The sequence below is a fragment of the Rhodococcus sp. OK611 genome (assembly GCF_003050885.1).
GTDB lineage: Bacteria > Actinomycetota > Actinomycetes > Mycobacteriales > Mycobacteriaceae > Rhodococcus_G > Rhodococcus_G oryzae.
Genome location: NZ_QAOZ01000004.1, coordinates 287,861 through 343,553, shown reverse-complemented (window position 1 = coordinate 343,553; position 55,693 = coordinate 287,861). Strand labels below are relative to the sequence as shown.

At 69.9% G+C, this 55,693-nt stretch carries 55 protein-coding genes (2 of these 55 cut by a window edge); 22 read left to right on the top strand and 33 right to left on the bottom strand.

The window, feature by feature from the left end; genetic code table 11:
- Positions 1-2,205: the 5' portion of an ATP-dependent helicase gene (locus C8K38_RS07225; RefSeq protein ID WP_373560231.1), read on the bottom strand. It extends 1,200 nt beyond the left edge of the window; 2,205 of the gene's 3,405 nt are visible here — the first part of the coding sequence; its start codon is at positions 2,203-2,205; its stop codon lies beyond the left edge, outside the window.
- Positions 2,202-5,501: an ATP-dependent helicase gene (locus C8K38_RS07220; protein ID WP_097210605.1), complete on the bottom strand. Its 3,300-nt coding sequence runs from the start codon at positions 5,499-5,501 to the stop codon at positions 2,202-2,204. Before C8K38_RS07220 ends, C8K38_RS07225 begins: the two co-directional genes overlap by 4 nt.
- Before the next feature lie 80 nt (positions 5,502-5,581).
- Between C8K38_RS07220 and C8K38_RS07215 the strand changes: the two genes are divergently transcribed.
- From C8K38_RS07215 to C8K38_RS07205, 3 genes are read left to right on the top strand one after another with little or no spacing between them, the layout of a single operon-like run.
- Entirely contained in the window at positions 5,582-6,367 is a 786-nt protein-coding gene (locus tag C8K38_RS07215; protein ID WP_373560230.1) for an alpha/beta hydrolase, read from the top strand.
- Entirely contained in the window at positions 6,368-6,664 is a 297-nt protein-coding gene (locus tag C8K38_RS07210; protein WP_097210604.1) for an MGMT family protein, read from the top strand. It abuts the gene before it with no gap.
- Between the two features lie 12 nt (positions 6,665-6,676).
- Positions 6,677-7,087: an ACT domain-containing protein gene (locus C8K38_RS07205; RefSeq protein ID WP_097210603.1), complete on the top strand. Its 411-nt coding sequence runs from the start codon at positions 6,677-6,679 to the stop codon at positions 7,085-7,087.
- A 12-nt stretch (positions 7,088-7,099) separates the two neighbouring features.
- On the opposite strand, the gene C8K38_RS07200 is transcribed toward C8K38_RS07205, so the two are convergent.
- From C8K38_RS07200 to C8K38_RS07190, 3 genes are read right to left on the bottom strand one after another with little or no spacing between them, the layout of a single operon-like run.
- Positions 7,100-8,341, bottom strand: coding sequence for a kynureninase (locus C8K38_RS07200; protein ID WP_097210602.1), 1,242 nt, complete (start codon positions 8,339-8,341; stop codon positions 7,100-7,102).
- On the bottom strand, positions 8,338-9,348 hold the full coding sequence (locus C8K38_RS07195) for an amidohydrolase (protein ID WP_097210601.1): 1,011 nt from the start codon (positions 9,346-9,348) through the stop codon (positions 8,338-8,340). The genes C8K38_RS07200 and C8K38_RS07195 overlap by 4 nt, the downstream gene beginning before the upstream one ends.
- An 11-nt stretch (positions 9,349-9,359) precedes the next feature.
- Positions 9,360-10,223 (bottom strand): tryptophan 2,3-dioxygenase, encoded by an 864-nt coding sequence (locus C8K38_RS07190; RefSeq protein ID WP_257017118.1) that lies wholly within the window; start codon positions 10,221-10,223, stop codon positions 9,360-9,362.
- A gap of 130 nt (positions 10,224-10,353) precedes the next feature.
- On the opposite strand from C8K38_RS07190, the gene C8K38_RS07185 reads away from it, so the two are divergent.
- Together C8K38_RS07185 and C8K38_RS07180 are read left to right on the top strand one after the other, a co-directional pair.
- Positions 10,354-11,577: an NAD(P)/FAD-dependent oxidoreductase gene (locus tag C8K38_RS07185; RefSeq protein ID WP_097210600.1), complete on the top strand. Its 1,224-nt coding sequence runs from the start codon at positions 10,354-10,356 to the stop codon at positions 11,575-11,577.
- 28 nt (positions 11,578-11,605) lie between these two features.
- A complete protein-coding gene (locus tag C8K38_RS07180; protein ID WP_097210599.1) occupies positions 11,606-11,950 on the top strand; it encodes a zinc ribbon domain-containing protein YjdM in 345 nt (114 codons plus the stop codon).
- A gap of 7 nt (positions 11,951-11,957) precedes the next feature.
- On the opposite strand, the gene C8K38_RS07175 is transcribed toward C8K38_RS07180, so the two are convergent.
- Entirely contained in the window at positions 11,958-12,461 is a 504-nt protein-coding gene (locus C8K38_RS07175; RefSeq protein WP_097210598.1) for a VOC family protein, read from the bottom strand.
- Between the two features lie 79 nt (positions 12,462-12,540).
- On the opposite strand from C8K38_RS07175, the gene C8K38_RS07170 reads away from it, so the two are divergent.
- Entirely contained in the window at positions 12,541-14,310 is a 1,770-nt protein-coding gene (locus C8K38_RS07170; RefSeq protein WP_097210597.1) for an NTP transferase domain-containing protein, read from the top strand.
- On the opposite strand, the gene C8K38_RS07165 is transcribed toward C8K38_RS07170, so the two are convergent.
- The 8 genes from C8K38_RS07165 to C8K38_RS07130 form a co-directional block, all read right to left on the bottom strand.
- Positions 14,252-14,935 (bottom strand): sirohydrochlorin chelatase, encoded by a 684-nt coding sequence (locus C8K38_RS07165; RefSeq protein WP_245222396.1) that lies wholly within the window; start codon positions 14,933-14,935, stop codon positions 14,252-14,254. The two genes, C8K38_RS07170 and C8K38_RS07165, sit on opposite strands and share 59 nt — an antisense overlap.
- A 59-nt stretch (positions 14,936-14,994) precedes the next feature.
- Positions 14,995-16,155 carry a uroporphyrinogen-III synthase gene (locus C8K38_RS07160; protein WP_097210595.1) on the bottom strand — a complete coding sequence of 387 codons (1,161 nt, stop codon included), beginning with the start codon at positions 16,153-16,155 and terminating at the stop codon, positions 14,995-14,997.
- Positions 16,152-16,571: a nitrite reductase small subunit NirD gene (nirD, locus tag C8K38_RS07155; RefSeq protein ID WP_097210594.1), complete on the bottom strand. Its 420-nt coding sequence runs from the start codon at positions 16,569-16,571 to the stop codon at positions 16,152-16,154. The genes C8K38_RS07160 and nirD overlap by 4 nt, the downstream gene beginning before the upstream one ends.
- A 108-nt stretch (positions 16,572-16,679) precedes the next feature.
- Complete coding sequence (gene nirB / locus C8K38_RS07150; RefSeq protein ID WP_097210593.1) at positions 16,680-19,190, bottom strand: nitrite reductase large subunit NirB; 2,511 nt, start codon at positions 19,188-19,190, stop codon at positions 16,680-16,682.
- Positions 19,187-20,707 carry an FAD-dependent oxidoreductase gene (locus C8K38_RS07145; protein ID WP_097210592.1) on the bottom strand — a complete coding sequence of 507 codons (1,521 nt, stop codon included), beginning with the start codon at positions 20,705-20,707 and terminating at the stop codon, positions 19,187-19,189. Before C8K38_RS07145 ends, nirB begins: the two co-directional genes overlap by 4 nt.
- The gene (locus C8K38_RS07140; RefSeq protein WP_097210591.1) at positions 20,704-22,875 is read right to left on the bottom strand and encodes a molybdopterin oxidoreductase family protein; all 2,172 of its coding nucleotides are present in this window, start codon (positions 22,873-22,875) and stop codon (positions 20,704-20,706) included. The genes C8K38_RS07145 and C8K38_RS07140 overlap by 4 nt, the downstream gene beginning before the upstream one ends.
- Positions 22,872-24,251 carry an MFS transporter gene (locus C8K38_RS07135; RefSeq protein ID WP_257017132.1) on the bottom strand — a complete coding sequence of 460 codons (1,380 nt, stop codon included), beginning with the start codon at positions 24,249-24,251 and terminating at the stop codon, positions 22,872-22,874. Before C8K38_RS07135 ends, C8K38_RS07140 begins: the two co-directional genes overlap by 4 nt.
- 263 nt (positions 24,252-24,514) lie before the next feature.
- Complete coding sequence (locus C8K38_RS07130) at positions 24,515-25,687, bottom strand: MFS transporter (protein ID WP_257017131.1); 1,173 nt, start codon at positions 25,685-25,687, stop codon at positions 24,515-24,517.
- 173 nt (positions 25,688-25,860) lie between these two features.
- On the opposite strand from C8K38_RS07130, the gene C8K38_RS07125 reads away from it, so the two are divergent.
- Positions 25,861-26,538: a FadR/GntR family transcriptional regulator gene (locus C8K38_RS07125; RefSeq protein ID WP_097210588.1), complete on the top strand. Its 678-nt coding sequence runs from the start codon at positions 25,861-25,863 to the stop codon at positions 26,536-26,538.
- A 4-nt stretch (positions 26,539-26,542) separates the two neighbouring features.
- Here the strand turns inward: C8K38_RS07125 and C8K38_RS07120 are convergent, their stop codons facing one another.
- Together C8K38_RS07120 and moeZ are read right to left on the bottom strand one after the other, a co-directional pair.
- Complete coding sequence (locus C8K38_RS07120) at positions 26,543-27,391, bottom strand: TIGR02569 family protein (protein WP_097210587.1); 849 nt, start codon at positions 27,389-27,391, stop codon at positions 26,543-26,545.
- A gap of 56 nt (positions 27,392-27,447) precedes the next feature.
- Positions 27,448-28,632, bottom strand: a complete 1,185-nt coding sequence (gene moeZ / locus C8K38_RS07115; RefSeq protein ID WP_077043574.1) for an adenylyltransferase/sulfurtransferase MoeZ — start codon at positions 28,630-28,632, stop codon at positions 27,448-27,450.
- Between the two features lie 125 nt (positions 28,633-28,757).
- On the opposite strand from moeZ, the gene C8K38_RS07110 reads away from it, so the two are divergent.
- Positions 28,758-29,204, top strand: coding sequence for an acyl-CoA thioesterase (locus C8K38_RS07110; RefSeq protein WP_097210586.1), 447 nt, complete (start codon positions 28,758-28,760; stop codon positions 29,202-29,204).
- Positions 29,205-29,208: 4 nt separating this feature from the next.
- Here C8K38_RS07110 and C8K38_RS07105 read toward each other — a convergent pair whose 3' ends face one another.
- A complete protein-coding gene (locus C8K38_RS07105) occupies positions 29,209-30,327 on the bottom strand; it encodes a DUF3152 domain-containing protein (protein WP_097210585.1) in 1,119 nt (372 codons plus the stop codon).
- Between the two features lie 253 nt (positions 30,328-30,580).
- Here C8K38_RS07105 and C8K38_RS07100 point away from each other — a divergent pair, with 253 nt between their 5' ends.
- A complete protein-coding gene (locus C8K38_RS07100; protein WP_027500149.1) occupies positions 30,581-31,225 on the top strand; it encodes a TetR/AcrR family transcriptional regulator in 645 nt (214 codons plus the stop codon).
- Between the two features lie 82 nt (positions 31,226-31,307).
- Here C8K38_RS07100 and C8K38_RS07095 read toward each other — a convergent pair whose 3' ends face one another.
- Complete coding sequence (locus C8K38_RS07095; RefSeq protein ID WP_077041048.1) at positions 31,308-31,538, bottom strand: DUF3107 domain-containing protein; 231 nt, start codon at positions 31,536-31,538, stop codon at positions 31,308-31,310.
- A 112-nt stretch (positions 31,539-31,650) separates the two neighbouring features.
- Positions 31,651-32,331, bottom strand: a complete 681-nt coding sequence (locus C8K38_RS07090) for a ferritin-like fold-containing protein (RefSeq protein ID WP_097210584.1) — start codon at positions 32,329-32,331, stop codon at positions 31,651-31,653.
- A gap of 318 nt (positions 32,332-32,649) precedes the next feature.
- Here C8K38_RS07090 and C8K38_RS07085 point away from each other — a divergent pair, with 318 nt between their 5' ends.
- Positions 32,650-34,257 (top strand): DEAD/DEAH box helicase, encoded by a 1,608-nt coding sequence (locus C8K38_RS07085; protein WP_097210583.1) that lies wholly within the window; start codon positions 32,650-32,652, stop codon positions 34,255-34,257.
- 9 nt (positions 34,258-34,266) lie between these two features.
- Positions 34,267-35,481, top strand: coding sequence for an Rv3212 family protein (locus tag C8K38_RS07080; protein WP_097210582.1), 1,215 nt, complete (start codon positions 34,267-34,269; stop codon positions 35,479-35,481).
- A gap of 4 nt (positions 35,482-35,485) precedes the next feature.
- Here C8K38_RS07080 and C8K38_RS07075 read toward each other — a convergent pair whose 3' ends face one another.
- Positions 35,486-36,280, bottom strand: coding sequence for a ParA family protein (locus C8K38_RS07075; protein WP_077041046.1), 795 nt, complete (start codon positions 36,278-36,280; stop codon positions 35,486-35,488).
- A 71-nt stretch (positions 36,281-36,351) separates the two neighbouring features.
- Here C8K38_RS07075 and C8K38_RS07070 point away from each other — a divergent pair, with 71 nt between their 5' ends.
- Positions 36,352-36,939: an acid phosphatase gene (locus tag C8K38_RS07070; protein ID WP_097210581.1), complete on the top strand. Its 588-nt coding sequence runs from the start codon at positions 36,352-36,354 to the stop codon at positions 36,937-36,939.
- Between the two features lie 22 nt (positions 36,940-36,961).
- Positions 36,962-37,435: a GNAT family N-acetyltransferase gene (locus C8K38_RS07065; protein WP_097210580.1), complete on the top strand. Its 474-nt coding sequence runs from the start codon at positions 36,962-36,964 to the stop codon at positions 37,433-37,435.
- Between the two features lie 3 nt (positions 37,436-37,438).
- Here the strand turns inward: C8K38_RS07065 and C8K38_RS07060 are convergent, their stop codons facing one another.
- Positions 37,439-37,801, bottom strand: a complete 363-nt coding sequence (locus C8K38_RS07060; RefSeq protein WP_097210579.1) for a hypothetical protein — start codon at positions 37,799-37,801, stop codon at positions 37,439-37,441.
- A gap of 100 nt (positions 37,802-37,901) precedes the next feature.
- On the opposite strand from C8K38_RS07060, the gene C8K38_RS07055 reads away from it, so the two are divergent.
- The gene (locus tag C8K38_RS07055; protein WP_097210578.1) at positions 37,902-38,858 is read left to right on the top strand and encodes a diacylglycerol/lipid kinase family protein; all 957 of its coding nucleotides are present in this window, start codon (positions 37,902-37,904) and stop codon (positions 38,856-38,858) included.
- Positions 38,859-39,149: 291 nt separating this feature from the next.
- On the top strand, positions 39,150-39,404 hold the full coding sequence (locus tag C8K38_RS07050; RefSeq protein WP_027500159.1) for a WhiB family transcriptional regulator: 255 nt from the start codon (positions 39,150-39,152) through the stop codon (positions 39,402-39,404).
- Between the two features lie 93 nt (positions 39,405-39,497).
- Here C8K38_RS07050 and C8K38_RS07045 read toward each other — a convergent pair whose 3' ends face one another.
- Both C8K38_RS07045 and C8K38_RS07040 read right to left on the bottom strand, forming a co-directional pair.
- Positions 39,498-41,009 (bottom strand): sensor histidine kinase, encoded by a 1,512-nt coding sequence (locus tag C8K38_RS07045; protein ID WP_097210577.1) that lies wholly within the window; start codon positions 41,007-41,009, stop codon positions 39,498-39,500.
- A 17-nt stretch (positions 41,010-41,026) separates the two neighbouring features.
- Entirely contained in the window at positions 41,027-41,242 is a 216-nt protein-coding gene (locus C8K38_RS07040; protein ID WP_027500161.1) for a biotin/lipoyl-binding carrier protein, read from the bottom strand.
- 94 nt (positions 41,243-41,336) lie between these two features.
- On the opposite strand from C8K38_RS07040, the gene C8K38_RS28045 reads away from it, so the two are divergent.
- Together C8K38_RS28045 and C8K38_RS07035 are read left to right on the top strand one after the other, a co-directional pair.
- A complete protein-coding gene (locus tag C8K38_RS28045; RefSeq protein WP_115967926.1) occupies positions 41,337-41,411 on the top strand; it encodes a 50S ribosomal protein bL37 in 75 nt (24 codons plus the stop codon).
- Positions 41,412-41,633: 222 nt separating this feature from the next.
- Complete coding sequence (locus C8K38_RS07035) at positions 41,634-42,299, top strand: hypothetical protein (protein ID WP_097210576.1); 666 nt, start codon at positions 41,634-41,636, stop codon at positions 42,297-42,299.
- Positions 42,300-42,366: 67 nt separating this feature from the next.
- On the opposite strand, the gene rsrA is transcribed toward C8K38_RS07035, so the two are convergent.
- Both rsrA and C8K38_RS07025 read right to left on the bottom strand, forming a co-directional pair.
- A complete protein-coding gene (gene rsrA / locus C8K38_RS07030) occupies positions 42,367-42,648 on the bottom strand; it encodes a mycothiol system anti-sigma-R factor (RefSeq protein WP_097210575.1) in 282 nt (93 codons plus the stop codon).
- Positions 42,645-43,319 (bottom strand): sigma-70 family RNA polymerase sigma factor, encoded by a 675-nt coding sequence (locus C8K38_RS07025; RefSeq protein ID WP_097210574.1) that lies wholly within the window; start codon positions 43,317-43,319, stop codon positions 42,645-42,647. Before C8K38_RS07025 ends, rsrA begins: the two co-directional genes overlap by 4 nt.
- Before the next feature lie 157 nt (positions 43,320-43,476).
- On the opposite strand from C8K38_RS07025, the gene ybaK reads away from it, so the two are divergent.
- Together ybaK and C8K38_RS07015 are read left to right on the top strand one after the other, a co-directional pair.
- Complete coding sequence (ybaK, locus tag C8K38_RS07020) at positions 43,477-43,971, top strand: Cys-tRNA(Pro) deacylase (RefSeq protein ID WP_097210573.1); 495 nt, start codon at positions 43,477-43,479, stop codon at positions 43,969-43,971.
- A gap of 89 nt (positions 43,972-44,060) precedes the next feature.
- On the top strand, positions 44,061-45,074 hold the full coding sequence (locus C8K38_RS07015) for an LLM class flavin-dependent oxidoreductase (protein WP_097210572.1): 1,014 nt from the start codon (positions 44,061-44,063) through the stop codon (positions 45,072-45,074).
- On the opposite strand, the gene C8K38_RS07010 is transcribed toward C8K38_RS07015, so the two are convergent.
- Entirely contained in the window at positions 45,042-45,857 is an 816-nt protein-coding gene (locus C8K38_RS07010) for an SOS response-associated peptidase (RefSeq protein WP_097210571.1), read from the bottom strand. The genes C8K38_RS07015 and C8K38_RS07010 overlap by 33 nt on opposite strands.
- A 38-nt stretch (positions 45,858-45,895) precedes the next feature.
- Between C8K38_RS07010 and aroA the strand changes: the two genes are divergently transcribed.
- Positions 45,896-47,206, top strand: coding sequence for a 3-phosphoshikimate 1-carboxyvinyltransferase (gene aroA, locus C8K38_RS07005; RefSeq protein ID WP_097210570.1), 1,311 nt, complete (start codon positions 45,896-45,898; stop codon positions 47,204-47,206).
- Positions 47,203-48,213 carry a ribosome small subunit-dependent GTPase A gene (rsgA, locus tag C8K38_RS07000; RefSeq protein ID WP_179800472.1) on the top strand — a complete coding sequence of 337 codons (1,011 nt, stop codon included), beginning with the start codon at positions 47,203-47,205 and terminating at the stop codon, positions 48,211-48,213. The genes aroA and rsgA overlap by 4 nt, the downstream gene beginning before the upstream one ends.
- Positions 48,214-48,553: 340 nt before the next feature.
- Here rsgA and C8K38_RS06995 read toward each other — a convergent pair whose 3' ends face one another.
- From C8K38_RS06995 to C8K38_RS06970, 6 genes are all read right to left on the bottom strand, one after another.
- On the bottom strand, positions 48,554-49,795 hold the full coding sequence (locus C8K38_RS06995; protein ID WP_097210568.1) for a fatty acid desaturase family protein: 1,242 nt from the start codon (positions 49,793-49,795) through the stop codon (positions 48,554-48,556).
- 143 nt (positions 49,796-49,938) lie between these two features.
- Positions 49,939-51,165, bottom strand: a complete 1,227-nt coding sequence (locus tag C8K38_RS06990) for a fatty acid desaturase family protein (protein WP_097210567.1) — start codon at positions 51,163-51,165, stop codon at positions 49,939-49,941.
- A 105-nt stretch (positions 51,166-51,270) separates the two neighbouring features.
- The gene (locus C8K38_RS06985; protein WP_077041033.1) at positions 51,271-52,386 is read right to left on the bottom strand and encodes a ferredoxin reductase; all 1,116 of its coding nucleotides are present in this window, start codon (positions 52,384-52,386) and stop codon (positions 51,271-51,273) included.
- Positions 52,387-52,460: 74 nt separating this feature from the next.
- The gene (locus C8K38_RS06980) at positions 52,461-52,967 is read right to left on the bottom strand and encodes a DUF6912 family protein (RefSeq protein ID WP_097210566.1); all 507 of its coding nucleotides are present in this window, start codon (positions 52,965-52,967) and stop codon (positions 52,461-52,463) included.
- Positions 52,968-52,976: 9 nt separating this feature from the next.
- The gene (locus C8K38_RS06975; RefSeq protein ID WP_077041031.1) at positions 52,977-54,344 is read right to left on the bottom strand and encodes a WS/DGAT/MGAT family O-acyltransferase; all 1,368 of its coding nucleotides are present in this window, start codon (positions 54,342-54,344) and stop codon (positions 52,977-52,979) included.
- Positions 54,338-54,760, bottom strand: coding sequence for an HAD-IA family hydrolase (locus C8K38_RS06970; protein WP_097210565.1), 423 nt, complete (start codon positions 54,758-54,760; stop codon positions 54,338-54,340). Before C8K38_RS06970 ends, C8K38_RS06975 begins: the two co-directional genes overlap by 7 nt.
- A 169-nt stretch (positions 54,761-54,929) precedes the next feature.
- On the opposite strand from C8K38_RS06970, the gene C8K38_RS06965 reads away from it, so the two are divergent.
- Complete coding sequence (locus C8K38_RS06965; protein ID WP_097210564.1) at positions 54,930-55,436, top strand: Rv3235 family protein; 507 nt, start codon at positions 54,930-54,932, stop codon at positions 55,434-55,436.
- 5 nt (positions 55,437-55,441) lie between these two features.
- On the opposite strand, the gene secA is transcribed toward C8K38_RS06965, so the two are convergent.
- A protein-coding gene (secA, locus tag C8K38_RS06960; protein ID WP_097210563.1) for a preprotein translocase subunit SecA crosses the window boundary here: on the bottom strand, positions 55,442-55,693 show its 3' portion. It continues 2,541 nt past the right edge of the window; only the last 252 of its 2,793 coding nucleotides appear in the window; its start codon lies off the right edge, out of view; the stop codon is at positions 55,442-55,444.

The following is a 55,693-nucleotide window of genomic DNA, read 5'->3' as shown; positions in this document are numbered from 1 at the left end:
CGCGCCATCGCCGTCTCGGGCCCGGTCGCCGCGCAGCGCGGGCGGCAGTTCACCGACCGCTCCCAGCCAGCTGCCGGAGGCGGTCTTCGACGGGAACACGCCCTCCACCAGGTGGGGCACCGCGACGACCTCCCACTCGAGCCCCTTCGCCGAGTGCACCGTCAGGACCTGCACCCGATCCGGCGCGACCTCGACCTCGCCGGGGGCCAGGCCCTTCTCGATCGTTTCGGCGGCCGACAGGAAGGCCAGCAGTCCGGTCAGCGTCGCCGTGGAATTGCGGGAGTACCCGGCGACCGCGTCCGCGAAGGCGTCCAGATGCTCGCGGCCCGCACCACCGTCACCTGTGAAGCGCAGCCGGGCCTGCGCCTCGATGCCGATCCCCAGCACCCGCTCCACCTCGGCCACCAGCTCCGTGAGCGGCTGACCGATGCGCTCGCGCAGCGAGACCAGTTCAGCCGCCAACGCCCCGATCCGGGCGTAGCCGAGGGGCGAATAACGCTGCGGCCCACCGGGGTCCGAGATCGCGTCGGCCAGACCGGCGAGCTCGGCGTGCTCGCCGGGGAGCGCGGCCTCGAGAGCCTGGTCGAGGCTCGCCGCATCGGTGACCGCTCCCCCGGTGCCGTGTGTCGACCCGATCGCCAGCTCGCGCGCCCTGCGCCACAGCGCGGCCAGGTCGGCGGCCCCGATCTGCCACCTCGCCCCGGTCAGGATCCGCATCGCCGCGCTGCCAGCGAGCGGATCGGCGACCATCCGCAGCATGGCGATGACGTCCGCCACCTCGGGTGTGTGCAGCAACCCGCCGAGCCCGACCACCTCGACCGGCAGGCCGTGGCGGCGCAGCGCGGCCGCGATCGGCGCGGCGTCGGCGTTGCGGCGGATCAGGACGGCCGCGGTGGGCGGGGCCTGGCCGGAGGCGGCCGCGGCGGCGTACTCCTCGGCGATCCGGGCGGCGAGCCAGTCCCGCTCGCGCTCGACGTCCTCGGTGACCGCGAGCCGGACGTCACCTGCGACCGCGCCGGGCCGCGGCCGCAGCTGCTGCACGGGAACGCCACGCTCGCGCAGCGATTCCGAGGCCGCGTTCGCGAGGGTCAGCGCCTCGGGCGGGTTCCGCCAACTGGTGAGGAGCTCGAGGCGCGGCGCGGGATCGCCGCCCGGCAGCGGGAAGTCGGTGGCGAACCTGGGCAGGTTGGCCGCCGACGCGCCCCGCCAGCCGTAGATGGACTGCATCGGGTCGCCGACTGCGGTCAGCGCGAGGTCGCCGTCCTCGCCGCCGCCGAACAGCGAGGAGAGCAGCACCCGCTGGGCGTGCCCGGTGTCCTGGTACTCGTCGAGCAGCACCACCCGGAAGCGCTTCCGCTCCGAACGCCCCACCTCGGGATGCTCCGAGGCGACCCGGGCGGCCAGCGACATCTGGCTGCCGAAGTCGAGCGCGCCCTCCCGCCTGAGAGTCTCGGAGACCCGCTGCACCAGCGGCAGCAGGGCGACCCGCTCGTGCTGGGTCTCGAGGACGTCGAGCAGTTCCTTCTTCGGCCCGCCGCGCTGCTTGGGGCCCGCGGGCAGCGTGTGGATCAGCTTGTCCAGCTCGGTGTGTGCCTCGCGCAGGTCGTCCGGCTCGACCAGATGCTCGGCCAGCTGCCCGGACAGCGCGAGCACCGCCTCGGTGAGCGAGGTCGGGGTGCGGTCGGTCTCCAGGTCGCCGTCCCATGAGCTGACCACCTGGTGCGCGAGCTGCCACAGCTCGGTCTCCGACAGCAGCTCGGCGGACGGCTCGATCGGCAGCAGCAGCCCGTGCTCGGACAGCAACCGGCCGGCGTAGGAGTGGTAGGTGCTCACCTCCGGCTCACCGCCGAGGATCCGCCCGCGCAGGTCACCGGTCGGATCGAGCTTGCGCAACAGGGCCGAACCGGCAAGGCGCGCAAGACGTTGCCGGATCCGGCTGGTGAGCTGCTGGGCGGCCTTGCGGGTGAAGGTGAGCCCGAGGACCTGCTCGGGGTCGACCAGGCCGTTGGCCACCAGCCAGACCACCCTGGCCGCCATCGTCTCGGTCTTGCCCGCTCCCGCGCCCGCGACCACCAGGGTCGGCCCGAGCGGCGCCGCGATGACGGCTGCCTGTTCGGCGGTCGGCGGATGCTGGCCGAGCGCGACCGCCAGGTCGGCCGGGCTCACCCGGACCCGACTCCTCCATGTCTCGGTGTCCCGCATCATCCCTCGGTCACCTGCCGTCCGGTCTCCTGTGCCGGGCAGCTCGACCGGGCGGGGCAGTGCCTGCACCCGTCGTTCGGCTGCGCCCGGAACCCTGGGCCCTTGGTGGCCGCGGCCGCGTCGTGCACCACGGTGAGCCACTCCTGTTCGCCGTCCTCGCCGAGCGGGGTCTGCAGGCGCTGGGTGGCGCCCTCCTTCTTGTTCGGCTTCGCCACGAACACCAGGCGCGCCCCGCCCGGCTCCGAGGGCGGCTCGCCCTCGATCGCGCCTGCCAGCGCCGCCACCTGATAGGTCGCCAGCTGCGCGTGCTGCTGCGCGGCCTCCTTGCTGACCGGGCTGCGCGCGGTCTTCACGTCCACGATCACCGGCCTGCCCTCGGTGTCGCGCTCGAGGCGGTCGATCCGGCCGCGCAGCCGGATCTCGGGTCCGCCCTCCTCGCGTGGTTCAAGGACGCCGTCGACGGCGACCTCGACGCCGACCTCCGTGAGCTCGCCGCGCGAGAGCCGCAGCCACTCGGAGAAGCTGTCGAGCATCTGACCGGTACGGTCCATCTCCCGTCTCGAGTACCACTGCGAGCCGAGATCGACCGCGTCCCAGGCGGTGGCGAGCGCCTTGCGCACCTGGTCGGGCGGCAGCTTGCCCGCCACGGCCTGGACCAGGGTGTGCACCAGGGTCCCGGTCACCGCGTGGGTGTTCTCGCCGTCGGTGCCGCCGTTGCGTTCGAGCGCCCACCGCAACGGGCACGTGCTCAGCTGCTCGATCGTCGACGGCGACAGCGGGACCGGCCCGTCGTCGGGTTCCCACAGCGGGGCGTCGGTGCTCATCCCGCCCACACCCCACCAGTTCTGCGGATGCGCGCCGCGCACACCGTCCCTTGCCAGCCGGGCGAGTTGCCGAGCCGCCCGGGCCTGACGCTGCGGATCGCTGCGGGCGAGGTCCGGATCGCACACGGCCCGCCGGAGTTCCGCGACCAGCGACGGCAGCGACAGCACCCGCCCCGCGGGCACCGGCTGCTCCACGACCGCCTCCGCGGGACCGTCGTCGCCCTCGACGCGGCCGATGAGCTCGTCCACGAACCGCGAGGGCACCAGGTCCGCATCCCCTGTCGCCGACTCGACGGCGGTGATCAGCAGGGACCGGCGGGCCCGACTGCAGGCGAGCAGGAACAGTCGCCGCTCCTCGGCCAGCAGCGGGGCGGTCCGCGACAGCTGCGACTCGCTCGCCGGGGAGGCGTCGCCGACGCCGGCGGTGAGATCGACCAGCACCTCGGTGCCCAGCAGGGTGCCGCGGGCCCGCAGGCCCGGCCACAGCCCCTCCTGGACCCCTGCGACGGCCACCACGTCCCATTCCCGGCCGGCCGCGGAGTGCGCGCTGAGCACCGTGACCGCTTCTCCGGGGACCGCGACGGTCCTCGAGTCGGTCGAGATCTGTTGTTCGGAAAGGTATTCCACGAAACCGGCGAGAGTCGCCCTTGGCAACCGGTCGACATAGCCGGCGGCGGCGTCGAAGAGCGCGACCACCGCGTCGAGGTCCCGGTCCGCCTGCGCGCCGATCGGCCCGCCGCGCAGCGAGGCGGCGGCCCACCGCTTCTCCAGGCCGGTCGCCTGCCAGCTCGCCCAGAGCACGCCCTCGACGCCGCGCCCCTTCCGGTGGGCGGCCCTGGCCTGGCCGAGGATCGACAGGACCCGGCGCAGGGCGGCGGACTCGCCGTCGCTGAGCTTGGCGATCAGGCCGCGGTGCTCGTCCTCGCCGTCGACGATCAACGACCGCAGGAGGTCCGCGGAGTCGCGCTGACCACCCGCGGCGAGCTCCACCCTGCGCAGGCCGCGGCGGAGCCGCCGCAGCGTTACCGGATCGGATCCCCCGACCGGTCCTGACACCAGCGCCAGCGCGTCCTCGCCGGTGAACTCGACGCCCGCGACCGCGCGCAGCACCAGCAGCAGGCCGCCGACCGAATGCTGACGGGCGAGTGGGAGTTCCGAGGCCGACGTGGTGACCGGGACGCCCGCCGCCAGCAGGGCGCGGCGCAGCGGGGGCAGCACCCGCGGCACCGACCTGACCACGACCGCCATCCGCGACCAGGGCACACCGTCGTGCAGGTGTGCGCGGCGCAGGGTGTCGGCGATCAGCGCGGCCTCCTTGCCCTGGGTGCCGAGCACCTGCACCTGGGCCCGGCCCGGTTCGTCGGTCGCGGCCGCCGCACCCCGATGCGGCGGCCGGCCGGGAAGGCGGCCGGCGATCGCTGCCGTGACCGCCGAGATCCGTTCCGCGCAACGATGATCGGTGTCGAGGATCAGCCGGTTCTGCGAGCCGGTGTCGGCGACGTCCATCAGGAACCGCGGGTCGGCCCCCCGGAATCCGAAGACCGCCTGGTCCGGATCGCCCGCCACCACGGCCAGATCGGTGCCCGCGCCGAGCAGCCGGACCAGCTCGGCCGCCTGCGGGTCCAGGTGCTGGGCATCGTCGACGAGCAGGTACCGGATCCGTGAGCGCTCCTGCTGCAGCAGCTCCGGGTCGGTGGCGAACGCGGTCAGCGCCGCGCCGACGAGTTCGGCCGCGTCGAGCGCGGGTGCCGTGGCCTCGGGGGCCTCCACCCCGACGGCGCCGCGCAAGAGCATCACGTGCTCGTAGTGGGCGGCGAAGCGTCCGGCCGCCACCCACTCCGGCCGTGAGTGTGTCCGGCCGAGGGCGACGAGGTCCTCGGGCCCGAGGCCGCGCTCGCCTGCCCGCAGCATCAGATCACGCAGCTCGACCGCGAAGCCGGTCAACGACAGCGCGGGCCGCAGCCGCTCCGGCCAGTGCAGGGCACCGTCCGCGACGTCACCTCGCAGCATCTCGCGCAGCACCGCGTCCTGCTCGGCCCCGGTGATCAGCCGCGGCGGCGGGTTGGAATGCGCGGCGGCCTGCAGGCGGAGCACCGCGAACGCGTACGAGTGCACCGTCCTGACCAGCGGCTCACGGGTGGCCCGCAGCGCGTCGGGGCCGGCGGACCCGAGCAGACCCGCGGTGATCGCCTCCCTGACCACGGTGGCGGCGCGGCGTGAATGGGTCAGCACGAGAATCGATTCCGGGTCGCACCCGCCGTCGGCGATCCGCGAGACCGCGAGGTCGACCAGCAGCGAGGTCTTGCCCGTGCCCGGGCCGCCGAGCACCTGCCACGGCCGTCGACCCCTGCTTCCGCGCGGCACATCCATCAGCCGCTGCGCTTCGGGGCCCCACGCCCGGCGCGGGCCTGCCTCCGTCGACCGACGGACCAACGTGGCGGTGGGCCGCCGCGACTGTTCCCGATCGACCGACATGGGTGGCATTCCATCACGGGAGGCAGACAACCACCGCCGCGCGTCCGCCACGTCCTCCGTGATCCGTGGGATCCGGCAAGATGTCCGGCATGGGCGAGATCCACATCCACCGCTTCGGGCCCCCGGCCGGCAGGCAGGTCCTGGCGCTGCACGGCCTCACCGGCCACGGTCAGCGCTGGCAGCACCTCGCGGAGGGGCACCTGCCCGAGGCCAGGGTGATCGCGCCCGACCTGCGGGGCCACGGCCGCTCGACGTGGTCGCCGCCCTGGGGCATCGCCGACCAGGTCGACGACCTCGTCGGGGTCCTGGAGACCGAGGCCACCGAGCCGGTCGTGCTGGTGGGCCACTCGTACGGCGGCGCCATCGCCGTGCACCTGGCCCGCCGGGTACCGGAGCGGGTGCGCGCCCTGGTGCTCCTCGACCCCGCGATCGGAATGGATCCGGCGTTCATGGCGGAGATCGCCGACCTGACCGTCCGGTTCCCGGACTACACCGACACCGCGGAGGCGCGTTCGGAGAAGGTGCATGGGGCGTGGGCGGACGTGGCGGACGACGTGCTCGACGCCGAGCTCACCGAGCACCTGATCGACCGCGAGGGCGGCCGGGTCGGCTGGCGGATGTCGATCCCGGCGATCGTGGCGTCCTGGGGCGAACTGGCCCGGCCGTTCGTGCTGCCGCCCGCGGACCTGCCCACGATCCTGGTGCAGGCGATGCGGGTGCAACCGCCATATGTCACCGCGGCATTCCGGACCGCCCTCGCGGCACACCTCGGCGATCGCCTCACCGTGGTCGAGATGGACGTAGATCATATGGTCGGGCAGGCCAGGCCGGTAGACGTCGCGGAACTGATCGGGAAGCTGCTGTAGGTGGCCGCCACCACGGAGGCGCAGATCGAGCGGGTCCGCGAGCTGGTCGCGGCGATCCCGCCCGGCAAGGTGGCGACCTACGGCGACATCGCGGCGGCCGCCGGGCTGTCGAGCCCCAGGACCGTCGGCTGGATCATGCGCACCGACTCGGCCGACCTGCCGTGGCACCGGGTGCTCGGTGCGAGCGGCAGGCCTGCCGCCCATCTCGCGCACCGTCAGATCTCGAAGCTGGCGCTCGAAGGTGTGCCGATCCGTGACGGACGGGTCGACCTCGCCGCCGCGCGACACGAGTTCTGAGATCGTCGAGCGATGAGCGGCGAACGCGACCTCGAGGTCCTGATCTCATCGATGAACCCGGTCCGACATCCGGGGACGTTCGTATTCGTCTCGGTGCCCGCTGCAGCGGCCGCCGGGATCCCGGCTGCGGCAACGATCACGGAGGAGGAGGGCGTCACCCTGGTGGTCGCCAAGGCGGAGGCCGACGCCCGCGGCTGGGGCTACGACTTCGAAGCGGCCTGGCTGACGCTGCGGGTGCACTCCGCGCTGGACGCCGTCGGGCTCACCGCGGCGGTGAGCTCGCGGCTGGCCGAGGCCGGCATCAGCTGCAACGTCATCGCCGGATACCACCACGACCACCTGCTGGTGCCCGTCGACGATGCGTCGCGTGCGATCGACGAGCTGAACGCGCTGGCCGCCGAGGCTCGGGGCCGCCGGGCTTGACCGATCGGCTGCTCAGTCCCCGACCGCCAGCTCGGCGCGTATCGCCTCCACGCCGGCGACCACCTCACTGAAGCTGGTGCTCAGCGGGCTCAGCCCCAGCCGAAGTCCCTCGGGCGCCCGGAAGTCGGGAATCACCCCGCGCTCCCACAGCGCGGGGGTCGCGGCCCGGAAGCGCGGGTGGTCGATGGTGACGTGGCCGCCGCGCAGACTCGGGTCGACCGGCGACGCGATCGTCACCCCCAGCGGAACGAGCGACTCGGCTACGAGCTCGAGCGTGAACTCGGTGAGCCGCACCGATTTCGCCCTGATCTCACCGATCCCCGCCCCGTCGATGAGCTCGACGGTGTCGCGCATCGCGATCATCCCCAGGATCGCCGGCGTGCCGCTGAGGATCCGCCGGATGCCGCGCGCGGGCCGGTAGCCCGCCGCCATCTCGAAAACGTCCTCGCGGCCCATCCACCCCCAGATCGGCTGCACGAACTCCTCCAGCAGCCCGGCGCGGACATAGGCGAACGCGGGCGATCCGGGCCCGCCGTTCAGGTATTTGTAGGTACAGCCGACGGCGAGATCGACTCCCCACTCGTCGAGTTCGATCGGGACCGAGCCGACCGAGTGGCACAGGTCCCACAACATGAGCGCGCCCGCAGCATGCGTGACCCGGGTGATCGAGGCGGCGTCGGCCAGATAACCCGACCGATAGGCGACGTGGCTGAGCACCACCAGCGCGGTCCGGTCCCCGACCACCGCGGCGACCTCGTCCGCGCGCACCCCGCTCCGCGGGTCCGACTCGATCCACCTCAGAGTCATCCCGAGCTCGGACGCGACCGCCTCGAGGACGTAGCGGTCGGTGGGGAAATTGTCTGTGTCCACCACGATCTCGTCGCGCCCCGGCCGCAGCGCGACGGCGCCCCTGGCCAGCTTGTAGAGCAGCACGCTGGTGGAGTCGCCCACCGCGGTCTGGCCCGCGGCCGCGCCGAGCACCACCCGCCCGAGATCATCGCCGATGGTCAGGGGCAGGTCGAACCACTCCTCGTCCCAGCCACGGATCAGCCTGCCGCCCCAGGACTCGGCGACGAAGCGGGCGACCTGCTCGGCACCCGCCTTGGTCGGCCGCCCCAGCGAGTTCCCGTCCAGGTAGGAGACGACGGACGGGGCGTCGACGAACAGGTCCCGGTACGAGCACAGCGGATCGGTATCGTCGAGTTCGACGGCGCGCACCGAGAAGTGTTGTGGGACAGGACTCGAGAGACTCATCCGAACTGCTCCTTGATCTGCGCCGACTCGAGGTTGCGGGTCGAGGCGAGCCAGGAGGCCCAGTGCCTCTCATCGCTGGGCGGCGCACCCGGCGCCCACGCGAGCCGGGTCGAGGTGCCCGGCGGCCACGGGATGGTGATCGACTCCAGCACCGCCACCCGATCGAGGCCTGCGTCGAGCAGGGCGTCGAGTTCACGCGGGTTGAGTCCGACCGGCTGCGGACCGTTGCCCTGGTCGGTTCCGTACTTCACGACCCCGCCACACGCACGGAACCGGCGAAGGTTGTCGGTGGCGACATCGAATTCGCCTCCGCGGCCGTGGATATCGAGCGTGCTGATCCACCGCATCGACGCCGCCATCGCCGTGAGCAGTTCCTCGGGCAGGCGCTCGGTCCACGGGGTGTGCGCGAGTCGTTCTACTCCGGCCTCGAAGGCGCGCGCGGCCTGGCCCCGTCCCTCCGCGTGCGCGACGACGGGAACTCCGTCCGCGTGCGCGGCTCCGACCAGTGCGTCGAGCGTCGCGTCGTCGAACACCGGCCCCGCCGCGCTGTTCAGCATGATCTTCACGAAGGACGCGCCCGCCCTGACCTGGGTGTCGACGGCGCTCGCCGCCGCCTGCGGTCCGTCGACCACGCGCACCGACTCGGCCGCCGCCCAGGACCGGTCGGTGGGGTATCCGCCAGGGGCGGTGAGGAACTGACCCGCAAAGCTCACCTCGGGTAGTCCGGTGTGCACCGCCGCGTCGGCGAACGGGGCGAGAACCGACGGCGGCGAGCCGAGGTCATGCACCACCGCCAGCCCACCCGCGAAGAGGGCGCCGGCATCGACCAGCCCGAGGTGCACGTGCGCGTCGCGCAGGCCCGCGAACACCACGCCGGGAATCTCGAGATCGGCGCGCCCGTCCATGGCGTTCCGCCGCCGAGCCGAGACCAGCAGATCGCCGCCAACCGTCAGTCGGCAGCGTCCCAACCACGCCCCGCTCCACAGGTTCGCGACGTCGACGTTCATGCCCCGGCCCGTCAGTTCCCCAGCTCGGTGCGTACCGCGAACAGCTCGGGAAAGAAGCTGAGTTCGAGCGCGCGCTGTAGGTACCCCGCGCCGCCAGAGGACCCGCCGGTGCCGGTCTTCATCCCGATCACCCGCAGCACGGTCCGTAGGTGCCGAAACCGCCAGAGCTGGAAGCTCTCCTCCAGGTCGACGAACTCCTCGAAGGACTCGTACGCGGGCCAGCAGTCCCCCGGATGCTCGTAGACGTGCTTGACCAGCGGCATCAGCTCTGGGTTCAGCACATAGGCCGCGGTGACCTCGCGGTCCAGCGCGGAGCCGGGCACGTCGTAGCCCGCACGGGCGAGGCAGCGCCAGAACTCGTCGTACAGGGTCGGCTCGCCCAGGAGATCGTCGAGGACGGCATGGGACGGCGGATCCGCCTCGAACACCCCGAGCAGGTCCGCGTTCTTGTTCCCGAGGATGAACTCGACGGCCCGGTACTGGTACGACTGGAATCCGGATGCGCTGCCGAGGAAACCTCGGAACTCGGCGTACTCGGTCGGCGTCAGCGTCGCCAGGATCGACCACTGCTCGGTCATCGACTTCTGGATGTGCTTGACGCGGGCGATGCACTTGAGCGCCACCCCGATGGCGTCCTCGGCGAACGCGGCGCGGGCCGCGCGGATCTCGTGCAGGACGAGCTTGAGCCAGAGCTCGGTGGTCTGGTGCGCGATGATGAAGAGCATCTCGTCGTGGTGCTGCGGCTCGCTGACCGGGTTCTGCGCGCTGAGCAGCGTGCCCAGGTCGAGGTAGGAGCCGTAGCTCATTCTGGCGCTGAAGTCCGTGACGATGCCAGGCTCGAGCTCCCGGAAGTTCGGTTCACCGCCCAGCGTCATGCGTGTGATTGTCCGCCGACCTGCGGATATCGTCCGCGGCCGTGGCCGAATCGTTGTGTTTACATCCGCACCGGGCAACTGCGACACTAAAAGGCGGCGTATTTCTACGACCGAATCGCGGTGAGCGATCATGGACGGCGAGTACGACGTCGCAATTGTCGGATCGAGCCTGGCCGGGTGCACGGCCGCCATCCTGCTCGGACGCCGAGGCCTGCGGGTGGCGCTGCTGGAGGCGAATCGGAATCCGGCGGCGTACAAGCGAATGTGCACGCACTACATCCAGTCGTGCGCGCTCCCCACCCTCCAGCGGCTCGGACTCGCCTCCGAACTCGAGGCCGCCGGGGCGATCCGCAACCACGGCAACGCCTGGAGTCGATTCGGCTGGGTCGAGGAACCGGAACCGACAAACCGACCATCGCACGGCTACAACCTCCGACGCGAGATCCTCGATCCGCTGATGCGGCGAACCGCCGCCAAGGCGCCGGGTGTCGATCTGATGTTGGGCGCGAAGCTGCGTGAGCTGACTCGAGGTCCCGATGGGCGCGTCGACGGTGTGGTCGCCGACCGCGTGGGACGGCTCTCCTGCCGACTGGTCGTCGGCGCGGACGGTCTGTCCTCGAAGGTGGCCCGGCTCGCCGGCCTACCCGGCCGGGAGTCCCGGAACGACCGCTTCGCCTACTTCGCCTCCTTCGTGAACGTCACCATCCCCCATGGGCAATCGGTCCAGCTGTGGCTGCTCGAGCCCGACGCGGCATACGCGTTCGGCAACGATGCCGGGGTCACCGTCCTCACCGCCGTGCCCGACAAGAGCCGACTGCCGGAGTTCGACGACGACAAGGAGGCAGCGCTGGTGCGCATGTTCGAGGGTCTGCCGGACGCCCCGGACCTGACCGATGCGGAGCGAGTGTCCGATGTCGTCGGCACCCGCGACTACCCGAGCGTCACCCGGCTCCGCATCGCCGCTCCCGGCGTCGCGCTCGTCGGGGACGCCGCCCTGGTACTCGACCCTGTCTGGGGCGCCGGGTGCGGCTGGGCGCTGCAGACCGCCGAGTGGCTGAGCGACTCCGTCGCGAAACCGCTCGTGACCGGCACCGACCGAGAGATAGACCGGGCGGCACGTCGCTACCAGCGTCATCACCGGATGCGACTGTGGCCGCACCAGTTCTTCGCGATCGAATTCAGCCAGCGTCCTCGACTCAATCCGCTGCAACGCCTGCTGTTCGCAGGCGCCGCCCGCGATCCGTGGGTGGCGGACCGGTTCTTCGCGTACGGCACCCGCAACCGCTCGCCCTTCGTGATGCTCTCTCCACGAATGCTGGCCCGCGCGGCGCGCGCCAGGCGAGCGGTCCGGTGACGATCCTCCTCGCGAATACGATGGACAGATGGATCAGACCCTGCCCCCGTGCCCCCAGTGCTCCTGCGAGTTCACCTACGAGATGGGCTCACTCCTTGTCTGCCCGGAATGCGCACACGAGTGGGCGGCGGGCGCGGGCGATGACGAGGGCACCGACGTGATCCGCGACGCCGTCGGCAACGTGCTCGCCGACGGCGACACCGTCACGGTGATCAAGACGCTCAAGGTCAAGGGCAGCCCGACCGGCATCAAGTCGGGCACCAAGGTGCGCAACATCCGTCTGGTCAAGGGCGTCGGCGACCATGACATCGACTGCAAGGTCGACGGCATCGGTCCGATGCAGCTCAAGTCGAGCGTGGTCAAGAAGGCCTGACTCGGGGTTACGTCGACGGTTGCACCAGTGGGGCGCCCGCGACGTACTCCATCGCGGCCACGAATTCCGGCTGCTGCGAACGGATCTCGAGTTCTTCTGGCGTCAGATCCACCACGCGGGTCTGAATCCACCACAGGTTGCCCAGCGGATCGCGGACGCGACCGACGCGATCCCCGAAGAAGAGTTCGGTCACCTCCGTGACCGGCGTTGCCCCCGCCTCAAGTGCCTGCAGGAAGGTGGCATCGGCGTCCTCGACGTACAGCCGCAGGAAGCCGGGCGTGTCCGGCCAATCCGGGCGACCGTCGAACATCATCACCACCGAGTCCCCGATCCGCACCTCCGCGTGTCCGATCGCGCCCCCGTACTCGACGCGGGCCAGTTCCTCGGCGTCGAACGCGTCCCGCACGAAGTCGAGCAGCCGCGCGGTGTCCTGGGAGATGATCCAGGGCGTGACGGTGGCGTAGCCCTCGGGGACTGGCCGGACCTGGGTGGATTGCGTCGTCTTTTCCATGCCTCCGACGCTAGGGAGGATCGAGGACAACCGGCGTCCTCAATTCGAATCACCTGCAGATCAATGGGATCATCTATCGATGACCACCGGCGCTCCCTCGGCATATGATGCAGTCATTCTCGCCGGCGGATCCGCCACCCGGATGGGTGGCGTCGACAAGCCCGCGATCGTCATCGCCGGCCGTTCGATGCTGCGCGCCGCGCTCGACGCCGTCGCCGGGGCGGAGCGGGTGGTCGTCGTCGGACCGCACCGCGACGACCTCGCCGCCTCGATCGCACAGACTCAGGAATCGCCTGTCGGCGGCGGCCCGGTCCTCGCGATGGACGCGGGCCTGCTCGAGTTGGGCGGCGGCACCACCCCGGTGGTGGTGATCGCCGCCGACCTACCGTTCCTGTCCGCGGCATCGATCGAGAGCCTGGTCGCGGCGCTAGACCGCGAGCCGAGTGCACCCGCGGCCTTTGCGCTCGACGAATCCGGTCGGGTGCAGTTCCTCCTCGGTGTGTGGCACCGGGATGCGCTGTCCGCGGGGCTCGACGAGCTCGGGCGCACCGATCTGGCCAACAGGCCGATGAAGACACTGATCCCGGCCGGGTACGTCACCGTTCCCATGGCCGGGATCTCCGACTGCGACACCGAGGCCGATGTCGCAGCCGCCCGGGCGCGCAGCGCCTCCCCCGCCGTCGGTCTCGATGAGGCCAGGCGGGCCGTCCGCGAGGCCGTCGCCATGCTGCCCGCTCGCTCGGCCGCCCCGCTCGCCGCGATCGGGGGGGTGCTGGCGCGACCGATGCTCGCCGCCGACGCGCTGCCCCGGATCGACATCTCGGCGATGGACGGCTACGCCGTATCCGGCGACGGCCCCTGGCAACTCGACACGGCCATCCGCTATGCCGGCTCGGAGGACGAGGTCGAGCTCGAACCCGGGCACGCGGTGCGCATCGCCACCGGTGCCCATGTGCCGTCCGGGGCCACCTCCGTCGTGCGCGATGAGCACGTCGAACTCGCGGACACCACGCTGAGCAGGCGCCCGGACGCACCGGTCCGCGACGACACCCGCAGGCGCGGTGAGAACTGGCAGCCGGGTGCACCGCTCGCGGAGGCGGGCGAACCGGTCACCCCCGCCGTCGTCTCGGTGGCGCTCAGCGGCGAGGTCACCGAACTACTGGTCCGTGGGCCCGTCACGGCCCACATCGTGGTGACCGGGGACGAGATCCGCCGAGACGGCCCGTTGCGCACCGGCCAGACCCGGGACAGCCTCGGACCCGTGATGCCGCATTTCTTGTCCTGGTGCGGGATTCGCACGGCCGCCGAATCGCACCTGCGCGACACCGTCGGGGGCTTCGATGAGCTACTGGCGCAGCCGGTTTCGGACACGGGAGCGCAACCCGACCTGATCGTCATCGTCGGCGCGACCGGGGGCGGCGCCGCCGATCACCTGCGGATGGCGCTCACCCGCTGCGGCGCCCGCCTGGTGGTCGGGCGGGTGCGATGCCGGCCGGGCGGTTCGCAGGTGGTCGCGGTGCTGCCGGACGGCCGCATCGTGCTGGGGTTGCCCGGCAACCCCTTCGCGGCGGTCGCCACGATGCTCATGACGGCGCCTGCCGTGGTCGCCGCGCTCACCGGCGCCCCGGCCCCTACCCGGCCGCGCGCGCCGATCGAGAACGCCGCGGAACTCGCCTCCGACGCCCCTCGGGTCGTCACGGCCACCCGACGGTCAGACGGTCACTGGTACGCGACCGCGCCGGTGGGGACGGCTCACCTCGCCGCGCTGATCGGGGCCGACGCCCTCGCGATCATCGAACCGGCAACGCCTGACGGTGGCTCCGCGGAACTGCTGCCGTTGCCTCGTTGACGGACGCGATGTCCGCGCAGCCGGCGCGATAGCGGTCGGCCAACAGCCGAACCAGAGCCGGGTGCACCCCGAGCGGCTCGGCCACCCCGTCCGATCCGGCATCGACCAGCCTCCGGTGGAACAGGCCGTGCGCCAACAGATACGAGGCGATGAACACCCGGCGGTGACCCGCCGACCGCAGCCCCTCGACCACCTCGGGCACCCGCGGCTCCGCGGTCGCGACGTAGCCGATGTGCACCGTGCTCCGGACCAGTTCCGCGAGCATCATGGCGCCGCGGCGCACGTCGGCCAGCGCGCGCGGATCCGACGATCCGGCCGCCGCGAGCACCACCGCGTCGCCCAGCCGCCAGCCCGCCTCGCGCAGGCGCTCGAACAGCACGGTGGCCAGCACCGGGTCCGGCCCGAGTGCCCTGGTGACGGTCACATCGGGGTGCCCGGAATCGACGACCTCGCGCGGGACGTCCGTGTGCACGTGATACCCCGAGGCGAGAAAGGCGGGCACCACGACGGCGGGCCCGCCGAGGTCGCGGAGCACCTCCGAGGGCGACGGACCGAGGACGTCGACGAAGGCGACGCGGGTGGTGCCCACCTCGTCCGCCACGGCATCGGCGAGCGCGGCGACCATGTCGACGCCGCGCGGGCTCCTGGTGCCGTGCGCGACGAGCACCAGCGCCGGCCCGGCCACTAGTCGTCCCCGCAATCGACCGGGTCGAGCGCGAGACGGTAGCCGCGCTTGACCACCGTCTGCACGATCTTCGGGGCGCCGAGACAGGTCCGCAGCCGCGCGATGGCGGTCTCCACCGCGTGGGTGTCCTCGCCGCCGCCGGGGAGCACGGAGAGCAACTCCTCCCGCGAGACGACCCGTCCGGGCCGGTGCGCCAGTGTTCGCATCAAAGCCATTGCGGCAGGAGCGAGTTGACGAACCTCGCCGTCCACGACGACACATCCGCCCCGCACGCTCACGTCGTGACCCGCCGCGCGCAGGCGCATCGAGCGGCGCGGCAGCTCCTCGGCGATGTGCCGGGCCAGCGACCCGAGCCTCGCCCGCCCCGGCATGGTGCTCGGGACACCGAGCGCCTCGAGCGGCGCCGCGGTCACCGGGCCGACGCAGACCGCGAGCACCCGGGTGCGCAACGAGTTCAGCAACGGATCGATGAGACCGATCTCCTTGGCCCGGATCAGCATCGACGCCACCGCGGGCGCGCTGGTGAAGCTCAGCGCGTCCAGACCCCCTCCGACAGTCAGCTCGATGAGCCGGTCCATCGCGGTGGGGTCGTCGGGCTGGGTCCACCGGTACACCGGAACCGGGACGACCTCGGCCCCGGCCACCCGCAGCACCTCGCAGAAATCGGGCAGCGGCTCCCACTCGGTGGTGGCGCCGTGCAACTGCACGGCGATCCGCTTGCCCTCGACACCCTCGGCCAGCAGGTGATCGATCACCTCGGCCGACGACTCGGAAACCGGGGACCACTCCTCGCGCAGGTCTGCGGCGCGGATCGCGCCCTTTGCCTTCGGACCGCGGGCCAGCAGCCGGGCGGTCGACAGCGCGCCGCCCAACTGCTCGGCGAGGCCCCAGCCATCGGCGGCCTCCATCCAGCCGCGGAACCCGATTCCGGTGGTCGCGACCGCGATCTCGGGCGGGTTGTCGATCAGTTCCCTGGTCACCCTTTCCAGCTCGGCATCGTCGACGAGCGGGATGATCCGGATCGCGGCCGCGTGCACGACGGTGGCACCGCGACGGGTCAGCAGGGTGGTGAACTCCTCCGATCGCCTGGCCGCGGTCACCCCCACGGTGAAACCGGACAGAGGCTCACCGACCTGCGGCACCGCCTTGCCCTCGCTCATGCGCTGTCCGCCACGGCAGACGAGGTGCTGTGGACCTGGACCATGCCCGCCCAGACCCGCACGTCGTACACCGGCAGCCGGACGGACTCGTCGTCGAGGCAGCGCCCGTCGACGAGCGAGAACACCTGCTTGAGCAGGGGCGAGACCACGATGGGCTCGCCTGCCCTGTCCCCGACCAGGCCGCGCGACATCACCGCCGCGCGCCCGAAGGGGTCGATGTTCCCCACTGCGTAGAGCGAGCCGTCCTCCATGAGGAACAGGGCTGCCTGCTCGCCCCCCCGAATCAACACCGCGACACCGAGCCCCGGGATGAGGTGGCTGAGCGGGCAGGCCGAGGTCCATTCGAGTCGTCCGTCGTTGACGCTCTCGCGTCCGGGTCCGGTCACGTTGTGCGCCTTCATCTCGATAACGGTCATCATCGTGGTCCTCCTGTAATGCAGGCTTACTTTCTACTTTTCCGGTGTTACCTGGGCGTTAAGCCGTGATTCCCTCGGGGTAAGCAGGTTCTGAGCGGTCCTCATCCGCTACTGGGAGATCGTGGCTGGCATCGGCGGAATCCCCATCAGGACCGGGATCTTGCGATCGCCGGACTCGTCGAACACCACGGTCGGGTCGGCCTCCTCCGGTGCGTTGACGAAGGACACGAAGCGCGAGAGCTTCTCCGGATCGTCGAGCACGCCAGCCCACTCGTCCTGGTAGCCCTCGACGTGCTTGGCCATGGCCGCCTCGAGCTCCTCGGCGATACCAAGGCTGTCCTCGCAGACCACAGCTTTGAGGTGATCGAGGCCGCCCTCCATAGCCTCCACCCACGGCGCGGTGCGCTGCAACCGGTCGGCGGTGCGGACGTAGAACATCAGGTACCGGTCGATGTAGCGGATCAGCGTCTCGTCGTCTAGACCACCGGCCAGCAGCTGCGCGTGCTTGGGCGACTGACCGCCGTTGCCGCCGACGTAGAGGTTCCAGCCGTTCTCGGTGGCGATGACGCCGACGTCCTTGCCGCGGGCCTCCGCACACTCACGCGCGCACCCGGAGACACCGAACTTGATCTTGTGCGGGGAACGCAAACCGCGGTAACGGTTCTCGAGTCCGACGGCCATGCCAACGGAGTCCTGGACGCCGTACCGGCACCAGGTGGATCCGACACAGCTCTTCACCGTGCGCAGCGACTTGCCGTAGGCCTGACCGGACTCCATGCCGGCGTCGACCAGTCGCTTCCAGATCGCGGGCAGCTGCTCGACGCGGGCACCGAACAGATCGATGCGCTGGCCACCGGTGACCTTGGTGTACAGACCGAAATCCCGTGCCACCTCACCGATCACGATCAGCTGCTCGGGTGTGCACTCGCCACCGGGCATCCGCGGCACCACCGAGTAGGTGCCGTTCTTCTGGATGTTGGCCAGGAAGTGGTCGTTGGTGTCCTGCAGCGAGGCCTGGTTCCTGTGCAGGATGTGATCCGAATCGGTCGAGGCCAGGATCGAGGCGACCACAGGCTTGCAGATGTCGCATCCGCTTCCGGTGCCGAACTTGGTGATCAGCGCGGAGAAGGTGCGGGTACCGGTCGCCATCACGATCTCGAACAGCTCCGCGCGCGACTGCTCGAAATGCTCACAGAGAGCCTTCGACATCACCACGCCGGACGAGGCCAGTAGCTGCTTGATCGTGGGCAGGCACCCCCCGCAGGTGGTTCCCGCGTTGGTGCAGCTCTTGACGGACGCGATGTCGCAGGCGCCCTCGGCGATCGCACCGCAGATGGCGCCCTTCGTGACGCCGTTGCAGGAGCACACCTCGGCATCGTCGGGCAGCGATCCGGCGCCGGGCTTCTCGCCCGCAGGCGAGATCAGCGACGCCGGGTCGCCGGGGAGCTCGCGTCCCACCAGGGGCCGCAGCGACGCGTACGCGGACGCGTCGCCGACGAGGATGCCGCCGAGCAGGATCTTGGCGTCGTCGGACACCACGAGCTTGGTGTAGGTGCCCTTGGCCGCGTCGCTGAGGACCACCTCGAGCGCACCGGGCGTCTGCGCGTGCGCGTCACCGAAACTGGCGACGTCCACCCCCATCAGCTTGAGCTTGGTGGACAGGTCCGCGCCAGGGAACTCGGCCGCGCCGCCGAGCAGCCGATCGGCCACGATCTCGGCGGTGGTGTAGCCGGGCGCCACCAGGCCGTACGCGACGCCCTCGACGGCCGCGCACTCGCCGACGGCGTAGACGGCCTCGTCGGAGGTCCGGCAGCCGAGATCGGTGAGGATGCCGCCGCGTTCACCGACCTCGAGTCCGGCCGCACGGGCCAGCTGATCCTGCGGCCGGATGCCCGCGGAGAACACCAGCAGCGCCGCCTCGATCACCGATCCGTCCGAGAGCTCGACGCTCACGCCGTCGGGCCCCTCGGTGATGGCGGCGGTGCCGACGCCCGCGTGCACGGTCACGCCGAGGTCGGTGACCAGCCGCGCCAGCAGCGCGCCGCCGCCCTCGTCGACCTGCAGCGGCATCAGCCGCGGGGCGAACTCGACCACATGCGGGGTCATGCCCATCAGCCGGAGCGCATTGGCCGCCTCCAGGCCCAGCAGGCCGCCACCGACGACGACGCCGACCGCCCCCGGACCCGCCTTCTCCGCGGTGGCGCGGATACCGTCGAGATCGTCGAGGGTGCGGTACACGAAGCACTCGGGTCGGTCGTGGCCGGGAATCGGCGGCACGAACGGGTACGAGCCGGTGGCCATGACGAGGGCGTCGTAGCCGAGGGTGTCGCCGGCGCCGGTGGTGACGGTGCGTGCGGTGCGGTCGATCGCGACAGCCCGCTCGCCGGTCCGCAGGTCGACCAGCGGGTCACCGGCGTAGTCGTTGCCCGCGAGCGCCAGTTCCTTTGCGTCCCAGGACCCGACGTACGAGGACAGGCCGACCCGGTCGTAGGCGGGCAGCGCCTCCTCACACAGAACGGTCACTCGCCACTGGGCGTCTTCGTCCCGCGCGCGCAGCGCCTCGACGAATCGATGGCCGACCATTCCGTGCCCGATCACCACTACCGACTTGTTGTTCATGCTGCGCCCTCTTCTTCGATCGATGGTGTTTCGTGTGCTGGTTGGTCTCTTGGTTCCGGATCCGAGTTACGTAGCCATTCGCAGATGCCATGGACGACGGAGCTGCAACCGCCGCAGCCGGTGGTCGCCCTGGTTTCCGTGGCCATGGCCGCCACGCTGCGCGAGCCCGCCTTCCACGCCGTGGTCAGCTGCGACTTGGTCACCGAGTTGCACCTGCAGACCACAGCCGACCCCGGCATGGTGGCCGGGCTCGCCACCTCGACGCCCGCGCCCGATCCGCGGCCGATGAGAAGCGACATCCGATCCACCGGGACCGGCAGCTGCGCGTCGAACAGCTGGGTCAGGGTGCCGACCACGTCGGGGTTTCCCAGCAGCACCGCCCCGACCACCCGGTCCTCCCGCACCACGACCTTCGCGTAGCGCCCTCGGGTCGGGTCGGCCAGGGTCAGCACCTCGCTGTGGCTGCAGTGCATCTCGGCGCTGATGTCGCCCATCGAGGCGAGGTCGATGTCGTGCGCCTTGAGCCGCGTCACGTTCGCGGTCCCGTGGTAGGTGGCGAATCGGTTCTCGCCCGCGAGCCGCTCGGCCACCACCGCGGCCTGCTCCCAACCCGGCTGCACCAGTCCGTAGACCTCGCCACGGTGCTGCGCGCACTCCCCGATGGCAGAGACGCGCGGGGCGCTGGTCCGCAGCAGGTCGTCGACCACGATGGCCTGATCGATCGCGATGCCCGCGGACTCGGCCAGCGACACCTCCGGCCGGATCCCCGCGGACAGCACCAGCAGATCGGCGGGCAACTCGGTCCCGTCGTCGAGCACCACGGTCCGGTTCTCTGCGTCGCGGGCGACCGCCCTGCGACCGAGCACCATCCGCATGCCGAGCTCGGTGAGCACCCGGGTCAGCACCGCGCCGCCCGCGGGGTCGAGCTGGCGCTCCATCGGAAAGTCCTTGGGGTGCACCACCGTGACGTCCATGCCACGCATCAGCAGTCCGCGGGCCGCCTCCAGTCCGAGCAGGCCGCCGCCCAGCACGACGGCACTGGAACCGCCGGCGGCCGCGGCGATGATCTGGTCGCAGTCGCCGATCGTGCGGAACGCGGCGACGCCGTCGACCAGCGTGCCCGACTCGTCCACCGCGCCCGCGATCGGCGGGATGAACGATCGGCTACCGGTCGCCAGCACCAACTCGTCGTAGCCCATCTCCTCGTGACCGGCCCCGGTGCCGTCGTCGCAGCGCACGGTCCGTGCGGCCGTGTCGATGCCGGTCACCCGGACACCGGAGCGGACGTCGATGCCCTGACGCTCCCACCAGCCGTCCGGCTTGAGCCGGGTGTCGCGGCCGGTGATGCTGCCCGCCAACACGTTCGAGAGCAGGATGCGGTTGTAGGCGGGGTGCGCCTCGGCACCGATCACCACGATGTCGAGCCGCGCTCCGTCCGGGTCGCGTCGCCGCAGTTCCTCCGCCAGTCGCGAGCCGGCCATGCCGTTGCCCACCACCACGATTCGGGTCCTGGTCATGCCATCGCCTCCGTGTCTGATGTCGACTGACGTATCGTCTCCAGCCTCACCGCACATGCCTTGAACTCCGGCATCCCGCTCGTCGGGTCGAGAGCCGGGTTGGTCAACAGGTTCGCCCGACCGGAGCCGGCGAAATGGAACGGCAGGAACACGGTGTCGAGCCGCATGCTGTCGTCGCAGCGCACAGTCGCCTCGGTCCGGCCCCGCCTGCTCACCACGGCGGCCTGCTGACCCTCGACGAGGCCCACCCGGTGCGCGGTGTCGGGGTGCACCTGCACGAACATCCCGCCCGCAGCGCGGACCAGTTCGTCGATCCGGCGGGTCTGCGCCCCGGACTGGTAGTGCGCGAGGACCCGTCCCGTCGTGGCCACCAACGGGAACTCGGCGTCCGTCCCCTCGCTCGGCCCACGGTGCTCCACCGCGACGAAACGCGCACGGCCGTTCGGGGTCTCGAATCGATCAAGAAACAAACGCGGTGTCCCGGGGTGCTCGGGCTCGCCCGCTGGGGTGGCCGGGCACGGCCAGTGCAGCGCGGCGCCCTCGTCCAGCCGGGCGTAGCTGATCCCCGAGTAGTCCGCGACCCCGCCCGCGGAGGCCAACCGGAGCTCTTCGAAGACGGCCTCGGGATCGGTTCCGAACCGACCCGCGGGCTGACCGAGACGGCGCGCGAGCCCAGCCAGCACCTCGAGCTCGGAACGCGGTCCCTCGGGGGCGGGCACGGCGGCCTTGCGGCGCAGCACCCTGCCCTCGAGGCTGGTCATGGTGCCCTCTTCCTCTGCCCACTGCAGGACCGGCAGGACGACGTCCGCCATGGCGGCGGTCTCCGAGAGCAGGAAGTCGTTGACGACCAACAGGTCCAGCGCGGACAGTCGGTCCACGACATGGCCGGCTCGGGGAGCCGACACCGCGAGGTTCGCCCCGTGCACCATCAGCGCGCTCGGCCCGCCGGGCGTGCCGATCGACTCGAGCAGCTCGTACGCGCTCTTGCCCGGGCCGGGCAGCTCGGCGGGGTCGATGCCCCACACCTGCGCGACATGCACCCGCGCGGCGGGATCTGTGATCTTGCGGTAGCCGGGCAGCTGATCCGCCTTCTGCCCGTGCTCGCGACCGCCCTGCCCGTTGCCCTGCCCGGTGATGGCGCCGTAACCGCTGCCCCGGCGGCCGGGCAGCCCGAGGGCAAGGGCCAGGTTGATCACGGCCGAGACGGTGTCGGTCCCGGTCGCGTGCTGCTCGGCTCCCCTGGCCGTCAGGATGTAGGCACCAGCGTCGGACTGCTGTGCGCGCCACAGGATCTCCACCGTGCGGCGCAGCGCGCTCACCGGCACCCCGGTGACCCGCTCGGTGCGCTCGGGCCACCACTGCGCGGCGGCCAGCCAGGCATCGTCGAATCCCTCGGTGCGGGCGCCGACGAAGTTGTGGTCGATCCGGCCGTCGAGCACGGCCAGGTGCAGCAGGCCGAGTGCCAGCGGCAGGTCGGTGCCCGGGCTCAGTTGCAGGTGCACCCCGCCGCCTGCGAGCGCGCGTTCCACGGTGGCCGTGCGCCGGGGGTCCGCGACGATGAGTCCGCCCGCGTCCGCCGCGGTCGCGAGGTGACCGACGAACGGCGGCATGGTCTCGGCGACGTTGCCGCCCAGGATCAGGATCGCCCGCGCCGCACCGAGATCGGCCACGGGGAAGGGCAGACCGCGGTCGAGCCCGAAGGCCTTGCCACCCGCTGCCGCCGCCGAGGACATGCAGAACCGGCCGTTGTAATCGATGTTCGAGGTGCGCAGCGCCACCCGGGCGAACTTGCCCAGCTGGTACGCCTTCTCGTTGGTGAGCCCGCCGCCGCCGAAGATGGCAACGGCGTCGCGCCCGCCCTTTGCCTGCGCCGCCGCGAAGCCGTCGGCCACGATGTCGAGCGCGGTGTCCCAGCTCGCGGGGGTCAGTTCCCCGTCCCGGCGCACCAGCGGTGCGGTGAGCCGGTTCGGGTTCCGCAGCAGTTCCGCACTGGTCCAGCCCTTCTGGCACAGCCCGCCCCGGTTGGTGGGGAAGCTCCGACCCGTGACCGTCGCGGTCAGGGCCTGATCCGTTGCCGAGGAGTCCCGCGCGATGTTCATCGCGCACTGGAGTCCGCAGTACGGGCAGTGGGTGGGGGTGGAGACCAGTGACGGAACTGCGATGGTCATACCAGCACCGACTCCTCGGTCTCGGTGACGTCCCTGGCCGCCGGGCGGCGCAGGAACACCACATAGGTGACGACGATGCAGGCCAGGTAGAAGCCGAAGAAGACCCAGAACGCCATGGTCGCGGACTTGGCCGGGCTCAGGTACGAGGCCCGGAGCACCAGGTTGATGCCGACGCCGCCGAGTCCACCGATCGCGCCCGCGAACCCGATCAGCGCGCCTGACATGCTGCGGGACCAGGAGGCCTTCTCGACCTTGCTGAGCTCGTCCATGCCCTGGGCCTTGGCCTCGAAGATGGACGGGATGATCTTGTACACCGAGCCGTTGCCGACGCCGGACAGGATGAACAGCGCGATGAAGCCCAGGACCAGGATGGCCAGCGTGCCGGTGGTCGCGGGGCCCGCCGCACGGTCGTCGAGGGTGCTCGCGCCGACCACGACCGCCGCGGCCAGCGCCATCGCCGAGAAGGTGTACAGCGTGATCTTGCCGCCGCCGACGCGGTCCGCGAGCTTGCCACCGATCGGCCGGGCGATCGAGCCGAGCAGCGGTCCGATGAACGCGATCTGTGCGGCGTGCAGCGCGGCCTGGGCGGGGGTGTCGCCGCCTGCCAGGAAGTTGATCTGCATGACCTGGCCGAAGGCGAAGCTGTAGCCGATGAAGGAACCGAAGGTGCCGATGTACAGGAAGCTGATGACCCAGGAATCGCGGAACTTGAGCGCCTTGCCCATCGCCCGCAGGTCGGCCTTCTGGTTGCCGAGGTTGTCCATGAACAGCGCGGCGCCGATCGCGGCGATGCCGACGAAGACCAGGTAGATCGAGCAGACGATCCAGGGCTCGGTGTTACCGACGGTGGCGATCACGAGCAGACCGATGAGCTGGATCAGCGGCACGCCGATGTTGCCGCCGCCCGCGTTCAGGCCGAGGGCCCAGCCCTTGAGGCGCTGCGGGTAGAAGGCGTTGATGTTCGTCATCGAGGACGCGAAGTTGCCACCGCCGACTCCGGCGAGGGCCGCCACCAGCAGGAACGTGGTGTAGGAGGCGCCTGGGTTCAGCATCAGCACCAGGGTCAGCACCAGGGGGATGAACAGGACCAGCGCGCTGAACACGGTCCAGTTGCGCCCGCCGAACCGCGCGGTCGCGACGGTGTAGGGGATGCGGAGGATGGAGCCGACCAGGGTCGGGACCGCCACCAGGAAGAACTTGCCCGCAGGGTCGATGCCGTAGACATCGGTCGGCATGAACAGGATCATCACCGACCAGATGGACCACACCGAGAAGCCGACATGCTCCGCGATGACCGACCAGACGAGATTGCGCTTGGCGATGTCCTTGCCGCCGGCCTCCCAGGCCTCGACGTCCTCGGCATCCCATTCCGCGATGTAGTGCTTGCGATTCGAGAACTTGTCCTCGAGCGCGCCGGCTGTTGCCGTGGCTTCGTCCGAACGTGTGGTCACCGGGTCTCCTCTATGCGTGGGAGACCTAAAGGTACGAGTCGGATGTTGCCGAGGTGCTGCCGGCAATGACTCCGGAATGAACTTGCGCTCACGAACGCGGAGGCCGGTTGGTGAGGACGTTTCCGCAGGTAAACGCCGTGTTACGGCGTGTGACGACCGCTCACAGCAGGGTCAAGATGTGACAGGTGTCACAACCAGCTGTCCTCGAGGAACCTCGGTTTGCACGCCACGTAGCCCGCGACCAGGATCACCGCGACCGCGCCGAGCAACAGGGCGAACGGCCAGGTCCAGCCGCCGGTCAGGTCGTGCAGGATGCCGAACAGCAGCGGGCCGATGCAGGCCACCGCATACCCGAGCCCCTGGGTGAAGCCGGAGAGCGCGGCCGAGCCGGCCGCGGTGCGGGTACGCAGGTTGATCAGCGTCAACGACATGGGGAACGTGCTCGGGCCGAGGCCGACCAGCAGGATCCACAGCACCGGGGCCGCCATGGGCGCGAACAGCAGACCGGCGAATCCGGCCAGGTAGAACACGGCACAGGCGACCACGACGGGGTACGGGTTGGCAATCCGCGCGCACAGCGTTGGCGCCCCGATCGCCGCGATGAATCCGACCGCGGAGAACAGCGCGACCATGGCACCGCCGAATGCCGCGCTCGCGCCGGCCTCGGTCAGGATCTTCGGCACCCAGGTGAACATCGAGTACGTGATCAGCGAGGTCATACCGAACATCCCGGCCATCCCCCAGGCCACGGGCGAGCGCCACGCACGACCGCGCTCGCCGTGCTCCGTGTGCGGTTCCGCGGAGGTGTCGACACGGTCTCGGCCGCGCCTGCTGATCACGATGCCGACCCAGGGCAGGGCCGCAGCGAAGGCCAGCAAGGACCACAGCCCGAGCGAGACGCGCCACCCGTAGGCGTCCGCGACCGGCACCGCGACGAGCGCGGGAAGGAAGGTGCCGACCTGCACACAGGTGATGTAGATCGTGCTCATCATCGCGACGCGGTCGGAGAAATAGCGCTTGACCAGCGGCGGGATCACCACGTTGCCGATCCCCATGCCACCGAGGGCCAACGCGGAGAGCGCGAGCAGGGCCGCGGTGTCGGACACCATCGAGCGGGTCGCGATCCCGATGCCGGTCATCAGCATCGCCCCGAGCGCCACCCGCTCCAGGCCGAACGTCAGGGCCAGCCGGGGCGTGAGCAGCCCGAAGACGGCGAACATCGCCGTGGGCAGCATCCCGAAGACACCGACGATGGTGGACCCGAACCCGACGTCCCTGCTGATCTCGTCGAGCAGCGGGGTCAGGGAGGTGACGGCGGTGCGGAGCGTGAGCGCGGAGAGCACGATCGCGACCAGCACCATCAGCCGGCCGGTGACCAGTGCGCGGCGGTCGATCGGGTGCCGATGCCGTTCGGTTGCTTGCACGGACACCGCACACCTCGTTCCCTCAACAAATGATCGCAAAATCATAGGATGAATGGATGATCCGATGCAACTGAGTATGATGCGCAGACGTCTTACCAGAGAGGGACCGCGTGCAACCCGTACGACGAACAAGCCTCATCGCGCAGGTCACCGACCAGCTGCGCGCGGAGATCGTGGCCGGCCGCTGGCCGACCGGCTCTCGGATTCCGACCGAGCCGGAACTCGCCGAGCTGACGGGGACCGGGCGCAACACGGTCCGCGAAGCGGTCCAGGCGCTCGTGCACGCGGGCATGCTCGAACGACGCCAGGGTTCGGGCACCTACGTGATCACCACCAGCGACCTCGGCGGGACGCTCGGCAAGTACTTCGCGGCCGCGCACGAGCGGGACATCCTCGAGTTGCGTCAGGCCCTGGACGTCACCGCGGCCGCCCTCGCCGCGCGGCGCCGCGACGACACCGACATCGCAACCCTGCGCGATCTGCTCGCGCGCCGGAACCTGCTCTGGTCGCCCGTCGAGGGCGCGGCCGACACGACGGCCGCCGTCGCCGCCGATCTCGCCCTGCATCGCGCGATCGTCGCGGCCAGCCACAACGAGGTGTACCTCGAGTTCTACGACTCGTTACTGCCCGCCATCGAGCAGACCATCCTCCGCCACCCCGTCGCGGCCGAGAACTCCTACGAACCCGAGCACGACCAGCTCGTGCAGGCCGTCATCGACGGCGACAGCGAGCGCGCGGCGACCGCGGCGCGCCGGTTCCTCACCGAACTCCTCGCCCACCGCACCTGAGTCGCTAGAGCATCAACCGGATCAGGTCCGCGGTGCGGACCAGGCCAGGCAGCGCCTCCGCCGTCGAGCGCGGATGCAGCGCATGCACCGCCAGACGGAACATCAGGGCGCGCAACAGCATCTGCGGCCATTCCGGCAGATCTTCCCACCGGGCGATCAGCTCCGCGTCGGCTCCGCCCCAGGACAGCGCGTCCACCACGACGACCCCGGCCGCCCAGGCCACGGGCCGCCAGTACGGGGTGATGTCGGTGATGCCGGGTGCCTCCGAGCCGGAGAACAGGACGGTGCCGAAGAGGTCGCCGTGCACCAGCTGATCGGGGCTGCGCACCGGCTTGCGCAGGGTCGCGAGCTGCCCGATCAGCTCCACACTGGTTCGGCCGTCGTCCGTGACCGCCTCGAACTGGCCCTTGACCGCCCGTAGGGGAACCTGCTCCCACGCGGCCCGATCGGCCGCGACGAACACGTCGACGTCCGCCCACGGCGCCACCGGGGGCTGCACCAGGAACCGAGGCCGCTCGAGGGGCGCGGTCGCCGCGTGCAGCCGCATCGACAGCGAGACCACCTCGTCGTGCCGCGGCTCCGGCGAACCGCCGATGAATGTGTCTGCCCGCCATCCCGATACGACGTAGCGTCCGTCTGTTGCCCGGACCGGCCTCGCGATCCGCACCCCGTCCGCGGTCAGCGTCTCGCGCACCTTCGCCGACCATGCGGCGCGGGCGTGGTCGGCGACCGGCGAGAGGACGACATCACCGCAACGCCAACCGCCGTCCCAGTCGGCTCCGAGCGGAATCGGAACCGTCTCGCGCAGACCGAAGGTGGAGCGCACGTGCTCGGGAGGTTCGACAGAGCTCACGTCAACAACGCTACCGCCGTCAGGCCTGTCGCCGTCCCTGACGCGCCGGGTCTGCCTCAGTACACCGGCAGGGACTTGTCCACCTGGTTCGCCCAGGCGATCACGCCGCCCTGCAGATGGGTCGCATCGGCGAAGCCCGCCTTCTTCAGTGCGGCCAGTGCCTCGGCAGACCTGATGCCGGTCTTGCAGTGCAGCACGATCGGCCGGTCCTGGGGCAGCTCCGCGAGCGCCTCACCGGAGAGGATGCGGTCCTTGGGGATGAGCGTCGCCCCCGGCAGGTGGACGATGTCCCACTCCACCGGTTCGCGGACGTCGACGATCTCGATCTCCTTGCCCGCGGCCAACATCGCGGCCAGTTCGGGCGCCGTGATCGTCGAGTCCGCGGCCGCGGCCACACCCTCATCGGACACCACGCCGCAGAACGCGTCGTAGTCGATGAGCTCGGTGATCGGCTCCCGGGCCGGGTCACGGCGCAGCTTGATGGTGCGATAGCTCATCTCGAGGGCGTCGTACACCATGAGCCTGCCGAGCAGCGACTCCCCGATTCCGGTGATGAGCTTGATCGCCTCGGTGGCCATGATCGACCCGATCGAGGCGCAGAGCACGCCGAGCACGCCACCCTCGGCGCACGACGGCACCATCCCCGGCGGCGGCGCCTCCGGGTACAGGTCCCGGTAGTTCAGCCCGCGTCCGTCCGGGGCGTCCTCCCAGAAGACCGACGCCTGCCCCTCGAACCGGTAGATCGAGCCCCAGACGTACGGCTTGCCCGCGAGCACCGCGGCATCGTTGACCAGGTAACGGGTGGCGAAGTTGTCGGTGCCGTCGAGGATCAGGTCGTACTGCGCGAACAGCTCCACCGCGTTGTCGGGCTCGAGCCGGAACTGGTGCAGCCGCACCTCGACGTTGGAGTTGATCTCGAGGATGGAGTCACGAGCGCTCTCGGCCTTGGGCCTGCCGACGTCGGCCTGCCCATGGATGACCTGGCGCTGCAGGTTGGACTCGTCGACCTCGTCGAACTCGACGATGCCGATGGTGCCGACGCCCGCTGCGGCCAGGTAGAGCAGCGCAGGCGACCCGAGCCCACCCGCGCCGATCACCAGCACCCGGGCGTTCTTGATCCGCTTCTGCCCCACCATGCCGACGTCGGGGATGATCAGGTGCCTGCTGTAGCGCGCCACCTCGGCGCGACTCAGCTCGGCCGCGGGTTCGACCAGCGGCGGCAATGAGTTCTTGGACTTCAGGTCAGACACGACGGCTCCTACGGTCTACGCGCTCACGCAGCTACAACGCTCCGCACGAGTCCATTCTTCCCCCGGTCGGTTACGGTCGGTCGCCCTGGTACGCACGATGTTCGCGAGGAGTCCCGATGAGCACCGCCCCGACCCCGACCACCGATCCGGTCTCCTACCGCGCCGAGGTGCCGGTGCGGTGGTCGGACATGGACGTCTTCCAGCACGTCAACCACGCCAGGATGGTGACCCTGCTCGAAGAGGCCCGGATCGACTGGCTGCGCAGCGTCGGCCCGGAGGCGTCCGAGTTGCTCGGGACCTCGGTGGTGGCACACATCGACGTGCGGTACCGCTCCCCGCTCACCCACGCGGACAGCCCGCTGTCGGTCACGATGTGGATCGAGCGATTGCGCACCGTCGACGTGACCGTGCGCTACGAGGTGCGCGCGGCAACGGCGCAGGCGGATTCCCGGCCGGCCGTCGAGGCCGTCACCCAGCTGGCCCTCGGCGATCCGCACACCCAGCGGCTGCGCCGCCTGACCGCGGACGAACGCGCGCTCCTCGCGACCTGGGTGCGGGGCTAGTCGACTAGCCGCGCGGGTGCGGCCAGGGGTTGAACCGGCAGGTCTTGCCGTCCATCGGCACCACACCCTCCGGGTCGAGCTTGGCGATGTCGTTGTTCGAGGTGCCGAAGGTCTGCTGCATCATCACCGGTGCCAGTCCCCCGTCCGACTCGCAGGGCTGATGGTCCTGATAGCCGATGGCGTGACCGACCTCGTGGTTGATCTGGTACTGCCGGTATGAGCCGATGTCGCCCTGGAAGGAAATCGCGCCGCGGACCCAGCGCGGTTCGTTGAGGACCACCCGGTTGATCGACGGGTTGTAGCAGGAGACCTCGAGTTCGATGTCGTATCCGCAGGCCTGGCGAACGGTCATCTGAGACGTCAGCGACACCCTGAACGAGGGTTCGCCGCTGTCGATCCGGCGGACCGCGAACCGCTGGTCCTTGGTCCAGCTCTTCGGGTTGGCCAGGGTCTGGTCCACCATCCGGCCGAACGCCTCGTCGCCGCCGAAACCGGACGTGTCGACGCCGTCCTCGACCTCGACGGTGTACGTGAAGACCTGCTCGGTGCCCTGCCCCGCCTGCCCGGTGCCACCTGGGATCACGTGCCACGTGCCCGCGCCCTGAGCTGTGAACGGTCCGCCGTCCGGGAGGGCGCCGGACGGGATCGTCACGGCGAAGTTGCCGTCGGCCTGCGGCGGTACGCCGATCACGTCGGTGCCGTCGGTGGCCGTGCTGAGTGCGCCGAGACCCGGGCCGTCGCCGGTCTCCGATTCGGGGGAGCTGCCGCCGCCGCGGATCGCGTCGACGGCGACCAGCACGGTGACCACCAGCAGGATCGGGATCGCGTACGCCCGCCATCCGTACACGGAGACGAACTTGCCGAGCTTGCTCTGCTTACGGGCCTGACGTTCCGGTCTCGGGGCGCGGGGTCGTCCCGGCTCGCGACTGGTGGGATCCCATTGCGCTCGAAGCGGCTGATGGGAGCCGGTCTCACGGCGCCCGTAACGCTCGTCGTCGGGGTATCGATCGTCTCGGTAGTCGTCGCCTGCGCGCGTGGCCGAGTAGCGGTCGTCGGGGTAGTCACTGTCGCCGGAGCGACGCGGAGCGTCGCCCCGCAACCGCGGTCCACCTCGATCTGTCACGGAGCCAGAATCTCACAGACCGGCGCCACGGCGATTCGGCGCGCCGAACGTCGCCCCGACCGGGCACCCGACGGCGACATGCCGACACCGACCGCATCACCTGGAATACTCACTTACACAGCATGCGCCATTGTGAGGGTGGCCCGGCGATCGTCCGGGTATCGTTCGATGACTTTGTGCACTCAGTGCAGTGAGCACCCTCACGGCACCGCACGGGTCAGTGATGGTGGATAGGCAGCAGATTGGGAGCACGATGACAGAACTCGCGGATCGGGCCGCAGCACCAGCCGGCCAGACCACCAAACGCAGCACCCGCCTTCCCCGCGACGCGCGGCGGTTGCAGCTGCTCCAGGCCGCGAGCGAGGTCTTTGTCACCAGGGGCTATCACGCTGCGGGCATGGACGAGATCGCCGAGTGCGCGGGTGTCAGCAAGCCCGTGCTGTACCAGCACTTCCCCGGCAAGCTCGACCTCTACCTCGCGGTGCTGCAGAGCTACGTGGACAGCCTGATCTCGGGCGTGCGGCAGGCCCTTCGGTCGACCACCGACAACAGGCAGCGCGTCCGCGCTGCCGTGCAGGCCTTCTTCGATTTCGTCGACAACGACAGCCAGGGCTACCGGTTGGTGTTCGAGTCCGACGTGATGGGTGACCCGCAGGTCCTTGCGCGGGTCGACCAGGCCACCGAGGCCTGCGTTGACGCCGTCTTCGACCTGGTCAGCCACGACTCGGGACTCGATCCCTATCGCGCCCGCATCCTCGCGGTCGGGCTCGTCGGCACCAGCCAGTTCACCGCGCGCTACTGGCTGCAGGCCAACCGGCCGATCCCCAAGGAGGAGGCCGTCGACACCACCGTCGTGCTCGCCTGGGGCGGACTGTCACACGTGCCGCTGCAGCACTGAACCGCGCGACACGAACCACACAGGCACATACGAGAACGGGGCGCGGATGACCGCGCCCCGTTTCTTCGTCCGCTTCGTCAGATCAGCTGGTCGCGGCGAACCCGACCTTGCGGCTGTCCGACGGTCCGATCTCCACGTACGCGACCTTGCTGGCCTGGATCAGGAACTTGCGTCCCTTGTCGTCGACGAGCGCCAGCACGCCGCCCTCGCCGCCGAGTGCGCCCGCGACCAGGGCCTCGACCTCTTCGGATGTCTGTTCGCTGTTCACGATGAGCTCGCGCGGGCTGTCAGAAACACCGATCTTGACCTCCACGGCCAACCTCCGAAATCTCGTGCCATCACTACCGAAGCCCAAGGCTAGTGCAGCCGCTCGCCGCCGCGCCCGCGCTGTGCGTGTGCTGAGAGCGAACAGCAGCGGACCGGCCTCACACGAGTCCGAGCACCGTCATCCGCTCGGAGTGCCGTTCCTGCATCCGGTCGAACATGGCGGCGATGCCGCTGAGGTCGCCGCTCGCGGTGATCACCAGCTCGGTCAGATCCTGGCGCTGAGCCATCACGTACTGCGCCTGGGTGATCGCCTCCCCCAGCAGCCGACGTCCCCACAGCATCAGCCGATCCTTGTCCTGCGTGCTCGAGCGGACCGCCGCACTGACCTCGTGCACCACGAACTCCGAGTGCCCGGTCTCGGCGAGCACCTCGCGCACGACGCCTGCGACCGACGGGTCGAGGGAGTCCGCGATCTCCAGGTAGAAGTCCGCGGCGATGCCGTCGCCCACGTACGCCTTGACCAGCGATTCCAACCAGGTCGAGGGGTGCGTGGAGGCGTGATAGTCGTCCAGCGCCGCCACGAACGGCTTCATCGCGGAGTACACGTCGTGCCCGCGTGCGGTCAACGCGGACTGGAGGGTCTCGAAGTGGCTCATCTCCGCGGCCGCCATGCTCGCCAGCGCGACCTTCCCCTGCAGGGTCGGCGACATCTGCGCGTCCTCCGCGAGGCGATAAAAAGCCGAGATCTCGCCGTACGCGAGAACGGCGAACAGTTCGCCCACTCCCGGATGATCGGCGGCGATGGCTGGCGTCAAAGAATCCGACGAATTGGCTCCCATGCGCACAGCCTAGACGTCGCGCGGCGCTCCTCGACCGGGGCCGCGCCAGGGCGGAGACGGTGAGATTGGCCATGCAAATACCGGCAGAGGCGGTCGCGCAAGCTACCATGGACGCGGGCAGCCGCCCGTAGCCCGAGCAAACGGGCCGACACAACCACGCGGCGACCCGCAGATAATGTGCGCGCACCTGATCTTGAAGTCCCTTCCCGCGCCGCGTCGAGATCCCCAGATTTCCGCGCTCAGGCAGCAGGAAGCGCGACTCACGGACGAGGGCACCGACATCGGCCGACAATCGGCCTGGCCCCACCTCGTGCGCGCGTGCCAACGAGGAAGGCCAGACCCCTGAGCAAGATCACGATCGACCATGAAGACGACGCGACCGAAACCACTCTCTCCGCCCAGCTCGACGAGACCCACACCGCCCCGACCTTCGCCGAACTCGGCGTCCGGGACGAGATCGTCCGGGCCCTCGCGGAAATCGGCATCGACCGCACCTTCGCCATCCAGGAGCTGACCCTGCCGCTCGCGCTGGCGGGCGACGACCTCATCGGCCAGGCCCGCACCGGCATGGGCAAGACCTTCGGATTCGGCGTCCCGCTGCTGCACCGCATCGCAACCGGCGACACCGGCACCGCGACGCTGGACGGCACCCCCCGCGCGCTGATCATCGTGCCGACCCGCGAGCTGTGCATCCAGGTCACCGAGGACCTGGTGAACGCGAGCAAGTTCCTCAAGGCAGGCAACCGCAAGCTCGAGGTGCTCTCGATCTACGGCGGACGCCCGTACGAGACCCAGATCGCCGCGCTGCAGAAGGGCGTCGACGTCGTCGTCGGCACCCCGGGCCGGCTGCTCGACCTTGCCAAGCAGGGCCACCTCATCCTCGGCAAGGTCGGAGTGCTCGTGCTGGACGAGGCCGACGAGATGCTCGACCTCGGCTTCCTGCCGGACATCGAGCGGATCCTCGGCATGGTCCCCGACAAGCGCCAGACGATGCTGTTCTCGGCCACCATGCCGGGACCGATCATCACCCTCGCGCGCACCTTCCTGACCCAGCCGACGCACATCCGCGCCGAGGAGCCGGAATCGTCGGCGGTGCACGACCGCACCAGCCAGCACATCTACCGGGCACACGCGCTGGACAAGGCCGAGATGGTTGCCCGCGTGCTGCAGGCCGAGGGTCGCGGCGCCACCATGATCTTCACGCGCACCAAGCGGACCGCGCAGAAGGTGGCCGACGATCTCGCCGAGCGCGGGTTCTCCGTCGGCGCAGTGCACGGCGACCTCGGCCAGGTGGCGCGAGAGAAGGGCCTCAAGGCCTTCCGCACCGGCAAGATCGATGTGCTGGTCGCCACCGACGTCGCGGCCCGCGGCATCGACATCGACGACGTCACCCACGTCATCAACTACCAGTGCCCCGAGGACGAGAAGACCTACGTGCACCGCATCGGCCGCACCGGTCGCGCGGGCCGCACCGGCATCGCGGTCACGCTGGTCGACTGGGACGACATCCCCCGCTGGCAGCTGATCGACAAGGCACTCGGACTCGGGATCCCTGACCCCGCCGAGACCTATTCCAGCTCCGAGCACCTGTACGCCGAGCTGAACATCCCGACCGACGCCAAGGGCACGATCAAGCGGGCCAGGCCCGAGCGCGCGACGGAGACCGGCGGCGACTCCGCCGACACCACCGGCACCGAGCGGAGCGAGAAGTCCGAGCGCCCGGCGCGCACGCGGTCCCCCCGCAAGCGCACCCGCGGCGGTCGCAGCACCACCGAAACCAACACCACCGCAGCGGTTTCCGACGCCCCGGCAACGGACACCACCGCACCCTCGGGCGACGGCACCGCGCCCGCGCGCCGTCGCAGGCGTCGGCGTAAGCCGGCGGCAGCGGCAGCCGCACCCTCCGTGGCCGTGGCCTCGGAGTAGCCCGCCGCCGTGGTCGCACCGGAGCGGCGCACGCGCGCCGACCTCATCGCCGCTGCCGCGATCGCGGTCGTCGTTTTGCTCGCCGCCGGTGTGATCTGGCTGCGCAGCGACGCCAGGGGCACCACCTCGATCACCGCGGAAACCCCTGCCACACCGGCAGATACGGCGCTGTCCATCCCGGAGAACGTCACCGAGATCTGGCGCGCCGACAGCGCATCGACCGGGCGTCCGGTCGTCGCGGGTGGCGCCGTGGTGACCGCGGAGGGCGGTGCGGTCATCGGTCGCGACCGTGACACGGGCACGCAGCTCTGGAACTACACCCGGGACCTGCCGCTGTGCGGGGTGATCGGGGCGTGGAACTCCGTCGTCTCGGTGTACCACGACGGTCGCGGCTGCGGCGCCGTCACCGAACTCGCAGGCGCGGACGGCGCCCGGGTGGCCCAGCGCAGCAGCGATGCCGACGACGCCGTGGTCCTGTCCGAGGACGGCACCTACGTGACCTCGCGCGGGATGGACCGGATGGAGCTGTGGCGTTCGGATCTGGTGCGCACCCTGGAATTCGGCCGCGTCGACGCGCCGGTGAACCCGAACACCCAGCCACGCTCGGGCTGCGAGCTGGTCTCGTCGGCGTCGAGCAGCACGCGGCTCGCGGTACTCGAGCGCTGCCAGGACGAGCCCGCCGACCGGCTCAGTGTGTTGAACCCCGCTCCCAAGGACAACACCGAACCCGACGAGTACGGCTCGAGCGTGCTCGCCGATCTCGACCCCGGCGTCACCGGTGCGAAGGTCCTCGCCGTCGCGGGTGACCGCACCGCCGTCTACCTGCCCGCCGGACCCTCGACGGGGGCCAGGGTCGGCGTCTTCGACGGCTCCGGCACGCCCATCGCCATGCACCCGGTACCGGCCGATGTCTCCGCCGATTCGAAGGTGGTCAAGGTCGGTTCGGTGTACTCGTGGTGGACGGGTTCACGGGTGATCGCCCTTGGCGCAACCGATTTCGTGCCCCGGTGGACCATCGAGGGGGCCATCGGCCCCGGCGCGCTGATGGCGGGCCAGATGCTGGTCCCCGTCGACGGTGCCATCGCCGTGCACGACCTGTCGACCGGAGCCGAGGTGCGTCGGATCGCCGTGGACCGCGCGGGCGAGCAGTCACCGATCACCAGCGCGGTGGTGGGCACGGTGCTGCTCGAGCAGCGCGGGGACGACCTCGTCGCCCTGCGCTGACGAGTCAGGCCGTGGGGCTGAAGGTCACCAGGTCCGCGCCGGTGTCCCAGTGCGCAACCAGTTGCTCGGCCAGCTCCCGGTAGGCGAGGGCGCCCTTGTTGCGCCTGCCCGCGAGCACCGTCGCCCCCGAGGCCGAGGCCTCTGCGAACCGCACCGTGCGCGGGATCGGCGGCGCCAGTACGGGCATCTCGTAGCGATCGGCCACGTCGGAGATCACGTCACGACTGTGCGTCGTGCGGGCGTCGTAGAGCGTCGGCAGCGCGCCGAGCAGGCGCAGGTCGGGGTTGGTGATCTGCTGCACCTCGCCGACGGTGCGGAGCAACTGTCCGACGCCGCGGTGCGCCAGCGTCTCGCACTGCAACGGCACCAGCACCGAGTCGGCCGCGGTCAGCCCGTTGAGGGTCAGGACGCCCAGCGACGGCGGGCAGTCGATCAGCACGATGTCGTAGTCGTTGTCCAACGTCGCCAGCGCGCGCTTGAGCGCGAACTCCCGGCCAGGCCGCATCAGCAGCATCGCCTCAGCGCCCGCGAGGTCGATGGTCGCTGGCACCAGCGAGATGCCCTCCTCGGTGTCGAGGATCACCTCGCGCAACGCCGCCTCACCGGTCAGCACCTCGTGCACCGACGATTCGACCCGATCCGGGTTGTGTCCCAACGAGAACGTCAGGCAGCCCTGAGGGTCCAGATCCACCACGAGCACCTTGCGCCCGAGACCCGCGAGCGCGGCCCCAAGCGAGGCAACCGTCGTGGTCTTGGCGACCCCACCCTTTTGATTCGCCACAGCGAGCACAGTTGTCACGGGGTGATCTTTGCGCACTTCGTCGGATGTGGCGAGCGGTCGGGCTCAGATCGTCCTGGCATCATGGCGGCATGAGCACCGCACGCCCCCGCATCGCCCTGGTCAGACACGGCGCAACGGAGTGGGCACTGAACGGCAGGCACACCGGCAGCACCGACATCCCGCTCACCGCGGCGGGAGAGGAGCAGGCACGGGAGGCCGGGCACCGGATCGCCCGGCTGGGGCTGCGGGACCCGCTGGTCCTGACCAGCCCGCGCAGCCGGGCCACCAGGACCGCGGAGCTGGCCGGACTCGAAAGGGCCACCGCCTGGGACGCGCTGGCGGAGTGGGACTACGGCCGGTACGAGGGCCTGACCACCCTCGAGATCCGCGAGAGCGTGCCGGGCTGGACCGTCTGGTCGCACCCGTGCCCGGGCGGGGAGAGCGCCGAGTCCGTGGCGGCCCGCGCCGATATGGTGCTGTCGACGGCGCTGTCACAGCTCGAGGAACGCGACGTGATCCTCGTCGGGCATGCACACTTCTCCCGCGCCCTGTTGGCCCGGTGGGCCGAGCTCCCGGTCACCGAGGGCAGGCGGTTCGCGATGGACCCGGCGGCGATCTCCGTGCTCGGCTTCGATCACGGTGTTCAGCAGATCAATTCACACAACGTCACCTGTTGACGCGATTCGAGAGAGAGCAATCATGATCCGGCGGGCCACCCCCGACGACGCCGCTGCCATCACCGGCCTGATCTACGACCTGGCCGAGTACGAGAAGGCCAGGCACGAGTGCACCGTGACCGTCGAGCAGATCACCACCGCCCTGTTCGGCGAGAACCCGTCCGCCTTCTGCCACGTGGCCGAGGAGGAGGGAGACGTCATCGGATTGGCGCTGTGGTTCCGCAACTTCTCCACCTGGGACGGCGTCCACGGGATCTACCTGGAGGACCTCTTCGTCCTGCCCGAGCGGCGCGGCGCCGGCCACGGGAAAGCCCTGCTGGCCGCACTGGCCAAGGAATGCGCCGACAACGACTACAGCAGGCTCAGCTGGTCGGTGCTGAATTGGAACGCGCCGTCGATCGCGTTCTACGAGTCGCTCGGTGCGACCGCCCAGGACGAGTGGACCACCTACCGCCTGTCCGGCGACGCCCTCGGCAGCCTCGCCGAGCAGGCGTAGCGGCTAGGAGGCCTCGTCGCCGTACTCGTCGGCCATCCACCGCGACGAGGGACTGCTGAAGAGCAACACCAGCGCGGCGACCGCGACCACCGCGAGCAACACCCCGTACGCCGGCTGGTGCGAGTCGGTCAGCAGCGACCAGGACACCGGGAGCAGCAACAGCTGGGCGACGACGGCGATCGTGCGACCCCATCGCCTGCCCGTGATCAGCGCGATGCCCGCGGCCAGGACCGCGCCACCGAGGATCGCAAACCACGCCGCGGTGCCGTATCCGCTGGTCGCGGTCTGATCGTGGCCGAGGAGGCCGCGGATCACGAGCACGATCGCGATGCCGACCGCGACGGTGCCCTGCAGGGTCACCAGCATTCCGGCCCAACGGACCGTGGCGGGCGGGCTGGGGCGTGTGGGCTGTTCTGGCACCGCGCCAGCCTATAGAACGCGAAGCTCCCCGCTAGGGTGGTGTCCTGTGCGCGCGCTGCTGATCGTCAACCCGAATGCCACCTCGACGACCCCCGCGGCGCGTGATCTGCTCGCGCACGCCGTGTCGAGCCGAGTCCAGGTGCGGGTCGCGCACACCACCCACCGCGGTCACGCGGGCGAGCTCGCCCGGCGCGCTGCCCTCGAGGGCATCGGCCTGATCGTCGTGCACGGCGGCGACGGAACCGTGAACGAGGTCATCAACGGGCTGCTCGGCGCGCCCCGGCCGGATTCCATGAGCGAGGTCCCGATCGGACCCATCCCGCTCATCGCGGTGGTCCCCGGCGGCTCGGCCAACGTGTTCGCCCGCTCGCTCGGTATCAGCGCGGATCCCGTGGCGGCGACCAATCAGCTCATCGAGCTACTCGCCCTGCGTCAGAACAGGCGGATCGGACTCGCCCATTGCGATAACCGCTGGTTCACCTTCAATGCCGGCATGGGCCTCGACGCCCAGGTGTGCGAGGCGATCGATGCGAGCCGCGGCAACGGCCACCCGGCGACGCCGTCGCGCTACGTCCGGAGCGCGGTCCGCGCCTTCTTCCGCAATCGGGGCACCGAACCGACACTGACCGTCCAGGTACCCGGCCACGACCCCGTCGAGGGCGTGCACTACGCCTTCGTGTCGAACTCAAGCCCGTGGACGTACCTGAACGACCGTCCCGTCCGGATCAACCCCGAGACCACGTTCAGCACCGGCCTCGGCGTCTTCGCGATGCGGACGATGAGCGTCCCCAAGACACTGAAGTTGGTCCGGCAACTCCTCACGCCCGGCGCACAACCCAAGGCGCGCAACCTCTTTCGGGTCGACGACGTACCGACGATCCTGATCCGCTCGAGCACACCGATCGCTCTGCAAATGGACGGCGACTACATCGGCATGCGCACCGAGGTCGAGTTCGTCTCGGTCCCCGACGCGATCTCGGTCGTGGCGCCCAGCGGCGTCTGACGACTCGGCCCATCCCTCTGTCGCCACACTGCGCGATCGTCCCCAACATGAGAAAATGCCAAGAAATCTTACGGGACTAGTGCAATCTCGCCGCAACCGGGGTAGAAAGTAGCCCAGACCACATAGGGCAACCTAACAGAGTGAGTTACCCCACGAAGCGGTCTGATTCCATTGACATCCCGCTAGTTCGTGAAAGCATTCACAAGCAACAGCGCGGAAACATTTCACACAATGCGCATGAACTCAGCGATACGAAACGGTGCAGAACGCACCCGGTTAAGGAGCAGAAGGATGGACTGGCGCCACAACGCAATTTGTCGGGATGAAGACCCGGAATTGTTCTTTCCCGTGGGCAACAGCGGTCCGGCCATCGCCCAGATCGCAGACGCCAAGCTGGTGTGCAACCGGTGCCCCGTCACCGCCGATTGCCTGTCCTGGGCACTCGAGTCCGGCCAGGATGCAGGCGTCTGGGGCGGCATGAGCGAGGATGAGCGCCGCGCCCTCAAGCGTCGCAACGCGCGCACCCGCGCCCGCACCACGGTCTAGCAACACAGCACCGTACGAACGGGCCCGGCACCATGATGGTGCCGGGCCTCAGTCGTTTCTGGGGGTCGATCGTTTCTGGGGGCGGATCCGCGACTACACGCGGTTCGCGCGGCGCCCGAGCGGCACCCGCAGAGCGGCGTCGGTTCCGCCGCCTTCCGCGGGATGCAACCCGAGCGAACCGCCCAACTCGGCGGATACCAGGGTCCGGACGATCTGCAGGCCGAGTCGATCGGACCGCTCCAGGCTGAAGCCGGGCGGCAGGCCGTTGCCGTCGTCGTGGATCACCACGTCCAGCCAGCGCGCGGACCGCTCCGCGCGCAGCGTCACGGTGCCGGGCTCCCCCGGCTCGAATGCGTGCTCGATCGCGTTCTGCACCAGCTCGGTCAGCACCATGACCAGCGGGGTGGCCCGTTCAGCCGGGAAGACACCCAGGCTGCCCTCGCGACGGATCTGGACCGCGCTGCCCACCATGGCGACGTCGGCCATGATCGGCACCAGGCGATCGACCACCTCGTCGAGGTTGACCTCCTCGTCCACCGACATGGACAGGGTGTCGTGGACGAGCGCGATCGAGGTCACCCGGCGCACCGATTCGCTCAGCGCCTGACGCGCCTCGTCGTTGTTGGTGCGCCTGGCCTGCAGCCGCAGCAGCGCGGCGACGGTCTGCAGGTTGTTTTTCACCCGGTGGTGGATCTCCCGGATGGTCGCGTCCTTGCTCAGCAGCGCGCGGTCGCGGCGCTTGACCTCGGTGACATCGCGGATCAGCACCGCCGCGCCCGCGGGCTGGCCGCCCGGCCGCAGCACCAGGGTGCGCAGCAGCACCGTGGCCCCGCGCGCCTCCACCTCCATCCGCTTGCCCGCCTTGCCCGCGAGCGCGGCCCTGATGTCGTTCGCCACGTCCTGGGAGTCGAACGGGTCGGTGACCAGCGTCCTGGTCACCGAGGCCAGGTCGCTGCCCGTCAGGGTCGTGGTCGTCAGGCCCATCCGGTGGTAAGCCGAGAGCGCGTTCGGGCTGGCGTAGACCACGGTCCCGTCGGAGTCGAGCCGGATGAAGCCGTCGCCCGCGCGCGGGCTGGAGAGGATCTCGCTGTGTTCTTCCGGCGTCGGGAAGGTGCCCTCGCTGATCATCTGACACAGATCCGCGGCGCAGTCGAGGTACGCGACCTCGAGCGGGCTGGACTGCCGATGCTGGGTGGGGTTGGTGTCGCGGCTGAGGACGGCGATCACGTCCCCCGCGCAGCGGACGGGGATCGCCTCGCGGCGTACCGGCGTCCCCTCGCCGGGCGGGCCGTCCTTAACCCGCACGATCCGCCACTCCGTCAGCGCCTGCCGTACGTGCGGGTGCTCGGCGTCCGAGACCACGGTGCCGACGGCGTCCTCGGCGAACGCGGTGGGGGCGGTGGTCGGACGGCACTGCGCGACGCAGACCACTTCACCGTGGCCGGCGACCTCCGGGTTGCCGCTGTCCGCGCCCACCCACAGCAATACGTCGGCGAACGACAGGTCGGCGAGCAGCTGCCACTCCCCGACCACCCGCTGCAGGTGGTCGACCGCGCTGCCCGGCAGGTCGGTGTGTTCGGCGAGCAGGTCACTGAGGGTGGACATCGATCAGGGTGTGGCGGTCAGGAGATGACGGCGATGAGGTCGCCCTGCTGGATGACGTCGCCGACCGTGACATCCACCGAGGTCACGCGGCCGTTCACCTCGGCGATCACCGGGATCTCCATCTTCATCGACTCCAGGATCACGAGGGTGTCACCCTCCTTCACCTCGTCACCTTCGGCGACAACCACCTGGAAGACGGTGGAAACCATCTCGGCACGCACGTCTTCTGCCATCGAGCACCTCGCTTGTCTAGACCTGCCAATGGAAGTACAGCCAACCACACGTGGAAGAATGTCCCGGAGCGAGATCAGAGGGAAGGAGACAACCATGGGTAAGCGTGGTCGCAAGAAGCGCAGCCGCAAGGGCAACAAGGCCAACCACGGCAAGCGTCCAAACAGCTGACGCGCCGTAGGCGAAGCCTCACGAGGGCCGGTACACACTGTGTCCCGGCCCTCGTTGCGTCCAGCGGCACCGAGGCCAAACCTCCGAAATATCGTTATACACAACAGTTTTCGCATTCTCCGACGGAGCTGAGTGGCTGTCCATACGATGACCGCACGCGGCCGGGGCACGCTCTGCGTACTCCCCCCAACGCGACCTGACATCGCCTGAGATCGGAGATCCGTGTCCCGCCCCACCACCATCACCCGGCGCGTCGCGACCATCGTCGCCACCACAGCCCTGGTCGTATCCGGTCTGGTCGCCGGCGTCGGCACCGCAGGCGCCATCGGCTCCTCGGACCTCGGCATCGGCTTGCCCAACCACCCCGAGCTGATCCCCACCGCAATACGCACTGCGGAGAACGTATCGGTCACCCGGGAGGTCATCGGCCCCAACGCCGGCTATGCGGGCGACAAGATCACCTTCAGGACCACGATCTCCGCTACGGCGGGGCCGGCACGGCAGGTCACCAGAATCATCGACCGCGCACAGCTCATGTTCTACGTCCCGAACACGGCGAAACTCACTTACACCAGCGCGAACGGCACCCGCACCACCGAGGCGGTCACACCGACCTACGTCAAGGCGACACATGACGGCCTCAACCTGACCGATCAGGGGGGAATGGAAGTATCGAGCGCTGGGTGGCCGATCTCCGTCGAATCCGGCGCCACCGTGGTCTTCGAGATCACCTACCAGTGGATCGATTTCCGAGGCAGGCCCTCCATGGAGGATGGCGTGGCCTACACCGGTGTGGGAATCGACGTCACCGGGCTGGACACGCTGGACTGGCCCAAGATGACCACGTCCTTCGGCAGTCTCCACAAGGGCGGCCCCTTCGGGAGCTGACCTCACCGAATCGATCGACGACGAGGGCCGCCCGGGAACTCCCGGGCGGCCCTCGTCGCGCGTATGCCTACTGTCCGGGGTCGACCCGCGTGATGATCGTCGTGCTGCGCAGCTGGATCTTGAGCCGCTCCCGCAGCCCGTCCGGCGCGTGCTCGCCGCCGCACTTGCGGTTCACCAGGGACTTGACCTTCTCCTCGATGCCATAGGCCTCGAAGCAGGATCCGCAGTCCTCCATGTGCCGCTTCAGCCGGGCGCGCGTCGTCTCGTCGCACTCGTTGTCGAGCATCAGCCACACGTCCGCGATCACCGCGGAGCAGTCCAACCGCTCGAACTCGTCCTGCTCGCTCACCGGGTCGCCTCCTGCTCCTGCGCCGCCGCCGACGCCGCGGCGCCGCTCCGGTTGAATCCACGTTCTCGTGCCACGTCGGCCAGCAGCCCACGCAGCTGCTTGCGCCCGCGATGCAGGCGGGACATCACGGTACCGATGGGCGTGCCCATGATCTCCGCGATCTCCTTGTAGGGGAAGCCCTCGACGTCGGCGTAGTACACCGCCATCCGGAACTCCTCGGGCAGCTCCTGCAGGGCCGCCTTGATGTCGTCGTCGGGCAGGGCGTCGAGCGCCTCCACCTCCGCGGACCGCAGGCCCTGCGAGGTGTGCTCGGCGGTGGCCGCGAGCTGCCAGTCGGTGATCTCGTCCGTCGGGTACTGCGCAGGCTGACGCTGCTTCTTGCGGTACGAGTTGATGTAGGTGTTGGTCAGGATCCGGTACATCCAGGCCTTGAGGTTCGTGCCCTCCTTGAAGGAGCGGAACGCCGAATAGGCCTTGATGTAGGTCTCCTGGACCAGGTCCTCCGCGTCGGCCGGGTTGCGGGTCATCCGCAGCGCCGCGCCGTAGAGCTGATCCAGCAGCGGCAGCGCATCGCGCTCGAACCGCGCGGTCAGATCGCCGCCCGACTCGTCCTGCGGTGGCTGATCGTTCTCGGGCCGGTCGTCAGGCACGCTGATCCCTTCGCTCGCCATAGGGATCAAGGCTACCGCTACCCGGTCGAGGGGACTGCGGTCAGCGGGGCGCTCGAGGCACTGCACCGACACCTACGACTCCTTTCGAGAGGGACCAACGTGCTGGGTGTAACGCCGGTCCACAGCGTTGTGTTCCCGGCTCACTAGAGTCGGCGCCATGGCCGGTACCTCGACCCCCGCGACCCAGGCGCTCTCCAAGGGCACGATCGCGCACCGCGTGCACAGCTACGAGCACGACTCCGCCAACGCCTCCTACGGGGCAGAGGCGGTGGACGCACTGGCCGGGCAGCTCGGACTCGAGCCGGCGCAGATCCTCAAGACCCTGGTGATCAAGACCTCGGACGGCAAGCTGGCGGTCGCCGTGCTCCCGGTCCCCGAGAAGCTCTCCCTCAAGGCCGCGGCTGCCGCACTGGGGTCGAGCAAGGCGGTCATGGCCGAGCAGGCCGAGGCGCAGCGGTCCACCGGCTACGTGCTCGGCGGCATCTCCCCGCTCGGTCAGCGCAAGCGGCTGCCGACCGTGATCGACGCCTCCGCCGCGAACTGGGACCGGGTGCTGTGCAGCGCGGGCAGGCGCGGGCTGGAGATCGACCTGGACCCGGCCGACCTGGTCCGGCTGACCGGTGCGGTGCTCGCCCCGATCACCGCGGGCTGACCAGAAATACTCGGGCCCCGGCGACGGTTGCACCACGAGGCGCTCATCCCGCCGACGACAGTCATCTCCCGAACAAAGGCGGCACCACCGTGACGGTTCCACTCTCCATCCTCGATCTGGCGCACATCGGCGAGGGCGAGAGCGCAGGCGACAGTTTCCGGTCGAGCGTGGAGATGGCGCAGCGCGCCGAGCAGTGGGGCTACCGGCGGATCTGGTACGCCGAGCACCACAACATGCCGTCCATCGCCTCCTCGGCCACCAGCGTGCTGATCGCGCACATCGCGGCGCACACGCAGCGGATCCGCCTCGGCGCAGGCGGCATCATGCTGCCCAACCACGCGCCGCTGACCATCGCCGAACAGTTCGGCACCCTCGCCGAACTGCACCCCGGCCGGATCGACCTCGGGCTCGGCCGCGCACCGGGCAGCGACCAGAAGACCATGCGGGCGCTGCGCCGCGACCCCGCGTCCGCGGAGTCGTTCCCGCAGGACGTGCTGGAGCTGCAGGGCTACCTGACCGGTCCATCGCGGATCCCGGGGATCGAGGCGACGCCGGGCAAGGGCACGAACGTGCCGCTGTACGTCCTCGGGTCGTCCCTGTTCGGCGCCAAACTCGCCGCCGCGCTTGGACTTCCGTATGCATTCGCATCGCATTTCGCCCCCAACGCGCTGCTCGACGCCCTCGCGATCTACCGCCGCGAGTTCCGCCCCTCGGCCCAGCTCTCCGAGCCCTACGCGATCGCCGCCGTCAACGTCATCGCGGCGGACACCCAGGACGAGGCGGACCGGCTGTTCCTCGAGACCAAGCGCAAGCGGGTCGGGCTGTTCGTCGGTCGGGGACGGACCTTCACCCCCGACGAGGCGGACATGATCCTCGAATCCCCCGCCGGCCAACAGGTGCTGCAGATGGTGCGGTACTCGGCCGTCGGGACGCCCACCGTGGTGCGTGAATACCTGGACCGATTCGGTGAGGAGACCGCCGCCGACGAACTGATGGTCGTCTCCTCGGCGACCGACCGCGCGGCCTGGCTGCGCTCGCTCGAGCTGGTGGCCGAGGTCAGCGACCTGTCCTCACAGCAGGGTGATCTGCTCGCCGACCGCTGACCCCGGCGCCCCGACCGGCGCGATCAGCTCCGGACCGTCGTTCCTGACGCTGTTCACCCGATCAGACACCCGCCGGATCTCGATGCCCGCCGCGACCGCCTCGTCGATCGGGTCCAACAGGTCGTCGGGTGCGTCCGCGTCCGGGTCGAGCCAGCTCTGCCACCGATCGGGCGTGAGGATCAGCGGCATCCGGTCGTGGATCGACTGCAGCGAGCCGACGGAGTCCGTGGTCAGGATCGTGACGCTGAGCAGTGGTGGGCCGTCGGCGTCCCGGTCCCGCCACACCGACCAGAGGCCGGCCGCGTACATCCGGGAGCCGTCGGTCGGGGTCATGAAGTACGGCACCTTCACGGCCTTGCCCTTCGCCGCCGGTTCCGTCAGCCACTCGTACCAGCCGTCCATCGGCACCAGGGCGCGCTTGGTCTTCAGCGCCGTGCGGAAGGAGGGCTTGGTTGCGGCGGTGTCCGCGCGGGCGTTGAACAGCGGCGCGCCCTTCGCAGGACGGCTGACATTGCCCGAGGCTTCGCCCGAGGAGCTCGGTGCCGCCGCCTTGGTCCATGGCGGGATGAGACCCCACCGCATCCGCCGGATACGACGGGTCGGAGTGTCGTCCGGGTGCTCGTGCGAGTGCCTGCTCACCACGGCGAGCACCGGGTCGGTCGGTGCCACGTTGTAGCTCTCGGCCGGCTCGCGCGCACCCCCGGGACCGGACGTCTCGTCGATCGCATCCAACTCGACCGCGAGCAGCGCCGGGTCGACCGTCGTCGCATATCTGCCGCACATACGACCATTGTGTCTCGCACCACCGACACTCTGGGAAGATGGTGCACGTGAGTCTGTGGAGAGCACCCGTCGCCGCATCGCCCGTGCATGCGTCCGTGACCCTGCCCGGGTCCAAGTCGATCACCAACAGGGCGCTGATCCTGGCCGCGCTCGCCTCGGGTCCGTCGACGATCACCGGCGCGCTGCGCAGCCGCGACACCGACCTGATGATCGACGCCCTGCGCGCCCTCGGCGTGCGGATCGACGACGGCGACGAGCCCACCACCCTGCGCGTGACCCCCGGGCCCCTTGGCTCCGCCGCCGTCGACTGCGGCCTGGCGGGCACCGTGATGCGGTTCCTGCCGCCGCTCGCAGCGCTGTCCGACGGCACCGTCGAGTTCGACGGCGACGAGCAGGCCCGCACCCGGCCCCTGAACACCATCCTCGACGCGCTGCGCGGTCTCGGCGTCGACATCGACGGCGACGGCCTGCCCTTCACCGTGAACGGGCACGGCAAGGTCTCGGGGGGCGTCGTGACCATCGATGCCTCGGGTTCGTCCCAGTTCGTCTCCGGGCTCCTGCTCTCCGCCGCGCGCTTCGACGACGGCATCACCGTGCGCCACGAGGGCCGTTCGGTGCCCTCGATGCCGCACATCGACATGACCGTGGAGATGCTCCGGGAGGCGGGGGTTCTGGTCCAGACCCCCCGCGACGGCGGCGACGCCGACACCTGGCGCGTGTCCCCCGGGCCCGTCGACGCGGTCGACTGGGTGATCGAGCCCGACCTGTCCAATGCCACCGCGTTTCTCGCCGCGGCCGCGGTGACCGGCGGCTCGGTCTGCGTGCCGCTGTGGCCGGACCGCACCACGCAGCCGGGCGACGCCATCCGCGGCATCCTCACCGAGATGGGCGCCGAAGTGTCGCTGGCGAATTCGACGCTGACCGTGCGCGGGCCGCGTAGCCTTCGTGGCATCGACGTTGACCTGCACGACATCGGCGAACTCACCCCCACCGTCGCGGCCCTGGCCGCCCTGGCGGACGGGCCGTCAACGCTGCGCGGGATCGCCCACCTGCGCGGTCACGAGACCGACCGCCTCGCCGCCCTGCGGACCGAGATCAACAATCTCGGCGGTGCCGTCACCGAGACCGAGGACGGGCTGCACATCGAGCCGCGCCCGCTGCACGGGGGCGCGTGGCACTCATACGCCGACCACCGGATGGCGACCGCGGGAGCGATCCTGGGCCTGGTGGCGCCGGGCGTGGAGATCGAGGACATCGGCACCACGGCCAAGACCCTGCCCGGATTCGAGAACCTGTGGGCGACGATGTTGAACCAAAGCAGCGCCGACCAGACCGGAGCGCCCTCCTGACTGCGCGCCGGTACGACGAGTCCGATGTCCGGGTCCGCCCGGGCAAGGGTTCGCGTCCGCGCACCAAGACCAGGCCGGAACACAAGGGCGCCGAGACGGCGATGGTCGTCTCCGTCGATCGCGGGCGATGGGGTTGCGTCCTCGGCGACGATCCGGACCGCCTGGTGGTCGCCATGCGCGCTCGCGAGCTCGGCCGGACGCCCATCGTGGTTGGCGACCAGGTGGGCGTGGTCGGCGACGTCTCCGGCCGCACCGACACGCTGGCCCGCATCGTGCGCGTCGAGGAGCGCTCGACGGTGTTGCGGCGGACGGCCGACGACACCGATCCGTTCGAGCGGATCGTGGTGGCCAACGCCTCCCAGCTGCTGATCGTGGTCGCCCTGGCTGACCCGCCGCCCCGCACCGGATTCGTCGAGCGGGCTCTCGTCGCCGCCTACGTCGGTGGGCTGGCGCCGATCCTCTGCCTGACCAAGGGCGATCTGGCCGACCACGCGGAGTTCGCCGCCGCCTTCGCCGATCTGGACGTGCCGGTGATCCTCGCCGGCCAGGACGATCCGCTCGGACCGGTCAAGGACGCGCTCGCCGGAAAGGTCACCGCACTGATCGGCCACTCGGGCGTCGGGAAGTCGACCCTCGTCAATCGCCTTGTGCCCGATGCCGATCGGGCCACCGGCGTGGTCTCCGGCGTCGGCAAGGGTCGGCACACCTCGACCCAGTCGGTGGCCCTGCCGCTGCCCGATGCCACGGGGAGCGGACGCTCCGGTGGCTGGGTGGTCGACACGCCAGGAATCCGCTCGTTCGGCCTGGCACACATCTCGCCCGACGACGTGCTCGGCGCGTTCACCGACCTGGCGGCAGCCATCGAGGACTGCCCGCGCGGCTGCAGCCACCTGGGCCCGCCCGCCGACCCCGAGTGCGCGCTGGACCGCCTCGAGGGCGAGGCCGCCCGCCGGGTCGCCGCCGTGCGATTGCTGCTGGTTGCGCTCAATTCCAACGAGGCCTGGTAACGGTTTCGTCACCGGACAAGGTCACGGTCGGGTCAACTCCCCCGTGAAATCCCATGTTTGTAGTAATCGTGTTTTTACACTGTTTGGGCTCGACCTGATTCGAATCACTTCAAGGTCAAGACACACCGGGATCACCCGATCTCACCGTCACGACACAAGGAGTTTCAGATGGGTAGTGCAGAAGTCATCCTCGCCGCCGGATCGTCCATCATCGGCGACATCCAGAGCATTTTCGGAACGTTGCTCGACACCGGCTCGGCATTGGTCGGGTCCTAGCAAAGCAAAGTGACGTGAGTGCCCCGTCACCGCGGGGCACTCACGTCACCTTCCACAGATCAGTTCAGCGGGAGAACAGTCCCCGCACGGTCCTGCGCTTCTTCGCCTCACGGATGGCGGTGCGCAGACCGCGACTACGGCCGGTGACCGGATCCACCGTCAGCACCGCCTTGGTCCCCTCCCACTTGCGCTCCGAGGCGGTCTCCGGCGCATCGTCGGTGGTGTCGCGCAGGTACTGGTTGGGCAGTGACAGCTTGGCGATCGTCCGCCAGGCCTTCGCGTACTGAACCAGCAGGGGGCCAGTGGTGTAGGGCAGGTCGTACTTGTCGCAGAGCGCCCGCACCCGCACCGCGATCTCGGCGTACCGGTTCGACGGCAGGTCGGGGAAGATGTGGTGCTCGATCTGGTAGCTGAGGTTGCCGGTCATGAAGTCCATCACCGGGCCGCCGCTGATGTTGGCGCTGCCGAGCATCTGCCGCAGGTACCACTGGGCCTGGGTCTCGTTGTCGACATCGTCCTTGGTGAACTTCTCGGCGCCGTCCGGGAAGTGTCCACAGAAGATCACCGCGTTGGTCCACACGTTCCTGATCATGTTCGCGGTCAGGTTCGCGGTCATCGTCGACTTCCACGCCTTGCCGGTCAGGGCAGGGAACAGGACGTAGTCCTTGGCGAGCTGCTTGCCGACCTTCTCACCGACCTCGCGCAGCTTGCGCTTGGTCTCGGCGCGGTCGTCGCGTCCCATGGCGACCTTGCCCAGCTCGACGTGTTGCGCGGCGATGCCGAACTCGAAGAACAAGGCCAGCACGGTGTTGTACGCGATGTTGCCTGCGTTGAACGGCTTCCATCGCTGGTCCCGCGTGACACGGAGCAGGCCGTATCCCACGTCGTCGTCCATGCCGAGGATGTTGGTGTACTTGTGGTGCAGGTAGTTGTGCGTCTGCTTCCAGTGCGCCGACGGCCCGACGACGTCCCACTCCCAGGTGCTCGAGTGCACCTCGGGATCGTTCATCCAGTCCCACTGGCCGTGCATGACGTTGTGGCCGAGCTCCATGTTCTCGATGATCTTCGCCGTGCCGAGCAGTCCGGCGCCCAGCAGCCACAACGGGCGCTTTCGGCTGCCGAACAGGACGGCCCGGCCCGCGACCTCGAGGCCGCGCTGCAGGCGGATGGTGTTGCGCAGGTAGCGGGCATCCCGCTCGCCGCGCGACTCCTCGATGTCGCGGCGGATCGCGTCCAGCTCGATACCGAGCGCTTCCACATCCGCCTCGGTAAGGTGCGCGTATTCCTTGACGTCCGCAATCGCCATTCCGGCTCTCCCCGCAGTCGATCAGTTCCCTTGGTTCCGACCTACCGTACCGTAAGTTACGGCTGCGTAGGTTACCTGGACCGAGGTGTGATCCAACTCACGGGGAGAGCTCAGCGACGACGCTGGAACAGGGGCGCCGCTCGCTAGCGACGACGCTGGCGGAGCTCGCGCAGCGCCGACCTCAGGCCGCTGCGCCTGCCGGTGACCGGGTCGACCCGAAGCGGATTCAGCGATCCCTCCGAGCGGAACTTGCGCTCCGAACTGGTCTCCGGCGCGTCGTCGGAAGTGGCCGTCAGGAACCGGTCCGGCAGGGCCAGCTTGTGAATCGTCCTGAGCGCCAACAGGTACTGGCGCGCCAACGAGCCCGTCGTGTACGGCAGGTCGTACTTGTCGCACAACGCCTGCACCCGGACCGACACCTCACGGAGCCGATTGCTCGGCAGATCCGGGAACAGGTGGTGCTCGATCTGGAAGCTGAGGTTGCCGCTCATGAACGCCATCACCCGGCCCGCCTTGAAGTTGGCGCTGCCGAGCATCTGCCGCAGGTACCACTCGGGCTTCGTCTCGTTGCGGTACTGCTCGACGGTGAACTTCTCCGCCCCGTCCGGGAAATGCCCGCAGAAGATCACCGCGTACGCCCACAGATTCCTGGCGAGGTTGGCGGTCGCGTTCGCGGTCAGCGTGTGCTTCCACGCCGGACCGGTCAGCGCCGGGAACAGCACGAAGTCCTTCGCGACCTGCTTGGCGGCCTTCGCGTAGAACTCCCGATTCAGCTGGGCGACGTTGGCGCCGCCGCGCTTGAGGTCCTCGGCCTTGGCGCTCCCCAAGTCGTGCATCGCGATGCCCCACTCGAAGGTGGTCGCGAGCAGCACGTTCGCCGCGGGCTGCATCAGGTTGATCGGCCGCCACGGCTCATCGCGGGTCATCCGGAGGATCCCGAATCCCACGTCATGGTCCATCCCGACGATATTGGTGTACGTGTGGTGCGAGTAGTTGTGCGCGCGCTTCCACTGCGACGTCGGACCGGTCATGTCCCACTCCCACGTGGTGGAGTGGATCTCCGGATCGTTCATCCAGTCCCACTGGCCGTGCACCACGTTGTGGCCGAGCTCCATGTTCTCGATGCACTTGGCAAGGGCCAGCATGGTGGTGCCCGCAAACCAAGCCGGCCGGTACTTGCTGCCGAACAGGGTCAGCCGGCCGCCGACCTCGAGGACGCGCTGGAGCCGGATGACATTGCGGATGTACCGCGCATCGCGCTCACCGCGCGAATCCTCGATGTCGCGGCGGATCTCGTCGAGCTCGCGCCCGAGCGCCTCGATGTCGGCTTCGGTGAGGTGTGAGAATTCTTTGATGTCCGTGATGGCCATCAGGGCCCTCCGATGGGGATAGATAGATTGCCTGCGGAGGCCCCCGCGGCGTATCCGATACCGACAACGATAGCCGACATCCGTGAACTCGAGATGACGAAGAACCTAGAGGTCAAAGGTGCAGTCACCAGCAGCCGAGGCGATGCATGTCTGCACCCGCTCGCCCTCGCCGTGTTCGCGCCCGGACCGCAGATCCCGGGTGTGACCGGCGACGAGGGGAACCACACAGGTCTGGCAGATTCCCATCCGGCACCCGAACGGCATCTGGACCCCGACCTTCTCTCCGGCTTCGAGCAGGGTGGTCGCGCCGTCGATCTCGATGCTGCGGCCCGTCTTGGTGAAGGTCACCGTGCCGCCCTGCCCGGCGTCGTCCGCGCGCGAGATCGCGAACCGCTCGGTATGAAGCCGGTCGGCGAGACCCTCCTCCTGCCAGACGCGTTCGATCTCGTCGAGCATCGGCGTCGGCCCGCACGCCCAGGTCTGCCGCTCGCGCCAATCCGGGTACAGCGCGTCGAGGTCCGCCAGCCGGAACCGGCCACCGGTCCTGGTGTGCTGGACCTGGGAGACGAAATTGGGATGCGACTCGTGCAGCGCCGACAACTCCTCGCCGAACATCACGTCCTCGGCGGTCGGCGCGGAATGCACGTGCACCACGTCCGGCAGCTCGTCTCGGCGGACCATCGCGCGCAGCATCGCCATCACGGGGGTGATGCCGCTGCCCGCGGTGAGGAAGAGGATCTTCTCCGGCGGCGGCTCCGGGAGCGCGAAGTTGCCCTGCGGCGCGGCCAGCCGGATCACGGTCCCCGAGGGCACGCCGTTGATCAGGTGGCTCGACAGCTTGCCCTCCGGCATCGCCTTGACCGCGATCGAGATCCGCTTCTTCTCCCAGTTCGGCGGGGAGGTCAGCGAGTACGACCGCCAGTGGAATCGTCCGTCCACGAGCAGTCCGATGCCGATGTACTGGCCCGGCTGGTAGTCGAAGTCGAAGCCCCACCCGGGCTTGATCACGAGGGTTGCCGAGTCCGCGGTCTCCTTGCGGACCTCGATGACCTTGCCGCGCAGCTCGCGCGCCGACCACAGCGGGTTCGCCAGGTGCAGGAAGTCGTCCGGCAGCAGGGGCGTCGTCACCCGCGTCACCGCTCCGCGCAGCATGTTCAGCTTCGGCCGGCGGGGCGCCGAGATATCGGCAGCAGGCGCCTCGAGCCAGTTCCTCAAACCCATCAACAATCCATCCACTCGCGTAGGTTACGGAACCGTAGGTTACCTACACGCGTGCCCTGCTGTCACGCGGACCGTCACAACAGATCGAGTAAGAATGCGAGCTCCTGGGTGGCATACCAGGCCAACTCGTGATCCTCGGCGTCACCGAGCACGAACTCGGCGTCCGCATCACCCAGATCGGCCGCGTCGATCGCCTCGACCGCCTTGGCGATCGCCGGCTCCGCCTCCGCGAGATCGACATGGACCGACGCGACCTCGGCGAGGGTCACCGGCGCCGCCAACCGGACCACGGCGTCGTCGAGATCGGGCCGCAGCTTCACCTCGTCCACGTCGGCGGCGATGACCGCGCGGCGCTGGTTGCTCGCGACGCCCTCGTCATCGTCCTCGGCGGCCAGCAGTCGCAGCGAGGCACGTGCCGCCTCCGTCATCGCGACCTCGGCCAGCTCATCGTCGTCGCCGGAGGCGTACGCCTCGCGCAGCGCCGGGGTGACCGCGAACGCGGTGCGGCTCACCGGATCGAACTCCTGGTCCGCGACCAACCTCTGCAACATCGCGATGGTCGCCGGGATGTAGACCCTCATGCGTAATCCTTATGTAGTGGCATCCAACAGCTCCTCGAGCGACTCGTACAGAAGCGCCGTCACCACATCCACGTCGGACATCGCATCGCGGTCGGCATTCAAACCGTAGTAGACGTGGCCGTTATATGACGTCAGGCCGACACTGAGCGTCTGATTCTTCAGCAACGGCGACACCGGATACATCTCGAGAACCTTCGCCCCGCCCAGGTACAGCGGGGACTGCGGGCCGGGCGCATTGGTGATCATCAGGTTGAACACCCGTTGCGAGAGCCCACTGGCCACCCGCAGGCCCATCGCGTGCAGGGTCGCAGGCGCGAGACCGGACATCCGGGCCAGCGGCAGCGCGGCCGACCTGTTCTGCTTCGTGTGTGCCTCGGTGGCGTGCGCGATGTGCGAGAGCCGCACCACGGGGTTCAGCTCCCCCACCGGCAGGTCGACAAGGAACGAGGACACCCCGCGCTCGGCGACCCCGGAATCGACCGCCATCGGCACCAGCGCACGCACCGTGGTGAACGCGGTGACCGGCTCGCCACGGGACAGCAACCAGTTCCGCAGCGCCCCGGTCAGCACCGCCAGGATCGCGTCGTTGACCGTGCACGAGTACTTGTCACGGACGGCCCGGTAGTCCGCAAGGGACGTCTTCGCGACCGCGAATCGCCGGTTCCGGGAGATCGGCGCGTTCAGCGGGCTGGTGGGCGCCGTGTGCGCGGCGGTCCGGACCACCGCGGCGATGTTGCCTGCCACCTCGGCCGCCGTCCCGATCAGGTCGCCGACCGCCATCCGGAGGGTGGCCGCACCCTCGCTCGGGCGCGCGACCATCTCCGCGACGGCGTCGAGCACCAGCTCCGCCTCGCGCGGTTCGCGACGCGGCATCCACAGTTCCTCGATCGGCGGCGGCGGCGTCTTCGTCGGGTCGAGCAGCACCTGGCCGATCTCGAGCGCGTGCTCGCCGTCCACCAGCGAGGAGTGCGATTTGGTGAAGATCGCCACCCGGTTCTTGGACAGCCCCTCCACGAGGTACATCTCCCACAGCGGCCGGGACCGGTCCAGCGGTCGCGAGGTCAGTCGCGCCACCAGGTCGTGCAACTGCTCGTCGGACCCCGGCTTCGGCAGGGCCGAACGCCGAACGTGATAGGTGATGTCGAAGTCCCTGTCGTCCACCCACACCGGACGGGCGAGGCCGAACGCCACCTCCCGCACCCGCTGCCGATATCGCGGCACCAGCGCGAGCCGGTTCTCGACGCGGGTCAGCAGGTCCTCGTAGTCGAGACCCGACCGCGGCGGCTGCAGGATCGACAGCGAACCGAGATGCATCGGGGTGTTGCTCGCCTCGAGGAAATAGAACGACGCGTCGAGAGTGGTCAACCTGTTCACCATTGCACCGGCACCCCCTGCCCGAGATCGAAGAGTATCCGCAGTTCCTTTGCCGTGGTCTCCGCGTCCACGTGGTGTACCCCGACCATCCCAGACTCGGCGGCGCCGCGGACGTTGACCGCGAGGTCGTCCACGAACACGCAGTCCACCGGTGCCAGTCCGAGACGATCCGCGGTCAACCGGTAGATCCGAGGGTCGGGCTTGGCCATTCCGACGTCGCCGGAGAGCACCACCTCGTCGACCAGAACCCCGTTGCCGAGCCCGCGCAGGTCCGCGCCCGCAGGCCCGCCGGGATCGTTGCTGAGGATGGCCGAGCGGACCCCGACCGCGCGCAGTGCCCCGATGATCGCGGTCAGTCCCGCGCGGTCCGAGCCCGGCCCGGCCAGCACGCCGCCGAAGTCCACCACCAACCCTTGCATCCGCCCACCCTATGGCTCCGGGAACATCCGCGCGCGACGAGGTTCGCGAGAACCCGCGCGCCGCTTCCTGATCCGTGCGATCCTTCAGTCCGTCCGGCCTCTCCTCGGACTCGGCACCGCTGCCCGGCGACTCGTCACGAGCCGCCCGTCGAGACAGGAGACGTCCCTCATGCGTGACACCCACAGGTTCTTGACCCAGGCCCCTCGATGCGAACCGCCCATTGCGGGCCGGACGGAGCCTCGAGCGGCCGCACACCGCGCTCCGACCCGCTCGCCGCACAGCGGTCGATCCCCCGTCAGCGGCCGCGGTCACGGGAGGCCACCGGCCGAGGCCGTCGCCATCGACCCCGACGCGCAACGGTTCGCCGAGCACGCCCTCCGGCTGACGCTCGAGGTACTCGACCGTCGGCGTCCCCCCGCGCAACTGCGGCCGCTGCTGGCGCCGGCGCTGGTCGGGCTCGTCGGCACGCTGGCCCAGCGACCCCTGCCCGCCCGAGGGCTCGGCGTCGCCTGCCTGGGCCGCGTACATCTGCGACCGAGCGGTGCCGACTCCGCCGAGGTGTTCGGCAGCTACTCGCGCGGGCCGCGGATGTTCGCCGTCGCGGCCCGCCTCGAACGCACGCCAGCCGCCCTCGGATGGGGCGGCTGGCGTGTCACATCACTTCAGGTCGGCTGAGGCCGTCACTTCTTGCGCTTGGACCGTCCGGCCTGTCGGCGCTCGCGTCGGGAACCCTCGCCGGCACCCGCGGCGGTCCGGCGGACCTGAGCGTTGCCGTCCTCGGCGGGACCCGAGTAGGTCAGCCTGGTCTCCTCCGACGCATCGAGCCCCTTGGCACGCAGCGCGGCAGGCGCGGCAGGGGCCGCGGGAGCGGGCTCCTCGGTCGGCAGCACGGCGGGCGCCTGACGCGCCGCGGTGGCGGCGGCCGTCCAACC

What these genes read in the sequence shown, in the direction of transcription:
- C8K38_RS07220 (WP_097210605.1), bottom strand. Translation starts at nt 5,501, where the DNA reads ATGTCGGTCGATCGGGAACAGTCGCGGCGGCCCACCGCCACGTTGGTC.
- C8K38_RS07215 (WP_373560230.1), top strand. Translation starts at nt 5,582, where the DNA reads ATGTCCGGCATGGGCGAGATCCACATCCACCGCTTCGGGCCCCCGGCC.
- C8K38_RS07205 (WP_097210603.1), top strand. Translation starts at nt 6,677, where the DNA reads ATGAGCGGCGAACGCGACCTCGAGGTCCTGATCTCATCGATGAACCCG.
- C8K38_RS07200 (WP_097210602.1), bottom strand. Translation starts at nt 8,341, where the DNA reads ATGAGTCTCTCGAGTCCTGTCCCACAACACTTCTCGGTGCGCGCCGTC.
- C8K38_RS07195 (WP_097210601.1), bottom strand. Translation starts at nt 9,348, where the DNA reads ATGAACGTCGACGTCGCGAACCTGTGGAGCGGGGCGTGGTTGGGACGC.
- C8K38_RS07190 (WP_257017118.1), bottom strand. Translation starts at nt 10,223, where the DNA reads ATGACGCTGGGCGGTGAACCGAACTTCCGGGAGCTCGAGCCTGGCATC.
- C8K38_RS07185 (WP_097210600.1), top strand. Translation starts at nt 10,354, where the DNA reads ATGGACGGCGAGTACGACGTCGCAATTGTCGGATCGAGCCTGGCCGGG.
- C8K38_RS07180 (WP_097210599.1), top strand. Translation starts at nt 11,606, where the DNA reads ATGGATCAGACCCTGCCCCCGTGCCCCCAGTGCTCCTGCGAGTTCACC.
- C8K38_RS07175 (WP_097210598.1), bottom strand. Translation starts at nt 12,461, where the DNA reads ATGGAAAAGACGACGCAATCCACCCAGGTCCGGCCAGTCCCCGAGGGC.
- C8K38_RS07170 (WP_097210597.1), top strand. Translation starts at nt 12,541, where the DNA reads ATGACCACCGGCGCTCCCTCGGCATATGATGCAGTCATTCTCGCCGGC.
- C8K38_RS07165 (WP_245222396.1), bottom strand. Translation starts at nt 14,935, where the DNA reads ATGGTCGCCGCGCTCGCCGATGCCGTGGCGGACGAGGTGGGCACCACC.
- C8K38_RS07160 (WP_097210595.1), bottom strand. Translation starts at nt 16,155, where the DNA reads ATGAGCGAGGGCAAGGCGGTGCCGCAGGTCGGTGAGCCTCTGTCCGGT.
- nirD (WP_097210594.1), bottom strand. Translation starts at nt 16,571, where the DNA reads ATGACCGTTATCGAGATGAAGGCGCACAACGTGACCGGACCCGGACGC.
- nirB (WP_097210593.1), bottom strand. Translation starts at nt 19,190, where the DNA reads ATGAACAACAAGTCGGTAGTGGTGATCGGGCACGGAATGGTCGGCCAT.
- C8K38_RS07145 (WP_097210592.1), bottom strand. Translation starts at nt 20,707, where the DNA reads ATGACCAGGACCCGAATCGTGGTGGTGGGCAACGGCATGGCCGGCTCG.
- C8K38_RS07140 (WP_097210591.1), bottom strand. Translation starts at nt 22,875, where the DNA reads ATGACCATCGCAGTTCCGTCACTGGTCTCCACCCCCACCCACTGCCCG.
- C8K38_RS07130 (WP_257017131.1), bottom strand. Translation starts at nt 25,687, where the DNA reads ATGGTGCTGGTCGCGATCGTGCTCTCCGCGCTCACGCTCCGCACCGCC.
- C8K38_RS07110 (WP_097210586.1), top strand. Translation starts at nt 28,758, where the DNA reads ATGAGCACCGCCCCGACCCCGACCACCGATCCGGTCTCCTACCGCGCC.
- C8K38_RS07100 (WP_027500149.1), top strand. Translation starts at nt 30,581, where the DNA reads ATGACAGAACTCGCGGATCGGGCCGCAGCACCAGCCGGCCAGACCACC.
- C8K38_RS07090 (WP_097210584.1), bottom strand. Translation starts at nt 32,331, where the DNA reads ATGGGAGCCAATTCGTCGGATTCTTTGACGCCAGCCATCGCCGCCGAT.
- C8K38_RS07070 (WP_097210581.1), top strand. Translation starts at nt 36,352, where the DNA reads ATGAGCACCGCACGCCCCCGCATCGCCCTGGTCAGACACGGCGCAACG.
- C8K38_RS07065 (WP_097210580.1), top strand. Translation starts at nt 36,962, where the DNA reads ATGATCCGGCGGGCCACCCCCGACGACGCCGCTGCCATCACCGGCCTG.
- C8K38_RS07060 (WP_097210579.1), bottom strand. Translation starts at nt 37,801, where the DNA reads ATGCTGGTGACCCTGCAGGGCACCGTCGCGGTCGGCATCGCGATCGTG.
- C8K38_RS07050 (WP_027500159.1), top strand. Translation starts at nt 39,150, where the DNA reads ATGGACTGGCGCCACAACGCAATTTGTCGGGATGAAGACCCGGAATTG.
- C8K38_RS07045 (WP_097210577.1), bottom strand. Translation starts at nt 41,009, where the DNA reads ATGTCCACCCTCAGTGACCTGCTCGCCGAACACACCGACCTGCCGGGC.
- C8K38_RS07040 (WP_027500161.1), bottom strand. Translation starts at nt 41,242, where the DNA reads ATGGCAGAAGACGTGCGTGCCGAGATGGTTTCCACCGTCTTCCAGGTG.
- C8K38_RS07025 (WP_097210574.1), bottom strand. Translation starts at nt 43,319, where the DNA reads ATGGCGAGCGAAGGGATCAGCGTGCCTGACGACCGGCCCGAGAACGAT.
- ybaK (WP_097210573.1), top strand. Translation starts at nt 43,477, where the DNA reads ATGGCCGGTACCTCGACCCCCGCGACCCAGGCGCTCTCCAAGGGCACG.
- C8K38_RS07010 (WP_097210571.1), bottom strand. Translation starts at nt 45,857, where the DNA reads ATGTGCGGCAGATATGCGACGACGGTCGACCCGGCGCTGCTCGCGGTC.
- aroA (WP_097210570.1), top strand. Translation starts at nt 45,896, where the DNA reads ATGGTGCACGTGAGTCTGTGGAGAGCACCCGTCGCCGCATCGCCCGTG.
- C8K38_RS06995 (WP_097210568.1), bottom strand. Translation starts at nt 49,795, where the DNA reads ATGGCGATTGCGGACGTCAAGGAATACGCGCACCTTACCGAGGCGGAT.
- C8K38_RS06990 (WP_097210567.1), bottom strand. Translation starts at nt 51,165, where the DNA reads ATGGCCATCACGGACATCAAAGAATTCTCACACCTCACCGAAGCCGAC.
- C8K38_RS06985 (WP_077041033.1), bottom strand. Translation starts at nt 52,386, where the DNA reads ATGGGTTTGAGGAACTGGCTCGAGGCGCCTGCTGCCGATATCTCGGCG.
- C8K38_RS06980 (WP_097210566.1), bottom strand. Translation starts at nt 52,967, where the DNA reads ATGAGGGTCTACATCCCGGCGACCATCGCGATGTTGCAGAGGTTGGTC.
- C8K38_RS06975 (WP_077041031.1), bottom strand. Translation starts at nt 54,344, where the DNA reads ATGGTGAACAGGTTGACCACTCTCGACGCGTCGTTCTATTTCCTCGAG.
- C8K38_RS06970 (WP_097210565.1), bottom strand. Translation starts at nt 54,760, where the DNA reads ATGCAAGGGTTGGTGGTGGACTTCGGCGGCGTGCTGGCCGGGCCGGGC.
- C8K38_RS06965 (WP_097210564.1), top strand. Translation starts at nt 54,930, where the DNA reads ATGCGTGACACCCACAGGTTCTTGACCCAGGCCCCTCGATGCGAACCG.